The 55,046-nt window shown below is 66.1% G+C and carries 56 protein-coding genes and 1 pseudogene (1 of these 57 running past the window's edge); 23 read left to right on the top strand and 34 right to left on the bottom strand.

Translation table 11 applies throughout. From position 1 onward, the window contains the following. The 4 genes and pseudogenes from J2W78_RS23600 to J2W78_RS23585 all read right to left on the bottom strand — a co-directional run. Window positions 1-19, bottom strand: a pseudogene (locus J2W78_RS23600) (methyl-accepting chemotaxis protein) (its annotated part extends 353 nt beyond the left edge of the window); the annotation flags it as partial. A 551-nt stretch (window positions 20-570) separates the two neighbouring features. Beyond that, window positions 571-1,068, bottom strand: coding sequence for a hypothetical protein (locus J2W78_RS23595; RefSeq protein ID WP_253374180.1), 498 nt, complete (start codon window positions 1,066-1,068; stop codon window positions 571-573). An 8-nt stretch (window positions 1,069-1,076) separates the two neighbouring features. Further along, window positions 1,077-2,219: an ImmA/IrrE family metallo-endopeptidase gene (locus tag J2W78_RS23590; protein WP_253374179.1), complete on the bottom strand. Its 1,143-nt coding sequence runs from the start codon at window positions 2,217-2,219 to the stop codon at window positions 1,077-1,079. Continuing rightward, the gene (locus J2W78_RS23585; protein ID WP_253374178.1) at window positions 2,219-2,506 is read right to left on the bottom strand and encodes a type II toxin-antitoxin system RelE/ParE family toxin; all 288 of its coding nucleotides are present in this window, start codon (window positions 2,504-2,506) and stop codon (window positions 2,219-2,221) included. The genes J2W78_RS23590 and J2W78_RS23585 overlap by 1 nt, the downstream gene beginning before the upstream one ends. Before the next feature lie 117 nt (window positions 2,507-2,623). Between J2W78_RS23585 and J2W78_RS23580 the strand changes: the two genes are divergently transcribed. After that, the gene (locus J2W78_RS23580) at window positions 2,624-3,502 is read left to right on the top strand and encodes an IS1 family transposase (RefSeq protein WP_253374177.1); all 879 of its coding nucleotides are present in this window, start codon (window positions 2,624-2,626) and stop codon (window positions 3,500-3,502) included. Window positions 3,503-3,505: 3 nt separating this feature from the next. On the opposite strand, the gene J2W78_RS24870 is transcribed toward J2W78_RS23580, so the two are convergent. Then, window positions 3,506-4,249, bottom strand: a complete 744-nt coding sequence (locus tag J2W78_RS24870; protein ID WP_253374176.1) for a DUF4145 domain-containing protein — start codon at window positions 4,247-4,249, stop codon at window positions 3,506-3,508. 182 nt (window positions 4,250-4,431) lie between these two features. Here J2W78_RS24870 and J2W78_RS23570 point away from each other — a divergent pair, with 182 nt between their 5' ends. Further along, entirely contained in the window at window positions 4,432-5,031 is a 600-nt protein-coding gene (locus tag J2W78_RS23570) for a cysteine hydrolase family protein (RefSeq protein WP_253374175.1), read from the top strand. A 129-nt stretch (window positions 5,032-5,160) separates the two neighbouring features. Here J2W78_RS23570 and J2W78_RS23565 read toward each other — a convergent pair whose 3' ends face one another. Further along, window positions 5,161-5,388 carry a hypothetical protein gene (locus J2W78_RS23565; RefSeq protein ID WP_253374174.1) on the bottom strand — a complete coding sequence of 76 codons (228 nt, stop codon included), beginning with the start codon at window positions 5,386-5,388 and terminating at the stop codon, window positions 5,161-5,163. Between the two features lie 256 nt (window positions 5,389-5,644). Between J2W78_RS23565 and J2W78_RS23560 the strand changes: the two genes are divergently transcribed. Continuing rightward, on the top strand, window positions 5,645-6,424 hold the full coding sequence (locus J2W78_RS23560; RefSeq protein WP_253374173.1) for a thermonuclease family protein: 780 nt from the start codon (window positions 5,645-5,647) through the stop codon (window positions 6,422-6,424). Window positions 6,425-6,479: 55 nt separating this feature from the next. Here J2W78_RS23560 and J2W78_RS23555 read toward each other — a convergent pair whose 3' ends face one another. Then, complete coding sequence (locus J2W78_RS23555; RefSeq protein WP_253374172.1) at window positions 6,480-7,610, bottom strand: FAD-binding domain-containing protein; 1,131 nt, start codon at window positions 7,608-7,610, stop codon at window positions 6,480-6,482. Between the two features lie 1,188 nt (window positions 7,611-8,798). Between J2W78_RS23555 and J2W78_RS23550 the strand changes: the two genes are divergently transcribed. The 5 genes from J2W78_RS23550 to J2W78_RS23530 all read left to right on the top strand — a co-directional run bounded on the left by J2W78_RS23550 (window position 8,799) and on the right by J2W78_RS23530 (window position 12,838). Next, window positions 8,799-9,107, top strand: a complete 309-nt coding sequence (locus J2W78_RS23550) for a TIR domain-containing protein (RefSeq protein ID WP_367399907.1) — start codon at window positions 8,799-8,801, stop codon at window positions 9,105-9,107. After that, window positions 9,104-10,264 carry a toll/interleukin-1 receptor domain-containing protein gene (locus J2W78_RS23545; protein WP_253374171.1) on the top strand — a complete coding sequence of 387 codons (1,161 nt, stop codon included), beginning with the start codon at window positions 9,104-9,106 and terminating at the stop codon, window positions 10,262-10,264. The genes J2W78_RS23550 and J2W78_RS23545 overlap by 4 nt, the downstream gene beginning before the upstream one ends. Window positions 10,265-10,266: 2 nt before the next feature. Continuing rightward, window positions 10,267-10,923, top strand: a complete 657-nt coding sequence (locus tag J2W78_RS23540) for a hypothetical protein (protein WP_253374170.1) — start codon at window positions 10,267-10,269, stop codon at window positions 10,921-10,923. A gap of 6 nt (window positions 10,924-10,929) precedes the next feature. Then, on the top strand, window positions 10,930-11,550 hold the full coding sequence (locus J2W78_RS23535; RefSeq protein ID WP_253374169.1) for a hypothetical protein: 621 nt from the start codon (window positions 10,930-10,932) through the stop codon (window positions 11,548-11,550). A gap of 616 nt (window positions 11,551-12,166) precedes the next feature. After that, window positions 12,167-12,838, top strand: a complete 672-nt coding sequence (locus J2W78_RS23530) for a TIR domain-containing protein (RefSeq protein WP_253374168.1) — start codon at window positions 12,167-12,169, stop codon at window positions 12,836-12,838. A gap of 101 nt (window positions 12,839-12,939) precedes the next feature. Here J2W78_RS23530 and J2W78_RS23525 read toward each other — a convergent pair whose 3' ends face one another. Both J2W78_RS23525 and J2W78_RS23520 read right to left on the bottom strand, forming a co-directional pair. Next, a complete protein-coding gene (locus J2W78_RS23525) occupies window positions 12,940-13,419 on the bottom strand; it encodes a TIR domain-containing protein (protein WP_253374167.1) in 480 nt (159 codons plus the stop codon). 373 nt (window positions 13,420-13,792) lie between these two features. Then, window positions 13,793-14,854 (bottom strand): site-specific integrase, encoded by a 1,062-nt coding sequence (locus tag J2W78_RS23520; protein ID WP_253374166.1) that lies wholly within the window; start codon window positions 14,852-14,854, stop codon window positions 13,793-13,795. 177 nt (window positions 14,855-15,031) lie between these two features. On the opposite strand from J2W78_RS23520, the gene J2W78_RS23515 reads away from it, so the two are divergent. Together J2W78_RS23515 and J2W78_RS23510 are read left to right on the top strand one after the other, a co-directional pair. Continuing rightward, window positions 15,032-15,280 (top strand): AbrB/MazE/SpoVT family DNA-binding domain-containing protein, encoded by a 249-nt coding sequence (locus tag J2W78_RS23515; protein ID WP_253374165.1) that lies wholly within the window; start codon window positions 15,032-15,034, stop codon window positions 15,278-15,280. A gap of 4 nt (window positions 15,281-15,284) precedes the next feature. Then, window positions 15,285-15,677, top strand: a complete 393-nt coding sequence (locus J2W78_RS23510) for a type II toxin-antitoxin system VapC family toxin (protein ID WP_253374164.1) — start codon at window positions 15,285-15,287, stop codon at window positions 15,675-15,677. Between the two features lie 498 nt (window positions 15,678-16,175). On the opposite strand, the gene J2W78_RS23505 is transcribed toward J2W78_RS23510, so the two are convergent. Genes J2W78_RS23505 through J2W78_RS23445 form a run of 13 tightly spaced genes read right to left on the bottom strand, consistent with a single transcriptional unit; the run spans window position 16,176 to window position 27,861 of the window. Beyond that, complete coding sequence (locus J2W78_RS23505; protein WP_253374163.1) at window positions 16,176-17,504, bottom strand: hypothetical protein; 1,329 nt, start codon at window positions 17,502-17,504, stop codon at window positions 16,176-16,178. A gap of 3 nt (window positions 17,505-17,507) precedes the next feature. Continuing rightward, on the bottom strand, window positions 17,508-19,751 hold the full coding sequence (locus J2W78_RS23500) for a DotA/TraY family protein (RefSeq protein WP_253374162.1): 2,244 nt from the start codon (window positions 19,749-19,751) through the stop codon (window positions 17,508-17,510). Window positions 19,752-19,760: 9 nt separating this feature from the next. Beyond that, entirely contained in the window at window positions 19,761-20,756 is a 996-nt protein-coding gene (locus J2W78_RS23495; protein WP_253374161.1) for a hypothetical protein, read from the bottom strand. Continuing rightward, window positions 20,753-21,775, bottom strand: coding sequence for a hypothetical protein (locus J2W78_RS23490; protein ID WP_253374160.1), 1,023 nt, complete (start codon window positions 21,773-21,775; stop codon window positions 20,753-20,755). Before J2W78_RS23490 ends, J2W78_RS23495 begins: the two co-directional genes overlap by 4 nt. Further along, entirely contained in the window at window positions 21,772-22,536 is a 765-nt protein-coding gene (locus tag J2W78_RS23485) for a hypothetical protein (protein WP_253374159.1), read from the bottom strand. Before J2W78_RS23485 ends, J2W78_RS23490 begins: the two co-directional genes overlap by 4 nt. After that, the gene (locus J2W78_RS23480; RefSeq protein ID WP_253374158.1) at window positions 22,533-23,480 is read right to left on the bottom strand and encodes a M23 family metallopeptidase; all 948 of its coding nucleotides are present in this window, start codon (window positions 23,478-23,480) and stop codon (window positions 22,533-22,535) included. The genes J2W78_RS23485 and J2W78_RS23480 overlap by 4 nt, the downstream gene beginning before the upstream one ends. Beyond that, the gene (locus tag J2W78_RS23475; RefSeq protein WP_253374157.1) at window positions 23,477-23,875 is read right to left on the bottom strand and encodes a hypothetical protein; all 399 of its coding nucleotides are present in this window, start codon (window positions 23,873-23,875) and stop codon (window positions 23,477-23,479) included. The genes J2W78_RS23480 and J2W78_RS23475 overlap by 4 nt, the downstream gene beginning before the upstream one ends. Beyond that, window positions 23,872-24,546, bottom strand: coding sequence for a hypothetical protein (locus tag J2W78_RS23470; protein ID WP_253374156.1), 675 nt, complete (start codon window positions 24,544-24,546; stop codon window positions 23,872-23,874). Before J2W78_RS23470 ends, J2W78_RS23475 begins: the two co-directional genes overlap by 4 nt. Then, complete coding sequence (locus J2W78_RS23465) at window positions 24,531-24,776, bottom strand: hypothetical protein (protein WP_253374155.1); 246 nt, start codon at window positions 24,774-24,776, stop codon at window positions 24,531-24,533. Before J2W78_RS23465 ends, J2W78_RS23470 begins: the two co-directional genes overlap by 16 nt. Then, window positions 24,773-25,402, bottom strand: a complete 630-nt coding sequence (locus tag J2W78_RS23460) for a YcbK family protein (RefSeq protein ID WP_253374154.1) — start codon at window positions 25,400-25,402, stop codon at window positions 24,773-24,775. Before J2W78_RS23460 ends, J2W78_RS23465 begins: the two co-directional genes overlap by 4 nt. After that, window positions 25,383-26,564, bottom strand: a complete 1,182-nt coding sequence (locus tag J2W78_RS23455; protein ID WP_253374153.1) for a type IV pilus twitching motility protein PilT — start codon at window positions 26,562-26,564, stop codon at window positions 25,383-25,385. Before J2W78_RS23455 ends, J2W78_RS23460 begins: the two co-directional genes overlap by 20 nt. A gap of 3 nt (window positions 26,565-26,567) precedes the next feature. Then, entirely contained in the window at window positions 26,568-27,716 is a 1,149-nt protein-coding gene (locus J2W78_RS23450; RefSeq protein ID WP_253374152.1) for a type IV secretory system conjugative DNA transfer family protein, read from the bottom strand. Window positions 27,717-27,720: 4 nt separating this feature from the next. Next, window positions 27,721-27,861 carry a hypothetical protein gene (locus J2W78_RS23445; protein ID WP_253374151.1) on the bottom strand — a complete coding sequence of 47 codons (141 nt, stop codon included), beginning with the start codon at window positions 27,859-27,861 and terminating at the stop codon, window positions 27,721-27,723. Window positions 27,862-27,978: 117 nt separating this feature from the next. Between J2W78_RS23445 and J2W78_RS23440 the strand changes: the two genes are divergently transcribed. Further along, the gene (locus J2W78_RS23440) at window positions 27,979-28,482 is read left to right on the top strand and encodes a hypothetical protein (protein WP_253374150.1); all 504 of its coding nucleotides are present in this window, start codon (window positions 27,979-27,981) and stop codon (window positions 28,480-28,482) included. A gap of 20 nt (window positions 28,483-28,502) precedes the next feature. Here J2W78_RS23440 and J2W78_RS23435 read toward each other — a convergent pair whose 3' ends face one another. Both J2W78_RS23435 and J2W78_RS23430 read right to left on the bottom strand, forming a co-directional pair. Then, the gene (locus J2W78_RS23435) at window positions 28,503-29,069 is read right to left on the bottom strand and encodes a hypothetical protein (RefSeq protein WP_253374149.1); all 567 of its coding nucleotides are present in this window, start codon (window positions 29,067-29,069) and stop codon (window positions 28,503-28,505) included. Continuing rightward, on the bottom strand, window positions 29,069-29,419 hold the full coding sequence (locus J2W78_RS23430; RefSeq protein ID WP_253374148.1) for a hypothetical protein: 351 nt from the start codon (window positions 29,417-29,419) through the stop codon (window positions 29,069-29,071). Before J2W78_RS23430 ends, J2W78_RS23435 begins: the two co-directional genes overlap by 1 nt. Window positions 29,420-29,904: 485 nt before the next feature. Between J2W78_RS23430 and J2W78_RS23425 the strand changes: the two genes are divergently transcribed. The 9 genes from J2W78_RS23425 to J2W78_RS23385 are packed head-to-tail and all read left to right on the top strand — an operon-like array spanning window position 29,905 to window position 37,944. Next, on the top strand, window positions 29,905-30,432 hold the full coding sequence (locus J2W78_RS23425; protein WP_253374147.1) for a hypothetical protein: 528 nt from the start codon (window positions 29,905-29,907) through the stop codon (window positions 30,430-30,432). 2 nt (window positions 30,433-30,434) lie between these two features. Beyond that, window positions 30,435-30,722, top strand: a complete 288-nt coding sequence (locus tag J2W78_RS23420; protein WP_253374146.1) for a hypothetical protein — start codon at window positions 30,435-30,437, stop codon at window positions 30,720-30,722. Next, window positions 30,719-31,375, top strand: coding sequence for a DotI/IcmL family type IV secretion protein (locus tag J2W78_RS23415; RefSeq protein ID WP_253374145.1), 657 nt, complete (start codon window positions 30,719-30,721; stop codon window positions 31,373-31,375). Before J2W78_RS23420 ends, J2W78_RS23415 begins: the two co-directional genes overlap by 4 nt. Beyond that, a complete protein-coding gene (locus J2W78_RS23410) occupies window positions 31,372-32,460 on the top strand; it encodes a DotH/IcmK family type IV secretion protein (RefSeq protein WP_253374144.1) in 1,089 nt (362 codons plus the stop codon). The genes J2W78_RS23415 and J2W78_RS23410 overlap by 4 nt, the downstream gene beginning before the upstream one ends. 9 nt (window positions 32,461-32,469) lie before the next feature. Then, window positions 32,470-33,786: a DotG/IcmE/VirB10 family protein gene (locus J2W78_RS23405; RefSeq protein ID WP_253374143.1), complete on the top strand. Its 1,317-nt coding sequence runs from the start codon at window positions 32,470-32,472 to the stop codon at window positions 33,784-33,786. Then, entirely contained in the window at window positions 33,783-34,037 is a 255-nt protein-coding gene (locus tag J2W78_RS23400) for a hypothetical protein (RefSeq protein WP_253374142.1), read from the top strand. The genes J2W78_RS23405 and J2W78_RS23400 overlap by 4 nt, the downstream gene beginning before the upstream one ends. A gap of 30 nt (window positions 34,038-34,067) precedes the next feature. Continuing rightward, window positions 34,068-34,553 (top strand): hypothetical protein, encoded by a 486-nt coding sequence (locus tag J2W78_RS23395; RefSeq protein ID WP_253374141.1) that lies wholly within the window; start codon window positions 34,068-34,070, stop codon window positions 34,551-34,553. Further along, a complete protein-coding gene (locus tag J2W78_RS23390; protein ID WP_253374140.1) occupies window positions 34,550-37,537 on the top strand; it encodes a hypothetical protein in 2,988 nt (995 codons plus the stop codon). Before J2W78_RS23395 ends, J2W78_RS23390 begins: the two co-directional genes overlap by 4 nt. 14 nt (window positions 37,538-37,551) lie before the next feature. Beyond that, window positions 37,552-37,944: a hypothetical protein gene (locus J2W78_RS23385; RefSeq protein ID WP_253374139.1), complete on the top strand. Its 393-nt coding sequence runs from the start codon at window positions 37,552-37,554 to the stop codon at window positions 37,942-37,944. Window positions 37,945-38,048: 104 nt separating this feature from the next. Here the strand turns inward: J2W78_RS23385 and J2W78_RS23380 are convergent, their stop codons facing one another. The 4 genes from J2W78_RS23380 to traA all read right to left on the bottom strand — a co-directional run bounded on the left by J2W78_RS23380 (window position 38,049) and on the right by traA (window position 44,444). Then, a complete protein-coding gene (locus J2W78_RS23380) occupies window positions 38,049-38,966 on the bottom strand; it encodes a hypothetical protein (RefSeq protein ID WP_253374138.1) in 918 nt (305 codons plus the stop codon). Next, window positions 38,963-40,267 carry a Fic/DOC family protein gene (locus J2W78_RS23375; protein ID WP_253374137.1) on the bottom strand — a complete coding sequence of 435 codons (1,305 nt, stop codon included), beginning with the start codon at window positions 40,265-40,267 and terminating at the stop codon, window positions 38,963-38,965. Before J2W78_RS23375 ends, J2W78_RS23380 begins: the two co-directional genes overlap by 4 nt. Continuing rightward, a complete protein-coding gene (locus J2W78_RS23370; RefSeq protein ID WP_253374136.1) occupies window positions 40,264-40,551 on the bottom strand; it encodes a hypothetical protein in 288 nt (95 codons plus the stop codon). Before J2W78_RS23370 ends, J2W78_RS23375 begins: the two co-directional genes overlap by 4 nt. A 149-nt stretch (window positions 40,552-40,700) precedes the next feature. Continuing rightward, the gene (traA, locus tag J2W78_RS23365) at window positions 40,701-44,444 is read right to left on the bottom strand and encodes a Ti-type conjugative transfer relaxase TraA (protein WP_253374135.1); all 3,744 of its coding nucleotides are present in this window, start codon (window positions 44,442-44,444) and stop codon (window positions 40,701-40,703) included. 506 nt (window positions 44,445-44,950) lie between these two features. Here traA and J2W78_RS23360 point away from each other — a divergent pair. The 3 genes from J2W78_RS23360 to J2W78_RS23350 are packed head-to-tail and all read left to right on the top strand — an operon-like array spanning window position 44,951 to window position 47,407. After that, a complete protein-coding gene (locus J2W78_RS23360) occupies window positions 44,951-45,229 on the top strand; it encodes a TraC family protein (protein WP_253374134.1) in 279 nt (92 codons plus the stop codon). After that, window positions 45,213-45,410, top strand: coding sequence for a conjugal transfer protein TraD (locus J2W78_RS23355; RefSeq protein WP_253374133.1), 198 nt, complete (start codon window positions 45,213-45,215; stop codon window positions 45,408-45,410). The genes J2W78_RS23360 and J2W78_RS23355 overlap by 17 nt, the downstream gene beginning before the upstream one ends. After that, window positions 45,407-47,407: a type IV secretory system conjugative DNA transfer family protein gene (locus tag J2W78_RS23350; RefSeq protein WP_253374132.1), complete on the top strand. Its 2,001-nt coding sequence runs from the start codon at window positions 45,407-45,409 to the stop codon at window positions 47,405-47,407. The genes J2W78_RS23355 and J2W78_RS23350 overlap by 4 nt, the downstream gene beginning before the upstream one ends. A 203-nt stretch (window positions 47,408-47,610) precedes the next feature. Here the strand turns inward: J2W78_RS23350 and J2W78_RS23345 are convergent, their stop codons facing one another. From J2W78_RS23345 to J2W78_RS23320, 6 genes are all read right to left on the bottom strand, one after another. Next, window positions 47,611-47,784 (bottom strand): hypothetical protein, encoded by a 174-nt coding sequence (locus J2W78_RS23345; RefSeq protein WP_253374131.1) that lies wholly within the window; start codon window positions 47,782-47,784, stop codon window positions 47,611-47,613. Window positions 47,785-48,435: 651 nt separating this feature from the next. Further along, the gene (locus tag J2W78_RS23340; protein WP_135299911.1) at window positions 48,436-48,843 is read right to left on the bottom strand and encodes a hypothetical protein; all 408 of its coding nucleotides are present in this window, start codon (window positions 48,841-48,843) and stop codon (window positions 48,436-48,438) included. Next, window positions 48,836-49,087 carry a type II toxin-antitoxin system Phd/YefM family antitoxin gene (locus J2W78_RS23335; protein ID WP_060768945.1) on the bottom strand — a complete coding sequence of 84 codons (252 nt, stop codon included), beginning with the start codon at window positions 49,085-49,087 and terminating at the stop codon, window positions 48,836-48,838. The genes J2W78_RS23340 and J2W78_RS23335 overlap by 8 nt, the downstream gene beginning before the upstream one ends. A 70-nt stretch (window positions 49,088-49,157) precedes the next feature. Continuing rightward, entirely contained in the window at window positions 49,158-50,084 is a 927-nt protein-coding gene (locus J2W78_RS23330; protein WP_253374130.1) for a DUF2493 domain-containing protein, read from the bottom strand. Window positions 50,085-50,423: 339 nt separating this feature from the next. Then, complete coding sequence (locus J2W78_RS23325) at window positions 50,424-51,494, bottom strand: DUF7146 domain-containing protein (RefSeq protein ID WP_253374129.1); 1,071 nt, start codon at window positions 51,492-51,494, stop codon at window positions 50,424-50,426. 23 nt (window positions 51,495-51,517) lie between these two features. Next, window positions 51,518-55,046: strawberry notch family protein (locus J2W78_RS23320; RefSeq protein WP_253374128.1), on the bottom strand; the 3,529-nt coding region annotated here is incomplete at its 5' end.

Below are 55,046 nucleotides of genomic sequence, written 5' to 3'. Positions count from 1 at the left end.
CCCGGGCGGTCTGGTTGGCGGTAGTGGGTCAGTTTGAAATTTGAAGGGATTGACCCGGCCTTGGAGCAGTTGGTCGACCGTGGCATGATGAGAGAATGAAATGGTCAATCGATGTTCAAGCGCCCTACCACCTCCCTGATTTGGAGGGCTACCCCATCACGCTTCCGGCTGTGGAGGCTGACACGAAGCAGGACGCCGCTAGTAAAGCCGGCGAAGCGGTTCGTGCTTACAGGCCTGCGCTCGATCAAAACGCCCGTGTAACAATCACGGGCGAGGACGGATCAACGAGCCACGACACACCTCAGACGGTAGATGAGTTTCTGGAGGATGAGCAGAACCATCCGAGGGAGGGCTTATGACCCCCCGCAAGCGCCCCCGTGATCCCAACCAGCTCGCCAAATTCATCGTAGATGCGGTGACCGGAGAGGCTGAAGTTGGACAGCCGACGACGCTTGAGAAGCGCGCTCGCAAGGCCGGGCTCAAAGGTGGCACGGCGCGCGCTCGCGCTCTAACCCCGCAACAGCGTTCCGAGATCGCGAGTGCAGCGGCTTCTGCTCGGTGGAAGAAATCCTAAGCGACGTCCTCGTCGTCAGCATCGCGGGATTGCTGGGCTGCCGCTTTCTTTTCCTCGTAGTCATCCGTGAAGTCTAAGACGAACTGCAGCGGCGGGTCTTTGGGAAACTGCGTTTTCATGTGCTCGACATCACACATGGCGCGGAAGACATCATTCGCAATAGCGTCTCGTCGCTGACGGACTGCCTTCTGTCTAAGATTTGATGTACCGCCGTGGTCCGTATCAAACCATCGCTTCAAAGCAAGGTCGCCATCAAACAGCGTAACGCACTGCTTAGCGCGATAGGTCACGCCATTCTCATCGACCCGTGATGCCTGCCGCAGGGCCGTCGTCACCTGCCGCCGCAACAGTTTTCGTACATCCTGCGGGCGCGGCAGCAGGTGCCTGTTTTCCATTGCCCACGCGACGAAAGCGTCAGGATCGCCGGACTCATCGCCGGTTGTCTCCTCCCAATCATCCCAGTGGCGCAACACTTGTTCATTGAAGTTCGGCATAAGCCCTCCTAAAGACCGGTCGGCGCGTAAAATCCCCAGCCGTCCTTAAACTGCCAATCCATGAGATAATGGCGGATACCCTTTTGGTACTTTCTGAGCCAGTTGTACTTTTTCGTCTTGTTTTGTATCTGTCCGATCACGATTGCCGGATGAACTTCAAGGCGAGCCGAAAAAACAAGTACGTCGTTTTCGGAGATAAATGGGCTCTTTCGTGCAATAAAAGAATTGAGCTGCTGCCTAGGAACGCAGAACTCGCCTGCTGCAGTGTTTGCACGGATTTCCTCTTCAGGTAGATCGTTGCTACTCTCGTAATTGCCGTCAAACTCATCTATCGGCGCAAACGTCTCCGCTTGTCCGTCGCCCTGCAGGACATGCTCAATCTCGTGCCGCAGAACGAAGCAGAAGTTATCGAGGCGATCTAGGCGTGTCGTCATCCCAATTACGGGCTGCCCGTCAAGCCAGACGCAAACACCATCAATCTTCGAACTCGGCAATGCTTCGACAAGTACGAAGCGCACACCACAATCCCAAAGTATGGAAGGAATTTTGACTAAGTCCTCCTTATCGAGCATGTGAGCCTTAATCGCCGCCAAGTTCGCCGCGAGAGCATTGGCCGAATAGGGCGGCGGACTCATCAAGGACGCGATCTTCATGACCCGATGAAGCCACGCGTACTGGATGGCAGTGGTTCCATCGTAGTCCAGCTTTCGGGCTGCGTGAGCGATGACCGATCCGCTTCCAATGAACGGAATGTCGTCCACGGTAGGTTTATTGAAAAACCGCAGCATCTGAAGGTCAAGAAGACTCGGCTCAGTCTCCTCGATCCAGCCGCGCTTGATCATCTCTCGGACAGGAAAAGTCGAAAGCCATTTCGACCGCAGGCGCACGCCGGGGTCAGCCGGCTTCGCAATGGAGAGATCGTACATCTTCTGCAAATTGGCGAAGAAATCGGCAGGCATATCGAAAGCCGCCCCGAGGTCCGTAGCTAGCTCAGGCGTAATGCGTGCCTTGCCGGTTAACAGCGGGCTCAACTGCTGTGGAGACATGCCGAGAACATACGAGAGATCAACCTGCTGCCAACCACGGGCCTCAAGCTCCTCAACGATGAACGTTCCTGGGTGATCTACAGGGATCATGAACTCGGCGGACATTAGTGATAATCCTCGATAGTCAGCACCTCAATAATTTGGGGCTCAGGCTCTTCATCAAGCGTAAAAACCATCCGGTACTGGTCGTTGAGTCTTATTGACCGATGGCCTTCGCGGTCGCCTTTTAGTTTCTCGTAATGCAAACTCTTCCAATTGCGCAGGGAGCGATCATCGGATGCTGCTCTGAGAACTGTGAGTTTTCGGCGCGCAGACTTAATGACCGCCACGGGCAGGCGGGTTTCTCCCGCTCGTGGCGTCTCAATAAGGGCTAGCGCGGGGTCGGCGAACACGATCCTCATCCCCCGTGATTACCTGATGGGGATATTGGTTTCAAGGCCGATTAAGTCAATGGCTTAAACTGACCCATATGCTTGACTTAAGGCTGAAAATGGTCGCATGTGGGAGTTATGAACAAGCTCTCCGCTTCGGATCGCGCGCGCATCCTTCACCTTCTCTGCGAAGGGAATTCGATCCGCGCCGTGACCCGGCTGACGGGCGCGAGCAAGAACACCGTCTCCAAACTGCTGGTGGATGCTGGAAAGGCTTGCGCTGCCTACCACGATGAGCACGTTCGCAAAGTCGCCGCGAAGCGCGTCCAGGTCGATGAGATCTGGAGCTTCACCTACGCCAAGCAGAAGAACGTGGCGGGCGCTGTGGCGGCGCCTGACGGCGCTGGAGACACATGGACGTGGACGGCCATCGATGCCGACAGCAAGCTCGTCCTGTCCTACTTCATCGGCGCTCGGGACGGTGAGTGCGCTGCATGGTTCATCGACGATCTAAAGGCCCGCCTTACCAACCGTGTCCAGCTCACTTCAGACGGTCATAAGGCGTACCTGCAGGCCGTCGAAGACGCCTTCGGTGCCGATGTCGATTACGCCCAGCTCGTGAAGATTTACGGGAACGCCCCTGGTGGCGCTACGGGCCGCTACAGCCCCGCTGAATGCACCGGGATCAAGAAGACCACCGTTGAAGGCTCGCCCGACGAGGCGCACGTCTCCACGTCCTACGTCGAGCGTCAGAACCTCACGATGCGGATGCACATGCGCCGGTTCACCCGGCTCACAAATGCCTTCTCAAAGAAGGTCGAGAACCACGCCTATGCCGTGGCGCTGCACTTCATGTACTACAACTTCGTCCGGCTCCACGCGAAGCTGCGGATGAGCCCAGCTATGGCTGCTGGCGTGTCGGATCGGCTTTGGGAGATTAGCGATATCGTGGCGCTGGTAGAGGGCATGGAAGAGCAGCCGGCGAAGCGGGGTCCCTACAAAAAATCTGCCGAGTAAAACTTATTCTGCTTTCCTTTTTTGACGACGTGGGACGGCCCCATCAATTGCGACGAGCTTCGCGTCAGTCCGCGCTTTTCGCGTTGGCACAACGAATGTCTCGTAGATAAAATATTCTAGAGCATCCATCATTGTATTTAAGTCATCCGCTGTGGGTTTCCAGCCCCTATGCGCCGAAGCGTTACCCGCCTCCACTAGGGTTTTTAGCCTTCCCTTATCTTGAGGGCCAATTTTTCCCAGTTCCTCCAGCTTATCAAGCTTCGCCTGAAATGGAAGATTTTCGTCTATTTTCAATAGACTGGCCGCAACATCAAATGACGTCCTGATTGCTATTCCTGCCAATATGTTCAAGTCGTTGTTTAATGCCTTGTATAGTTCCAGTAGTGCCTCATCCAGGCGCCCGACTTCTGCGGCATCGATGCCAGCATCAGACATCCATTCAGGGTATGGTCTCTTAGCCAGCGCCGGCCAATAATTTATCGTCTCATTATATGTTGTTCCGGTACTGCCATCATACTCGTAATAATTATCGTAGTCCTCGGAATTCGTGCTTATTGTACGGGCAAAAACGCTATCACAACCTCTGCATTGGAGGATGAACCAATCAACATGCCAACTATAATTATCATCGCCATCTCTACGTTGAAAGTGCCCTCTGATTCGACAGTTGCGAATACCTCGACATTCCGAACAATCTGCTTGAATGGTTTTTGGTTTTTTCGCGGGTTTTACCGATTCGGTGGTCACGTCAACTAGGCCTCCACCATTTAGGTGTCCCACACTAGCGGCGCGCTAACCGCCGTCAATAAAATTCAAACTGACCCACTACCCAACTTTCCGCCAAGGTGTCTTGCGGTCTATAAGTGCTAGGGTCCGCACCACGCTCGTATGACACAGCGAAATTCGAGCGGTGCGGGAGGAAAAACACGATGTCAGATCTTTCGACCCTGCGCGGCCTGTCCGGTCTCGACACGCAGCCTCCATCCTTCAAGGGCTCGGCCCTCGTGATGATCGACCTGCAGGAGACCTATCGCCAGGGTGTGATGCGACTCGAAGGTGTCGAGCCCGCCCTTCAGGAAGCTGCCGACCTGCTCGTGCGGGCGCGGGATGCGGGCATCCCAATCATCCACATCCGGCACGATGCCGGACCGGGATCACCCTACGACGTTACGGCACCGATCGGTCAGATCAGCAGCGAGGTGGCCCCTCAGGGTAGCGAGCCGGTGATCACGAAGGCTTACCCGAATGCGTTCGTCGGAACCGACCTCCAGGCGCAGTTGGAGGCGACGGGGGTGAAGGACATCGTCCTGGCAGGCTTCATGACGCACATGTGCATCAACTCCACGGCGCGCGGCGCCTTCAGCCTTGGGTTCCGGCCGACTGTAGTTGCCTCCTCTACGGCGACTCGCGATCTGCCTGCGCTTGACGGTTCGATTGTCCCAGCGGCGCAGCTTCAAGCGGCGAGCCTAGCCGCGCTCAACGACCTTTTCGCCGTGGTCGTAGGCAAACAGACCGACATCCCCGATTGAGGTTCGAGCTGCATACGAACGCAGTGGCCTGATTCCAGAATTGCGTCGGCATGGCATCATCCGAGCCGACGATTCCTTCTCTTCTGGTGGCTCTCTGCATGGTCAAGCAGATTGGATTTTGACCCGAGATCAGGGATCTGGCCACCGATCCCCGCCCTTCACGCCGATCTGATCGGCCCGTCCCTCGCGCCGGGCGATCTCGACCGCGACGCGGCTCCAGAAGCGGCACTCGGTCAAGCGGCCGCCGGCCCTTTCCATTCGGGCCTGCTCGCGGGCGACGCGGTAGGCTAGGCCGCCGTGGACGGAGAGAAGGTCGGTGGCCTTGCCCGCGACCTCCTGGCGGAACCGTGCTGGCATGAGGCGGTCACGAAGCCATCGTGGCAGGACCATCGCCAAAGCCTCGATCCTCCGTCCACATTCCCCATCCAGGATCGCAAACAAACTGCTCGACAACTCCAGGACGAACAAGCCATCCTCCCCGCAAAAGAGGAGGATGCTCAATGGTTCGTGCACTCACGCTGGCTCTGGTTGGGATTGGCGCTCTGCTCATTGCCCCCGGCACTGCAGAGGCTCGCAACACGCCGTGCTCTCAGGGCAAGGGCGGGATCAAGGCATGCCAGAACGGCAAGTTCCTTTGCCAAGATGGCAGCATCAGCGCTTCGAAGAAAAAGTGTTCCCGTTGAGGGCCGCATTCGGAGCGGTCGCCATTCTGCTGCTGTGCACGGCGGCGGAGGCGGAAACGGTTACGGGCCGAGCATCAGTCATCGACGGTGACACGCTCGACATTCGCGGGCAGCGATTCCGCCTTCAGGGTGTCGATACGCCGGAAAGCTCGCAGATGTGCGGTGACGCTGCCGGCAGGGACTACCCCTGTGGGCGTAAGGCGGCCTTCGCGCTCTCGGACAAGATCGGCTCGGGAAACGTCGCGTGCGATGTCGTGGGCAAGGATCGATATGGCCGCTCGGTCGCGATCTGCCGTCTCGGCGCCGAGGATCTGAACGGCTGGCTCGTCGCCCAGGGCTGGGGCATGGCCTACCGCCAATACTCCAAGGCCTACGTCTCGCTGGAAGACGAGGCAAAGGCCGCGAAGCGGGGAATCTGGGCTGGCCCGTTCACGCCACCGTGGGATTGGCGCAAGGGCAAGCGGGAAGGCGATGCACCTGGGGCCGCCGCCATCACGCCGGCGCCTGCCTCTCCAACGACGAAGGCCCCTGCGGCTTCAGCGGCTGGCTGCCAGATCAAGGGCAACATCAACCGAAAGGGCGATCAGATCTATCACGTGCCCGGATCTCGAGACTACGACAAGACCGTGATCGACGTCGGCTCAGGCGAACGCATGTTCTGCTCCGAGGACGAAGCGAAGGCGGCTGGGTGGCGGGCTCCGAGGGGGTGAAGGCCTCTCCCGAGGGCGATGTGATCGCCGGGTGACAGCCCTGGTTTTACTGGGATCAGGCTCCGAGCAGGCTCGGGATCACAGAGCGCAGGCGGGAGTACCCGCGTGTCGCCCTCGGCCAAGCGGCCTCGTCCCACGCCCGTCGCACCCGCAGGCAACCCTGGGGCAGCGCAGCTGCCGATGGCCCGACGGGTGCCCAAGCCGTCACCACGGGAAGCCCCCCGCCCCAGTCGGTTCCAACATCGCCGGCCGGACACTCAAAATGCGCCTCGGCGCGGGCCAGGGCGTCAGCCATGGCGGCCATGTCCGCCGACCTGACGCGCCCGGACGCGCCGTCCGCATGGGCGATCAGGCCGCCGAGCCGAACCACCTTCGCATCCCCCAACGGCAGACTTTCCGGGTGAAGATCGTCGAGGTGGAGGAGCAACGCGATCTCGCCCCTCGGGGCGGCGTCGGCCCGTGGCAGCGGCACCTCGCGCGGCGGCATCGCCTCGTCCAGGGCGTCCGGATATTCGTCGAGCCCTACGGGATCGAAGCGTCCGTCCGTATAGCGCCGGATGTTCTCGGCGCGTGCGACGTAGTGCTTGCCGCGCGTGTGCAGGCCCGCGACCCAGCGCCAGGACAGGGTGTTGCTCGCTGGGTCGCCGTCGAGGAGATGACGCAGGAAGAAGTCGGCCCCGAGCGCCCAGGGGAGGCGCAGGGTGAAGATCCAGATGGAGGCGAACCACATCCTGGCGTGATTGTGGAGCCAGCCCGTGGCGACGAGTTCGCGAGCCCAGTCGTCGAAGCCGTCGATGCCTGTCCGTCCTTCGACCGCCGTTGCATAGGTCCGCCTCAGGCCGGGTTCGGCGGCGAGGCGGTCATGGCCCGCCGCGGCCAGCGTGCGATAATCCGCCCAGGCGGCGGGATGGGTCTCCAGGTGGCCCTTGAAGTAGGTTCGCCAGAACACCTCCGAGACGAACTTCTCCGCCCCGCCATCGCCGAAGGCCCGGTCGGCGGTGGCGACCACCTCGGCCTCCGTGATCAGGCGCCGGCGGAGATAAGGCGAGAGGCCCGAGGTGGTCGCCTCGGCTTCCGGCCCCCGGTCGGTGTTGCGGTTGGCGGCATAGGCCGCGCCCGCGCCTGCGAGGAAATCGGAGAGGCTGTCGAGGCCGGCGGCGCGGGTCAGGGGGAAGCTGCGGTCCATGTGCCTGACCTAGGGTCGCCAGGGCGTATGGCCGATGCGACTCAATCCACCGACGCGGTGGCGGCCTTCGGCCTCTCGATTGGCCGAACGGCCGATGCCGCACGCGTGAGAGGCTGATAACGACCCCGCCGCCCGATCTGATCACGGGTCGGCGGGGTGGGACGCCCATCTCACGCTCGAGCCGGTACGCAACTTGGCTCGAACGTAGGATACGGTCTGCGGGTTAGCTGCGGCTCAACAGACACCAACGGGCCTCTCTCGATTCGGGATCGCGCCAGCGTAGGCTAGCCTGTCATTCCCCGAATTTGCCCCACCGATCCGAGCCTTTCACCCCAATCTGATCCGCTCGCCCCTCACGTCGGGCAATTTCAACCGCGACGCGGCTCCAAAAGTGGTTCTCGGTCGAGCGGTGAGCCGCACGCTCTATGCGCGCTTGCTCGCGGGCAACGCGGTAGGCCAACGCGCCATGAACGGCCAGGAGGTCGGTTGCCTTGGCGGCCACCTCACGCCGGAAGCGGCTCGGCTGAAACAGGTCGCGGAGCCAACGGCGCATCCGTGCAGCTTATCGCGTCAAGGGGACGACTGTGGCGGCCGCCGGGGTCGGATCGAAGCCACGCGCGATCTGAATTTGCCGAAAATTAGCGGATCGCAGCCAGCCAAATTGTGCCGACTCTTGTGCGTCCGAAAAACACGGTCTGTTCCGGTGTGGCCGATATGTCCGCATTTCTAAGGCGTTGCCTGCCTTAAAGAAAATGGCTGGGCGCCAGGATTCTCAGCCAAAACCAATTGCTTACGACATCAAAGGGTTAGCCTCTCAATCACCCGTCTCCAACGGCATCGAACCCGGGGAATGGACCATCCCAGTGGACCTGGGTCAACACCATAGCCCATCGAACTTCACAGGGAGAAGGAGCCTGTCCAGCGGCGGTGTCAGGCTGGTTGGAGTGGCGCGGGAAGGAGTCTCTACGACTTAGATTGATATTCTGGTTTGCGCCATGAGCAGAAGTTAGCTCACCGTCCGGTGGCGGACGTTTAGCAGCCCGATGTGTTCCCACTGACACTGCAGGGGGGCTACTCGTGGGGTCGATGCCGCCTGGCACGGGCAGCGGCCAGCCACGTTCGACGATGAGGTCGGTCCGCCGGAGATACCTCCGGTGAGGCGAAGCGACGCGCGGGCGGCATCGAGAAGTGGATCGAGACCAGTTGAAGGACACCTCCGTCACGGTGGTCCTGTTCGGCGCGCAACCCCCCGAACGCGAATGGGTCGGCCACGAGATCAGGCGCAGCGACAAGCCTGGGAAGGGCCTGCTTGCCATCGACTTCCACAAGGTGAAAGATCAGCAACTCGGCGCGGACGTCCAGGGCAGGAATTTGCTGTCATACCGGTTGGTCAAGCGCGGCGGACGGACGATTGGGTCGCCAGCGATGGGTACAATAATATGTCCGCGTAGATCGAGGCGGCCGACAAAGCCGCCGGGCGCTGAGGCCAGCAGATGAGCCTGTACGAGCTTGCGATCCTAGGGTGTGCGACGCCAGACGAGAGGACGACCTTAACCGCGACGCTGCGCGGCATGATCGAAGACTTCGGCCTCGCAGTCGGCACTGACGTGCGCGTTCTCGACAGCTCGAACGTCGCGGGCCGCGACAAGCGTGCGGCGTTCGCCGCGGCCTACTTCGCTGGCGACGATCACGCTGACGTGGAGGCTGCGCGCGCGCTGTTTCGGTCCAGCGCGCCGGTAATCCCCACGGTAGGGCCGGCCGGCGACTTCGCCCGACATATCCCCGATTTCCTGCAATCCGCGAACGGGTTGCGGCGTCGTGGTGACGACGGCGCGCTCGTTGAGCTGGCGTCGGCGCTGCTCGAATGCGTGGGGCTTCTACGGAAACAGCGCCGGGTGTTCGTTAGCTACCGCCGCACTGAATCCCGCGCGGCGGCTCTGCAGCTGCACGACCTCCTCACTGCCCGCGGATTCGATGTGTTCTTGGACACGCACGACATTCGCCCCGGGGACCCGTTCCAGGACGTCCTGTGGCAGCGCCTGGTCGACGCCGACGTTATGGTGATGCTCGACACGCCGACCTACTTCGAGAGCCGCTGGACGCGGCAAGAGATCGGCCGCGCCCGCGCCAAGGACATCCACGTGCTGCGGGTCATATGGCCCGAGCACGTCCCCAGCAGGCTCACCGACTTGGCCGAGACCGTCTATCTCGAACCGGCTGAGCTCGAGGGCTCGGACGGGCCGGTAACGCGCGCGGTCGCAGACGCCATCGTGGTCCGCGTCGAGCGGTTGCGCAGCCGGGCCATCGCGGCCCGGTACATGGCGATCACCGGCAAGCTGCGGGCCGACGTAGAAAAGTTCGGCGGGTCGGTGGAGGGCATCGGGGCTCATCGTGCCGTCGCCATACGGCTTCTCGACGACCGGAAGATCTGGGCCTACCCGGTCGTTGGCGTACCTAACGCCGAGATCCTCAACGACATCGCCGAGAAGGCCCGCCGCGCCGACCAGGGCGAGACCCCGGTGCTGGTCTATGACCACGTCGGCATCCGCGACGCCTGGAACGCGCACCTGGTCTGGTTGGGCGAGCACATCCGGGCCGTGCGTTCCATCAAAGTCGCGGAGGCCGGTTGGGCGCTCGCCGCATGGGAGGGATGAGCATGGTCGACGCTGTCTTCCTCTCCGCGGGCGTCCCTGATCCCAGGCGGGGGCCACAATACGCGGCGACCGCCGACACGGTGGCGATCACCGCGGCCGTGTCGGCCCTCGTCCACGTGACGCTCGGCCGCCGCCTCCTCGTCTGGGGCGGTCACCCGGCGATCACGCCGATGGTCTGGACGATCGCGCAGGACGTCGGCGTCGACTACGGGCGCTGGGTCCGCCTGTACCAATCGCGGCATTTCGCAGACGAGTTCCCTGAGGACAACCAGCGGTTCCAAAACGTCACCTTCACGGATGACGTCCCCGGCGACCGCGAGCAAAGCCTCCTAGTGATGCGCGAGCGCATGTTCTCGGACCACGGCTTCCAAGCCGCCGTGTTCATCGGCGGGATGGGCGGCATCACGCAGGAGTACGAGATGTTCCGCCGCCTACAACCAAACGCCGTGGTCGTCCCGGTCGTGTCCACAGGCGGCGCAACGCTCGACGTGGCGGCGCGGGCCGGGCTGCTCGACCCCGACCTAGCCGACGACCTAGACTACGTAGCGCTCCTGCACCGTCACCTCGCCGTGTCCGTGCGGGAGGAGCGGTTCAAGGACCCGGACGACCAGCCGGCGTCGATCCCGGATCGATTCTGGCGGCCAGGCAAGAAGGCCTGACCGCGCATGGCGTTCCTACAGGAGGCCGACATCCGCGCGCGGGCGCGACGCAGGGCCGGGGCGGCTGGGATCAGCGTCCCGGAGGCGCTGGGCCGGATCGCTCGGAATCGACGCCCGCGATATGACATCTTCCTCTCCCAGACGATCCGCGACGCCGAGATCGTTCTCGGAGTCTACGACATGCTCACCAACGCCGGGTATGATGTTTTCTGCGATTGGATCGAAGCGCCCGAGACCGATCGCAGCCAAGTCACGCCCGCCAACGCCGAATTTGTCCGTACGACTATGGGTGTAAGCGACACCCTGCTATTCCTCGACACCGTGAACGCGGCCCAGTCGCTGTGGATGTGTTGGGAACTGGGTTGGTTCGATGGGCGGAAAGGTCTCGTTGCCGTCCTCCCGGTCTTGCCTGAAGGCGAGCGATACTACCGCAGCCGCGAGTTCCTCGGCCTTTACCCGTACGTCGAGCTGGATGAGGAGGGGCAACTTGAGGTCGTCAGGCCCGTCGTCACGAGCCCGAGCGGCATCACGCTGTTCGAAGCGCCGAACTCACGGACGTTCGAATCCTGGCGGAACGACCCGCGCGACTTCATGCGGCCGCGCGTAGTTGGCGGGGCAGGACGGTAGGTCAGCGCGGTGATCTGCTCTTCGCGGGCGGATCTCGGCGGGCCTTGCCGATCCAAGTGACCCGCCGGGCCGCATCGCGACGCGACCGAACGCCTATCACAGCCTGTTGCGAGAGCGGTGAACAAGCTATTGAGGGGACGGGCGCGCTACTGCTGATGCTACCTGCTTCTCATTGAGCTGAGGCCACGCAAAATGACGCTTACGTCGGAGAAGGTCGCCGACCTCCGCCTAAAACATCTTGAAATGCTGCAAGCCGTTGTCCTGCGGATGTCATCGAATAGCGCGACAGTCCGAAACTATTGCATAACGCTGACCTCGGCTGTTGTCGGCGTGTCGTTGACCGTGCAGCGGCCAGTTGGAGCCTTGCTCGCTTTGATTATAGCCGCTTTCTGCGCTCTCCTCGATGCGCAATATCTCAGATTGGAAAGGCGGTTCAGATGTCTATATGATAAAAGCAGGGAAGAAGGCTTCGATGTACTGCCAACATTTGAAATTAAGCTTAGTTCTGCGCCAATTATCAAATTCCGTAATGTCCTTCTAAGCTGGCATATTGGATTCTTCTACGTACCTTTAATAATCTGCATTATCGCAACGCTTGCAATAACGTGGTGGAGCTATGGCCGGATTATTTGATCTTAGTGGTGCCCGCGCAGTCTCAACCAAGCGAAAGGTTTTCTTTTCCTTCCACTACAACGACATCATGCGCGTGAACAATGTTAGGCTCTCGCAGGAGTTTAAAAGTTCCGAAAGCTCAAGTGGAGGTCGATCGATCGAAGGATTTTACGACAATAGCCTTTGGGAAAGCAAAAGGTTGAGCGGACCGGACGCTCTGAAGCAGCTGATCCGGGATGGTGTGCACAACACGTCTGTGGTTTGCGTGCTGGCCGGAGCGGAGACCTACGCGAGGCGGTGGGTTCGCTATGAGATCGCGCGGAGCGTGATCGATAGTAAAGGCCTTCTGACCGTTCACATCAACTCCATTCCGAATCATCAGCCTCCGCGCCAACCACATCCCTTGGGTCCAAATCCCACAGCGTTCATGGGTGTCGCTCAGCGTGACGACGGCACTTACCGCCTCTGCGAGCGGAACTACGTTGACGGCGCGTGGAAGTGGGTGTGGTACTCCGATTACGTGAGCGGTGTACCGATACCGATGTACATCGGCGCCTCAGTTCGAAAGGGCGTCATTCCGCTGTCCGCCTGGACGAGCGAGTACGACTGGAAGCAGGGCGGTTACAACAGCATCGGTAGCTGGATTGACCGCGCCGCGCGTGAGGCGGGCCGCTAGATGACGCCTGTGCTGCGCTGACCTAGTAACACCCACGCGGATACCGTTGTTCTGGCATCAGTCCGCGCATCAGGCCCAATGCTAGTTAGTGCACAAACTTTTTACTTGCGCGCCTTAATTGCATCCGAGACCCAAGTCTCTATATTTTCCTTAATGTGGTCATAAACGTACGTGCTGGAGGAGTAAGGCGTATCGTGTGTAGTGCCGACAATCGTTTCGCCGCTCACGCTAAGTCCTACAAAGGGATCTCTCCCCTTCGTGCCCTGCACACCATCGGAGTTTTTGAGGCCGTGGATATACACGGCTGTAACGCCGAGGCCTTTCTTCCAGGCTTCCTTGATTTCATACTTGACCCAGGGCCTATCTGCAGTCTTTTCGCCAACCAAAACCACAAGGCATTCTTTACCCTTTAGGTTGGATTCGATCCAATCCTTTATGGCTTGATCACCCTTCTTCTTGATCTCCTCCCACTTGTTGGCGTCGAGCAGCGGCTGTTCCTCAATTGAGCCGATGTTGCGGACTTGCTGCACCCGCCAGTTGTCGGGCTTATAGTGAAAGCTAAGGAAGCATTTCTTCGCCACCAAACTCGCTCCATTCTCGGCCTGTAGGCGCAGCACATATCGTGAACATATAGAACATAATCGTGCTGGATAGCAATCCATTGTTGGGTGGGTGCCCGGGAGAACGGAGGTTCCGCTCCAGTTAGCGGGAGATCGCTCCTGAAGCGGAAGGTCGCCCGAGGATCCGGTAGATCGGGTTGCATGGCCACGTTCGCCTCAACGCACTCGCTGATCGCATTCAGGTTGACGCGGTTTTACTCCAACGCCTTGATGCACATTGCTCGCCGCCAGTTATGATCGGCCGCTGGCTCATAGGGTCCAGCACGTCGACAAGCAGACGTTTCTAGAGGCCGCTCTGGGTCATATTCAGCCAGCCGACGGCAGCCGCTGAGAGTCATGCTCTGTTCTGCAGAGTCGCCAACTTTCTCGCGGCTCCCCGATGGGCTCGCAGGCGCTCACCATAGCGCGCCGGCATCGCCGGGGTCTTCCACGAGCCGGCCTGCATTACCTCAAGCAGCTCGAATCCCGCCGCAAACATGTCCTGCGTCGCCCCAACCCGGGTCGAGTGTCCGGAGGGGAGTCGCGCAAGCTTCAGCCCGGCCGCTGTGGCAAGATCGCGAAACACCCGCGCGACCTCCCCTCCCCCAAGGGCGGCCGCGCCGACCTGCCCACCCTTGCTCAGCGGCCGGAACAGCGGCCCGCTCACCAGCTGAGCAGCCGCAAGCCAAGCGTCTACATGCGCCATGGTGTCGGGGGCGAGGTACTTGATAGCCCCCTCCCCTTCCTGGTCGGCCTTCGAGCGCCGCACCAGTACGGTGCCGGAGCCATCGGCGCCCCTGTGCAGATCCCCTATATATAATGAGACGAGTTCGGAGCGGCGCAGCAGGGTGTCGTAGGCGACGGCAACCAGCGCAGCGTTGCGCAGCGCGATCAGCGGCACGTCGCGTTTCGCCTCGGTCACGCGCCGATGCCGTCGCTCGGGCGTCTTCACATCAAGCATGCGCTCAATGCTTCCCCGGTTGAGCGGCTCGGCCTGTTCCTGGCGTCGGCCCTTGGCCCGATTCATTCGCTTCACCGCGAGCCGGACGATCTCGTCGGCACAGGGGTTCGAAAGTCCGGCCGCACGATGCAGGGCGGCGATCGAGGAGCGGTAGCGCTCGACGGTGGCGCGCGCCTTGATCTCGGCCTGGGCGTCGATGAAGGCGGCGACGGTTTCAGGGGTGGCCGGCAGCATCGCCCTCCCCGCTTGCCCACACCATGCCGAAAAAATCCGGCTGTCGGCGGCGAAGGCGCGCATCGTGTTGTCGGCGAAAGCCCCGCGTGCGGCGCGGGCGTGTTCCTCGAGCCGCTCGATCAGCAGGTCGAGGCCGGGCGGCAGCGCGTCGGCGAACGGGACCGGTGCAGCAAACGCGCGGGGCGTCGGCCCGGAGTCGGATTCGGCAGCGTCAAGCTCCATGGCGGGAGCTTAGCCGTTCAAATCCTAACGATCCACAAATTTTCTGCGATAGCTCCTATTATCGGATGCAATATCACACTCGGGGATGAACGTCACTTCATGTGATAACCGGCATTTCTGGCCACCCCAGCTTTTTTGGTATAGATACCACTGTGCTACCCAAGCGGCAGGAATACCATGGATTCGCGCTCAACCAAAATCGTGGATGGAGGGAAACTCGTCATCCCTGCCAGCTTCCGTCGCGAGATGGGGCTTCAGGTCGGTGATACCGTCGTGATGGAGATGGTCGATGGGGAGCTTCGGGTCCGATCGCGCGATGCAGCCATTGCCGAGATCCAGAAGCTCGTTCGCGGTCTGGTCACCGACGGGGTCAGCATAGTCGATGAGCTGATCTCTGACCGGCGTGCGGAAGCGGCCAAGGAGTGACTTCGTGGCCGCCAATTACGCTCTGGACGCATCCGCCCTGCTCTGCCTGCTTAATCAGGAGGATGGACAGGACCGCGTGCGTGCAGCCCTCTCCGAATCGGTCATCTCCGCGGTCAACTACTCGGAGGTCGTGGCCAAGCTCGTGGAGCGTGGGGGGGCCGTCGCGACGGTGGGTCGCGCGCTCGAGCACCTGCACCTGACGGTGGTCGAGTTCGATCGCGTGCAGGCCGTCGAAGGCGGTGCGCTTCGTCAGGCCACGCGGCAGGCCGGTCTCTCATTCGGGGACCGCGCCTGCTTGGCGCTGGCGAAGTCGAAGCGCCTCACCGCTCTCACGGCTGACCAAGCCTGGGCTGATCTTGACGATGCAGTCGGCGTCAAGGTTGAACTCGTGCGCTGACGATGACCGGCACCGCTTCTATGGCAAAAGCTGACGATCGGATCAGAGACGAAACAGGAGTGCTGAAGGATGAGCGCTGATTGCGTCAACCCTGAAGTTGTTGAGACGGTGAGCCGTATGGCTTCTGTCTCCGCATGCGGCCGGAGCGACTTGGTCAGATCAGGTCATGCGATTTCGTCGATCACCGCACGTATAACGGAGGCTACCGGATGCTGAACGGCCTCAATGGTCACAAGAAGTGTGCCTTCTCGCTTGAGGCCCGGGGATATTCTTTGGCTTGTGAGGAGCGCTTTTAGCCCTCGCGAATCCTATGACGGTCAGTCGGCCCTCATCTCCTTGCCGGGAGGTGGGGGCCGATGGCTTTTCAGGGTCTGACTGCGGCGGCGGTTTCTCTAGGGATTGCGATGGCTTCCGTAAGGGAGTCGTGACAGGCCACATCGGTGACCAAGCTGGAAGCTGTCAACCTGAAACGCCTATCAGGTGTAATTCGATCGTATTCTAACGCTGATCTGTATTTGTTGGAACATTCGCGGATTGTAGCTTGGGTGCTTTAGGTAGCTGGATATCCAGCGTGAATAGGCACTCCTTGATCGCGGACGTGATCTTGCAGCCGAGAGGTGTGCCGTCGAGAGGGGCGGCAATCGGCTTTTCCTGGATGCTGATGGCGCCGATGTTCCGGGTGGCCTTGTAGACGTGATTCGCGGATCTTGCGGGTAGGGAGAGGCTGCTGACCGCTCCTCCCGCGATGGCAGCGGCGCGCAGGCGCCGTGCTGAGCCTCCCGACAGCTCCTCTGGGTAGACGACGTGGACGAGGGCGTTCGCAGCGTGCCCGGCATCACCCTCCGCGAGAACCTCGACGCACCGCGCGATCACGAGCGCGGTGGTGAGTGCCGATGACGGGCGGATGCAGACCAGTCCGGCCGTGGACAGGGCGGAGCGCAGATCGAAGCCCTCGGAAAGTGAGACGGTAGTCAGGCTGGCGATCTCCCGAGCATGAACAGCGAGCGCCTTTCGCCCGTTCTCCCGCGTCTCTTCCTTAAGTTCCCTGAGCGGTTTGATCGCTGCCCTGAGGGCGGCGCCATCCGAGGAGGAGAGGCGTGCAGCGCTGACCTCCTCGCGGTCGATCTCGTACTCCCCGTTGACCAAACGGCCGAGCGCGGCTTCGTCGGTGAACGCCTCGTAGAGCGACAGCGGGTTCTTCCCGTGGCGGGCGCCGAGCATCTCGATGACCGGCATCAATTTCCGATTCACGGCGCCAGCGTCGGGCCCGAGCCCCAGATCTGCGATGGCGGCGGACAGGGTCGAAGACCTGATCCGCAGCGGCGACCGCGGCGCGGCCGCGAGATCGATGGAATAGATCTCGTTGTCCCGGCCGTATGACTTCGCCACCTCAGCGAATCGCTCGGACAGCATCGGCTGCTTGGCGCTCTGTACGACGATGGCACCCATACGGTTGATACAGGAACCGAGGACGAGGCTGCAAATCGCCTGCTCCTGCCAAAGCGGATCATTGCCGTTGAAAGACAGGCCTTGCACGAGATCCTCGCGGCGAAGCCAGACCTGGCCGGTTGCTGCAAGGCCGACCGGCCAGGTGGCGTCGCCGCGCCGGCGGGTGGTCTCGTCGCGGTAGCCGCGCCGGCCGAGGTGGAGCGGGACACGCGCCGGCGCCCGCCAAGTGCGCCAGCCGTAGGTGAAGTGGCGCAGGTAGCGGTAGCACGCGTAAGCCAGGATGGCTTCGGGGACGAACGGTGCGGCGATCGCCGAGAAGGCGAAGGCGACCGCGATCCCGAAATGCGTCGCGACTTCCTTGGGAGTGGCGTCGTTCATCGCCTACTCCCATCCGCGCATCTTCGAGAGCATGGTCTGGGCGTTGCTCCGGCCATCCTTGACCATCCGGCCGCTCGACTGGGTCGGGACCTGGGTGGGCGAGCGCGGCATGACGATCGCGGCTGCTCCGACCGCTGCAGTGTTGCCGGTGCGGCGCTCGATCTGCCCCCCGATCCACGAGAGCACGGTTTCGGGCAGGGCGCTGATCTGCCCGGCGGACATCATCACGATCGAGAACAGGATGACCGCGTACACGAACAGCCCAGCGGTCCCGACCATCGCGTAGGCGATGGTGCCGTCGGGCGACAGCATCGCGAGGGCTCCGCGGAAGAAGATGTGGGTGATGTCGAGGCCCAACCGCATCAGCAGCAGAGAGACGAGCAGGCCGATCACGATCAGGGGCGGCCGGAGCAGGATGCCGAGGAAGAACATATAGCCCTGACCGCTGTTGCCGACGAAGCTATCGGAGCGGGCGGGCATGAACTTGGTGAGAAGCCAGATCGGCACCGCTATCATCGCCTCGGCGACGACGAGGAACCAATTGAAAGTGCCCATCAGGAAGTGGACGATGACCACGAACGGCACGAGGCCAACCAGCATGAAAGCAGCCGCAAACAGAATGGTGCCGAGGAAGTAAAAGAAACCGGAAGCCGTTTCGGCGAGTTGTTGCCCGAGCTGCACGGCCGGATGCTTAATAAAACCCAATCCCCAGCCAACGAAATCCGAGCTGACACCGGCCCCCGTCGCCACAATACCCCAGTTCGCAATACTTTGTCCGATCTCCTGCACTTCGAGGATTGGGTCCTTCCACGTCCCTGTTTCCGGACGACTGATGACGTTGAGCACGCCCGAGTAGATGGCTGAGAGCGCCCTGGCGAATTGGCTGGGCGCGTCTGCCTGCGCGGCCGGGTCGTCGCTGGCGATGCGCGCGACGCTGCCCGTGCCCTGGGCGGCAACGAAGCCGCTGAACGTCCCCACGTAAGTCACGTTGCGCTGCGCCTCCTGGGCAAGGGGCCAGAAGGCGCTGTGGCCGAGAGAGGGCATGTAAGTGTGGATTGCGGCCGGGGGAACGGCCGTGATCGAAGCGCTCGGCCCAGCCGAAGCGGCTAGGAGCTTGGCTTGGACGAGGCTCATCGAGCGCTGCCACATGGCGGCCGAGAGCCAGCCGTTGTCGGTGGCGTTCGTGAGGTAGTCGCGAAGCGCCCTGTCGAGCTGGGCGTTGTTGCTCTGGGTCAGACTCTGGCTGACGCTGTCATAGGCTGCGTCGACCGCTGCCTTGATGCGGGTCTGGATGTCCTCGTCGTCGCGGCTGCCGGACATGATGGTCGTGGCAATCCCGCTGGCTGCTCCGTCGAGGCTGTTGATCGCCGCCTGAAACGCGCGCTGGCTCTGCTGCTCGGCCAGGGCAATGAGGATCGATGTCGTAGTGGCGTCCTTCGTGTCGGCAATGTTTGCGTTGATTTTCTGATGCTCGTAGACCACCGAACCGCAGAGATTATTTGATCTGCGAAAATACCCATTACTGTCGGCAAAGTAATATGTTGTCGTTTTCGGGCTCCATGATCCGAAGCTGCCCCTATCGACAACGGTTCGTGAGACGATCGAAGCAGCATTATCGCGTCCTGAGACGTTGTTGGCGTATTGCTGCAACGACTGAGCGCAGACGTGGCCGTAGAGGCGCCCTTCCAGCACCTTGGCGAGCTTACCCCGCAAGGCGAAGTCGCCGAGCGCCTGGGTCGGTTGGGTAAGCGTTCCGTACATGCCGTTGAGCTGGGTACCGGCGACGCGGGTCCAGAGGGTGTCGCCGAACCCGGATCCCCAGACGGCGAGTTGCACCACCAGGATCTGCACCAGCGACAGACCGGACTTGATCGGCAGGCTGAGGATCGCGCCGGTGATGACCCGCAGGAGGGTGTACTTGGCGCTCGATCCGCGCCCGAACGCCTGGCCGTCGTTCGCCGTATCGGCGACCATCGAGTAGAGCAGATAGCAGGCGAGGATCGTGGCGATGATCAGGCAGGCGCCGTTGAAGTAGCCGAGCGCGACCGTGAGCGGCCGGTCGTCGGTGCATGTGGCGGCGGTCCACACGCCGTCGACGACGCAGCCGAGGAGCTTGCGCAGGTTGACCAGCGCGAGGTCGTTCTGGACCGGCGTGAAGATCTCCCGCCCCGTGGTCTGGGCCTGGGCGGCGGTCGCAGCGGCGACGAGGCCAAGGCTGCCGGCACCGGCGGCGATTCTGCGAAGCATGGGAAGCACCTAGAGGTTGCCGCCGGCCTGAGTGGCCAGGATGGTGCCGAACACGGCCGAGGTGCGCGCCTGCTGCTCGATGAGCTGCTGGCGCAGGGCCAGCGACATCGAGCGCATGCGGGTGAGCTCGATGAGCAAGCCATGCTCGGACTGGCCCGCGAGCCCGGCCGACCACGCCTCGTACTGGGACCCGCCGCCGTACTGGCCGATGAGTGCTTCGAGCTGCGCGAGCGGGGACGGGGCGGCGCTGCCGACCTCGTGGCCCTCGGCGATCGACATCGCCCGCACGGCGCTGAGCGAGACGAGAGCGGGGGAGCGTAGGGCCTCGACCCGGCGGGCACGCAGCATCATCAAGTCGGCTTCCGAGCCCGGCATCGCGGCCGTGGGCTTGGGCATCGGCAGGCCGGCCATCGCCTGGATCACTACCTTGCGGTCGTCGTCGCTGGCGGAGGGATCGAAGAGCACTCCGGCATCCGTCTTGGTCGGATCCTGGAGTCGGTCGCGGGTCGCCTGCTGGAGCGGAACGTTCTTGCCCGGCGCCACGTCGAGGCCGCGATAGGTCTCCCGGCCGCTCATGGTGACGTTGCCCATGGCGCGGTTGGTCGCGTTCATCAGGTCGATCGCGCCGCAGGCGTTCACGCCCTGTCCGGTGTCGATCGCGTATTGCTCGCGAGCGTCGACGAGGGCGCGGCGCTGGGCGACCTGGGACAGGGTCGATGCGACGGCCTGCTGGGTATTGCTGACGAGGTTCACCTCGCGCTCGCCGTTGGTCGAGGTCTGCGCCGTCTGGACCTTCATCGCCGAGAGCAGCATCTCCAGCGTCAAGCTGCGCTGCGTGGCGATGTTGGTGCCCATGGTGGTCACCCGGGCGGTCAGGGTGGCGTTGGCGGTGTTGTGGCCGGCGATCCAGAGCGGATCGAAGACGCCGCAGACCTGAGCCGCCGCGGGGGATGCGAGGGCGCAGACGTAGGCCGCGACGGACGCGGCGAGGAGAAGCTGCTTCATGGCGTCCGGAAGCTCGCTGGAGTGGAGAGCCCGCGACCGGGCCTGGGCACGCTGTTGGAGATGCGGGCGTTGACCATGGCGAGGAGCAGCGCCGCGGCGGTGGCCTCGGTGCGCATGCCCCGCTTGATCTGGTGGGCGAGGAGGGCGAGGTTGGCCGCCTCCATCCGCACGGCGTCCTGGATGATGCCGCGGTCGTGCTGGCCCGCGACCCCGGCCGCCCACGCTGCGCCGCCGTCGTTGCCCTGCCAGTGGCTCGAAAGGGCCCGCGCCTGCGCGATCGGGCCGTCGGCCCGGTAGTCGGCGGCGATGTCGGCGAGCACGCTGGCCGTCATCGAGCGGTAAGTGTCGCGGCCGGTCTTCTGGAGCCGGTCGAGGTCGTTGGTGGCGGTGCCGGCCGTGTTGCGCGGCTGGGGATCGGGCGGACCGACGACGGTGTTGATGAACTTCGAGGCGGCCGCGGTGTCGCCGCTGTAGAGCGCGGCCCCGTCGGGAGCGTCACCGGTCTTCACGTCGGCGACCCAGTCCTTCGGGTCGGCGTAGCGGCCGGGCTGAGCGCGAACGGGCGTGACGATCTGCCGGCGGACGGCGGCGGAGCCCGTCATCGCCGTGTAGAGGCCTTGCGCCTTGGTGTTCGAGCCGCACGGATCGTAGCCGACCGAGCCGTAGCGGTGGGCAGCGAGCGCCACGGCCTGGCGCTGCTCCTGGGTGACGACGGTGGTGACCAGCGCCTCGCTGGACGCGCGAAAGCCGTTCGAGACCTGGTCCGAACCGGCCGCGGACTGCGCGGTCAAGACCTTGATGGCGGACAGGAGCCGCGCCCGCTCGGCGATCTCCTGGGCGACCAGGGCGGCCTCGGTGGTGGTGATCGCGCCGGTGATCGCCGTGGTCAGAGCGGAGGTCTGCAGGTTCACACGGTGCTCGACCCCGAAGCAGGTCTGGGCCTGAGCCGGAGCGACGACGCCGATCGCCACGACAACGGCGCTCAAGCCCCCGATTGCGGGCAGGCGAACCCGGCTCACGGCGTGCCTCCCTGGCGGCTGTCGCCGCCCATGCCGCCGACGAGGACGCCGACGAGGCTGGCGCGGGCACCGCTCAGGATCGCCCCCTGGCGGCGGGCCTGAACGAGGGCGGCATCCTCCTCCGCGGTGGCGGGGTTGGGCTTCACCGTGGGCAGGGGGGCGACGACGTCGAGATAGTCGGCGGCGGTCATCACCTCCTCGGCGCCGTAGTCCCGGTTGAACAGCCATGGCGCTGCGTCGGAGTCGCCCGCGCCGTAGCCGCCGGGCTTGGCGCCCGTGCACCAGCCCGTGTCCTGCTCGGAGGGCGAGCAGTAGAAGGTGCGGCGCTGGTCGAGGGTGGCGCCCATTCGCTCGGCGGCGTTGCCCCCGCCCGTCAACCAGCGCTGGTCGGCCTGGCGGAAGGCCTGGCGGACCTTCGTCGCGGAGGCGTAGCTGTCACGCTCCTGCGAGATCCCGAGCGCGATGTTGCAGGCGGCATAGCCCGTGCCGGTATCGTAGCCGTACTGGTGTTGGGCCTGAGCGAGGCGCAGGGCGTTGTCCTGGCTCACCAGGGTCGAGGCGACGGCCTCCGCGGCGGCCTTATGGCCGTTGGTGGTCTGAAGCGCGGTGGTGCTCGACTGCGCCCCGGACACCTTCATGCCGGACATAAGCCGTTGCAGGGAGATCTCCCATTGCGGGAAGAACCCCTGAGCCTCGACCGGGAGGGCCAGGGCGGTCGCAAGGATGGTGCTCGCTGGAAGGAGGAGGCGCAGCCGCGTCACGGCCTGGCCTCCGGCTGGGCATCCAGGGCGTAGAAGGCGACGAGTTGGGCGAGCGCGGCATCCATCTGCGCGTCGTAGTCGAAGGTGTTGGCGGTCAGCTCGGTCGCGTTGATGCGGGCGAGCTCGATGTAGAGGCTGCGTGTGGGCTGGTTGGCCACCTTGATCGCATGGTCCTCGGAGCCGGTGGCCTTCTCGGCAGCGCTGGCGATCGCAGCCTGCTGGGATTGGCTGTCGGAGCGCGACACGGTCTCGCTGGCCGCGCCCTCGTTGGCCCCAGGCGAGCAGGTCTTCGGCAGGGTGGTATCGCGTGGCCCGCCCGCCATATCCGGGTACTTGTTCGAGATCGGGATCTGGCGCGGCAGGAACGGCTCGGGATTGACGTAGTACCAAGCTGAAGGGACGGCCTCCTTGATCGCGTCGGCGGTCAGGGGACTGACACTCTTCCTCGTTCCCTCGCGCCAGACGCGGCCGTTCGTGCCCGTCGTCGAAAGTGAGCTGCCTTTGAGGAGGGTGCCGAGGTGGAGATGGGGGGCACAGCGATCCATGCCTTTGCACCCCATTGTCCCGACCTGTTCACCCGCCGAGATCGTCGAACTCTCCCTGTTTTGGAAAGTCGCGACGTTCATATGGAGGTAGAAAAACCGCGTATCAACGGACGTTACGTCTGCGATAACCCCGCCCTTGCCGAAGTTTCTGTATGTGATTGATCCAGACGAGCCCGAATAGATCGGCGTCCCGGCTCCCTGGCTGTTCACGATATCCATGCCCTGGTGGTATCCGGCCGAGGCGCCCGGCCGGCCAGATCTATCCACGCCATAGGGGGATGAGACCCGCTGCCCACCGGGGCTCATGATGTCGACGGAAAGGCAGGTTCCGGCTTTCGTCGGTTCACAGAAGAGGACCAAGGCTATGAACGCCAGACCGTTCGAGCGGATGCGGCTCATTGAGCGCTCCCCTCGGCGGCCGAGCAGAAACCAAATTCGGTGTTATTGAATAGTATCTTTGTATTACTTACAATTTTAAGGGAGAATGAGTCACCATCTGCTTCGTCAGGGCCTTCCTGCAACTCTGGCGGAACACTGGCGTCCCAATCACATTTCGTTTTTAAAGAAATTATATTGGATTTTTTTCGAGCCGTCTTGATCGTGCAACGACCCTCGCCTTCATCGAAACGGTGGAGAATTCGTTTCTCCTCAATTTTGAGGAACGGCTTCTTGCAGTCGGGTCCTTTCGGACCGTCATGTCCCCACACACCAACCGGCAGGGTGAGCTTCTGGGCCTGCACAGAGCCGATCGCAGCCAGGAACAGCGTCGCTGAAAGGAGAGCCGCACGGATCATTGGAACATGCCTCCGAAGTTGCTGCCCGAGGGAGCAGGAGCTGAGATCGGCGGGGCTGCGGCTGGGGCTGCCTCCGGCTGAATGACGACGGGGGATGCGCTCTGCGTGGGCTGACTCAGGTTGAGCGCAGAGCCGAATGCCGAGTTCTGGATGTGGTTGTACGAGCCGATCCCGTTGATGTTCGGGATGGCGATCGGCGAGATCGAGCCGTTGAGCTGCCGGAACAGGTCGCCGGAGAGCGAGTTCTGATAGCCGCCCATCTGCCGGTTGATGCTGCGGATGGTGTCCCTGAGCTGGTCGTCGAGGATCTGGCAGACCTGTCGCTTGGCAGCGTCGATCACCGACGAGATCAAGCTCGTCGCCCCGGAGGTGAGGAACCCGGACAGGTCCGGGATCAGGTTCGAGAGGTCGAACCGCCTGAGGAGGTCGCCGGCGATGCAGCTATTCGGGCCGTTGAAGAAGCTCGACGGATTGACCTTGGCGGCGTCGATCAGGGCGATCTGGCGCTGCACGGCGGCGTCGGCCGCTTGGCGCACCAGGCAGTTGTTTCCGGTCGATTGAGCCTGGGCCGGAGCTGCGCCGGCGAGCGCGAGCCCGCCGACAACGACGGCGAGGCGCAGCGAGGTCCGCATCCGGATCCGGGGCGGGGTCGGGTCTAGAACGCGGGCCATTTGCCACCCTCGATGAACTTCGCCCAGACGTATTTCAGGAACCGCATCGGCCCCATCTTGCGATGATTGCAGTAGGCCAGGAACGCTGCGTACAGCGCCATGGCGATGAATGTGTAGCGACTGAGACCTGTTACGATCAGCAGTGGGAAGAACGCCGCGATGCTTCCGTGGATGCCGAAGAATCGCAGCGGTACGGCGGACCAGCGCCAGGGGAGATGACGATCGCTCATGCGGGCTCCCCGGGCTTCGTGATCGGCGTGCCGGGCATCGGCTGCCCGGCGGGTGGCGCCCTGCGGCCGCTGGCCCAAGTCCGCGCGTGGCCGATGTCGAGGTGGCAGAACGATGGGTAGATCCCGACGCCGCCGCGGCCGCAGAGCGCACCGGCCACCGCGACCGCGTCCGGGGCGTAGCCGGCCGCCTTCAGGTCGACGGCGCGACCGGCGAGGTGCAGCGAACTTCTGGCCGCGCCCTCGAGGCCGGCATTGTGCTGGGGCGTCCGGTAGCCCGAGGTCACGATCAGCGGCACGGCAGCGCCGTGGACCGCGCTCATTGCGTCCTGGACGGCGGCAAGCAGGTCGAACAGGCGCGGATCGATCCATACGGCCGAGCTAGCGTCCCCGACGTCGCGCAGGAGCCAGGAGAGCAGCAGGAGGTCGCGCGCATTGTAGCCATCCGGGGCCCGGACGATCGCGCTCACTTCCTCGCCGGTGCCCTCGCGCCGCAGCCACAGCCGCACGGGCGGCGGGAGCGCGACGGCGCCCGCGAGCGCTCCGGCGTAGGTCCGGTCGATCCCGCAGGCGGGCAGGGCGGCGGTGGCCGCGAGGCCGGTGAGGAGGCTACGCCGCGAGACGGGCATCACGATATCCGTAGCGATCGAGGACACGGCGGGCGGTCTTCACGTCGATCGCGCCCTGCTCCAGGGCAGCCGTGACGGTGACCCGCATCGAGCGGCCATCCTCGCCGCGCCCGATGATGGTGCGCAGGGTGTCAACGGCGTCGGCCATGCCGGCGCGCGCCACCTCGCGGCGGACCCGGTCGGTGAGGACCTGGCATTCGCGCAGGCAGACCCGGCCGCCGCCGACCCGCGGCACGAGGAGCTGCGAGACGAGGAGGTGGGTGCTGGCCAGTACGTCGTGGAAGGCCTGGACCTGCAGGTCGGCCGGGAACTTCAGGGTCAACCGGCGCAGGATGTGGGCGACGTCGTTGGCGTGGGTGGTGGTGTAGATCGGGTGGCCGGTCTGGGCCGCTTCGACGGTCGCCAGGATCGTGTCCATGTCGCGCAGCTCGCCCACCATGATGAGGGAGGGCTTGCGCCGGAGGCTATTGCGCACCCCGGCCGCAAAGCTCGGCAGATGCAGGCCGATCTCGTGCTGCATGATGGTGGAGCTCGCCGAAGGCACCCCCTCGAACACGAACTCGATCGGCGCCTCGTAGGTGAGGATGTTGCCGTGGATCGGCGTCTCTTCCTCGAGGACGCGGCGCATCAGGGCAGCCAGCGTCGTGGTCTTGCCCGAGCCGGTCTCGCCCGCGACGATGACGGCGCCCTGCGCGGGCGTCGACTCGGCGACGACGTCGCCGTCGACCCCGAGCCCGACCACGGTCGGCGGATCGGCCGGGATGTGGCGGCAGACGATCTGCACGCCGACGTCGCCCTCGTAGTAGCCCGCCGTCACGTTGATGCGGAACCGGTGCCGGACCGGCTCGGCGTCGCGGGCGGCCCCGGCCCGGTCCTCGATGGTGATGGCGCGGTCGAAATCCTGGCCCGAGTAGAGCTTCGACATGATCGAGTCGGTCGCGGTGAGCTCGGTGGCGATCCGCGCCAGCGTGCTCGGCTGGAGCCAGACCCGGGTCAGGGCGCAGAGGTGGCCGTGGACCGAGGCCAGCACCGGCCGGCCGGACTGGAAGATCACGTCCGAGGCGTCGATCGCGACGGCATGGACGAGGAGGCGGGACACATCATCGCGACCGTGCACGATGATGTCTTCCTCGGGGTAGCGGGTGGCGCCGGTCCAGAGCATGGCTCACTCCGCCGCCAGGGCCGCCGCTGCGGTCGCGATGCGCTGGAATTTCGGGGCGACGACGATCTTGAGGAGGCGCTGATCGACCGCGGCCGAGCGGCCGTCCTTGCCGACCTTGAGGGCGGTGGCGCGGGTCTTGACGATCGGCAGGCTGACCGCGCCCTGGGCGGCGAGGTCCTGGTAGCGGCGCATGCCGGAGAAATCCCGGTCGAGGCGCGCCAGGCCGTCGTCGAAGGCCGCGCGGGCCTGCGCCACCCCGACTTCCAGGCCGCCCTTGTAGCCGACGTCCCAATTGGCCTGTTCCACATCGCCCTTGGGCGGGGTCCAGGTGGCCTTCGTTTCCGGGGCGGGTGTGACGGTGAGGTAGTCGCGCCAGTTCGGCGGCTGCACCGCGACCCGCGCGTCGCGCAGGATCTCGAAACTTCCGAGCGTGGTGACCAGCAGGGTGCGGGTCGGAGTCTGGCGCACGTCGCGCAGCTCCGACACCACCGGAGCGACGATGTCGGGTCCGACCATCACCGCCGGGAACGGGTAGCGGGCGTCGAGGCGGGCGGCGATCTCGGGGGTGTCGAGGTAGGCGGCAATGCGACTCGACTCGTCGCGGTAGCCGTCCTGGATCCCGGCGCTCCGGGCGGTGCGCTGGACCACCTTGGTCGGGCGGTTGGCGTCGCCGAAGACCCCGGCCGCGTAGCGGCTGAAGTCGGAATTCGCCGGGTGCGGCGGCGCGGGCGGCGGCTGGTTATCGCCGACGTTGGTCGCGAACGGCTCTGGGCCGTCCTGGCCCGGAAGCCGCTGGCCCCTGGCGATCTGATTGAGGGCGTTGGCCTGGGCGAGGCCGCCGGGGCCGTAATAGCCCGGCGGCGGATACCCGCCGGGCCCGGCGAAGCCGCCATAGCCGGGTGCTCCGTAGCCGGGCGCCCCATAGCCGCCGTACCCGCCATAGCCGGGAGCGCCGTAGCCGGCCGCGTAACCGCCACCGTAGCCCGGCGCGGCGTAACCGCCATAGGCCCCGCCGTAGCCCGCGCCGTAGCCGGGCGCGACCGGAGCGCAGGCGGCCGGGTTCTGGGCGCAGTAGGTGTTGGCGACCTGGGCCGCGGCCGGAAGGCCGGCGAGGCACAGGACGGTGGAGAGGAGCCATCCCTTCAGGCGCATGGCATCAGACCCCGTGCTCGCGCAGCTTGGCATCGACGTGGCCCGAAGTGCTGCTGCCGGTGCTTACGCAGGCCGAAAGAAGAACGGACATGCCGATCAGCACGAATCCAAGTCTAATGACGGATATGAGGCGGCTGCGGTTCATGCTGATACCCCAGAATATTTTATTTATATTGGACTTGCCGTTTCTACCCATGCTGTTCCACAAGACGGGATACCGAAACATCCTCGACGAGTGGGGGTCATGGGGATCAGGTCGTTTTTGAAAGACCGACTCGCACGCCGGGTCGGGCCGGAGCACCGAAGCTTCGTCAGCATGACCGGCACGGTGCTCGGCGGCACCCACGCCACCTGCCCGGCCTGCCGGCGCGGCCAGCTCGTCGCGGTTCCCGACGCCCTCGACCTGCGCAAGTGCGACAACGGGAAGTGCGGCTCGGAATACTCCCTGGCCGAGCTCGGCCGCACCTTCGCCCTGGAGGGCGCCGACGTGCGCGAGCTGGCAGCCTACGAGCGTCGGCAGGCCTTCACGCTGTTCGTGGCGGCCGAGGTCATCGGCGTGCTGGCCGCCGCCTGGGCGGTCTACACCCGGTCCTGGTTCACGCTGTGGGGGGCGCTGCTCCTGTGCATCGTGGTCTGCGCCACCGCGATGGTGTCGCGCTACCGGGCCTGGCAGCTCGAGCAGGGCCGGATGTTCGAGGCGCGGGCGCCGCTCGGCGCCTTCCTGTCCGAAGAACTCCGCGGACTGGTCCGGCGCGAGCGTCAGTAGGGGAGGGGTCCGGCGCATCCTCAGCCCCCGATCATCGTGCAGACGTTCGAGAACGACACGTCCATCTTGATCGTGTTGCTCACGAGCTGCGCCACGTCGTTGACGAAGAACGCCAGCGTGCCGCCGACGAGATACAGGAACGCCGAGCCCGAGCCGGCCTGCTGGCCGTTCGTGGCGCCGTAGAGCTTCAGGCCGGCGACGAGCCAGGCCAGTGCGCCGAGCGCCATGAAGAAGTAGGTGATGGCGAGCTTGATCTGCTCGCAGTTCGAACCGCGCGGCGAGGCGCCGTAATTGAACATGCTGAAGGTGACGTCGCCGCCCAGAACGAAGTTGTTGGCGAACCTCCACAGCAGGACCGGGGCGACGATCATCGCGCTTGCCAGGGCAAGCTTGCCAACGGCCGCGTCCACCGTCACCGGCCGGTTGGAGAATTTATATTCACCGGCCGCGACGTTGTAGAGTGCGTAGAGCCCGGTCGTGCCATACCAGATACCAAGAACGGCAATGCACAAGAAGATCAGGTTGACGACGAGGGGGAACACCTCGCTCAACGAGACCAGCAGACTGCCGAGATCTGGAATAGCCATCACCGCCCCCGTTTGAAACCGTTCTGCTGGTATTCAAGCCGCTCCAGCCTTTCTTCCAGAGCGTTGATGCGCTCCCTCAACTCCTCGAGCTTCAGATTTGTTGGATCGACGTCGAGATCCGGGCGCCGATAAAGCCGTCGCTCCTCAGCTCTGCCATCGTGGTACTCGAAATTAGACCTACTCTTCTTCTGTTGCTCCGAGACCCCTGGGTCAGCCGCAGCTTGTTGCACTGCGAGAATGGATGCAACTGTAAGTAACAACGCCCAGGTTGCATTTTTTAAGCCGATATTAACCCGTCCGTCCGGGCCGGTTTCTATGCTCCCGTATTGGCCGCGCGGACCGCATTTCATGGCGCTTACTCTGACCTATTTGGTGAATAGCGTCGGCTACATGAAGCACAAACGCGACAATAAAAAACCATTCATAGAATTACCACATTATTTTGTGTGGCTTATAGACCATGATGACTCCACTTTTTAGGACACTAGATGCACTAGGCTCGGTCTTCATTGACATAGCGAGCGTGCGTTCGCAATAAGAGCCGCAATGAGGATTTTAGCGACTTTCGCGAGGCGTATACAGCATGGAGACCGCCGCCAAACACTTGGCTTGGGCCGGATCACTGGTTGCCTGTGTCTATCTTGCCACAAGTCATAACTGGATTCCGGTCCAGCTACAGATCGTTGCGAATGCACCTAATCAGCCTGCCGCAGGGCTTGCATCGACTATCCCTGCGGCAGCGCCGGCAAACTTGACGAATGGTGTGTCAGCGCCTGCGGCTCAAGGCGCGGCTCCCAGCCAGACTCTCGCCTCTCCGCAGGTTGTGCAGCCTGCCATGCCGCCTGCCGCGAACGTGGCCTACGCCACGATCGAGGACGCAAAGGTCGCCCGACAGGTGATGGAGTTGCTGGGCAAGCTCGACGCCGTCGCGGACATCCCGGACGGAACGCCGGTGGGCCAGGTGGCGACGATCTTCTTCGATCCACGCTGCCCGTACTGCCACGCCGCTTTCACCGCCCTGCACGGTCGCGTGGCGGCGCGCTGGGTGCCGATCGTCGTGCTGGGCGAGCCCGAGGCCGGCAATCGTATGGCGGCTGCGATCCTCTCCAGCCCGGATCGCCTCGCGGCGCTCAAGGGCGCCTTCGACGCCAAGACCACACCGGCCGCGGCGGCCAGCCCCGAGCACACCGCGAAGCTCGCCGAGAACAAGGAGGCCTTCGCGGCCATCTTTGCCGCGGCCCCGCATCTGCGGCCCGGGGTTCCGACCATGTTCGTGCCGCGTCCTGACGGTCGGCTCGCGATCATGGTGGGGTACGAGGCAGGCGACGACGCCAAGCTGCTCGCCGTCCTGACCGGAAGCTGACGATGGCCCGCCGCGCATCGATCGGGGCGTTCAGCCTGCCCTCGGCACAAGGATGCCTGTCGCCCTCGGCGCTGAGCGACCGGCTCTCCGGCTACGCGCGCGCCTCGGCGTTCCTCGCGGGCGCCGTGTTCACGTCGCTCATGGCCATGATGTGGCTCGCCTACCTCTGCGTCTGGCGGGCCGACGTGATCCCCTACGTTGCCGACGGTGGGGTATTCGGCTGCCAGGTCAGGACCGTGGCCGCTCCGAGTCCCGCCCCTCTGGAGCAACCCGGAAAGCCAGAGCCATGAAGTCGGCCGAGCGTATTTCCCGCGAGGTCGATGCTGGCCAGATGATGCTGCGGAACCAGTGGTACTGGATCCTGCTGCTGGCAATGTTCCTGTGCCTGTCGCTCGTCGTCAATCTGCTGCTGTTCTACAACGCGTTCTACCGCTACCCAATCAAGCAGTTCATCTGGACGTCGGACGCGCAGGCCGTCTGCGAGGCGATCCCGCTTACCGAGCCCAACATCAGTCAGGCACGGCTGAAGGAGTTCGCGGTCTCCGCGGCGGTCGAGCTGAACTCCTACGACTATGCCAACTGGCGCGCGCTCATCAACAACGCCCTGTCGCAAGCGTTCACACCTCAGGGCCGCGATCGTTACCGGGCGGCGCTGCAAGAGAGCGGCATCATCCAGAAGGTCGTTCTCGGCTACCAGACCGTCTCGGCCGTGACCACGGATCCGGCCAACATTGCCGAGGAAGGCAAGGCGGGCGGGCGGTACTACTGGCGGGTCGAAGTGCCCTTGCAGATCTTCTACCGCACCAACGTCGAGACCAAGGTCGAGCGGCGCGTACTGGAAATGACGATCGTGCGGATCGATCCCTCGCCGATCAACCCCAACGGCATCGCGATCGACTCGGTAATCTCGACGCAGCAGTTGACCAACCAGGTGGCGCCATGAAGCCCGTGAAGCGCGTGTGGGCCTCGGGCTGCCTGGTCGCGGCTGCATTCTGGGCGATCCCGGCCGCGCACGCGCAGGGAGCGGGTCAGTCGGCCGAGCCGGCCGCAGGGGCCGCTGTGCGGCGCCCGGCCGGCGTGCCGCCCTCGGGAGCGGTGGCCACGCAGGCGCCCCCGCCCGCGCCTCGTCCGCTGACGGCGGTCGAGCTCGAAGAGCTGCGCAAGCGCATGCTTGGAACCACGCAGGGCATGATCCTCAAGCCCGGCGAGATCCAGGACATCCGCCGCACGGTGCAGGAGGCGCAAGGCGCTGGGACCTTCCCGGGGCGCGACGGGCGCATGCCGCGGCCCGAGCCCCGGCTTCTCACGGTAACGCAGGAGATCAGCCGGGCCGCCCCGGAGACGCTGCACCTCGCCTACGGTGTGGTGAGCCCGATCACCTTCGTCGACGCCAAGGGGAATCCCTGGCCGATCGCCTCGGTCGCCTACGATCCGCGCCTGTTCGCGCAGGACGGGACCGGCTGCGGTCAGGATACGGCGATGGGTGCGACGCAGGTCGCGGCCGCGGCGGGCGCCGACCGGCCGACCTCGATCAATCTCATGCCCTGCCGGTTCGACACCTGGGGCAACATCCTGATCCGGCTGGAGAACGTCTCCTACCCGATCCCGCTGATGATCCTCTCCGGGTCGAGCGAAACGGTGGACATCCCGGTCACCGTGCGGGTTTCCGGCACCTCGCCGCTCGTGCCGGTCAAGGTGGCGTCCGCCCCCTCGGGGCCGGTCCGCAAGGGCGGGGGACGGCCTGCGGGTCCGGCCGCCGGCCCGCCCGGCACGACGGCGCTGCTGCACCTGTTCGGCGCCGGCACGCCCCCGGCCGGGGCGCAAGCGCTCGTCGCGAACGGGGCGCAGGCCTGGCTCTACCGTGATCGGATGTACGTGCGCGTTCAGGGGACGCTCGTGAGCCCGCAGCCGGTCGCAGCGGCCGACGCCGCGGCGGGGTTCCGCGTCTACGAGTTCCTGCGCCCGGCCTCGCGCCTCGTCGCCGAGCGCGGCGACGGTGCCGAGACCGCCATCAGCGTCGATTTCTAGGAGGTGGCCATGCTCGACATGAAAACGTCGGCCGCGCTCGGTGGCGTCGTCCTGGTGGTGGCGCTCGGCTCGGCCGCCTTCATCCTCTCCGACGCGCCGGGGATCGACCGGGGGGCCGGCGGCACCTCCGAGATCCGGGGCCAGACCCCGAACCCGGGGAACGACATGATGAAGCCGGTGGGCAAGGCCGAGGCCGACCGCCGTGCCGGCGTGAACCGGCAGGCGGCCGACGAGAAGGCCGGCGGCGGCAAGCCCTACGTCGCCCCGACGGTGATCGCCGAGAGCCGCGGCGCGCAGCTCGGCGAGATGCCCGACGCGAACTCGGAGCCGAAGCCGGCCGAGCCACCCCCGGCCGCGCCACCGCCTCAGATCGTCTACGTCGACCGCGACGTGTTCCACACCGTCTACAAGGATGCGCCGGTCCAGCCGACGGCCGATCCGGCGCAGGTCGCGGCGATCAACGATCAGCTCCAGGCGCTGCTGAAGCCGACCCCCGGCGGGTTCCTGGTGCGCTCGTTCGCCAAGGGCGAGCGACCCAAGCCCCCCGAGCCGCGGGCCGCTGCTGCACCGGTGGTGACCGGGCCGTTCGGGCCGGGCATCCGGCACGCGACCGTGGCGCGCGCCGGCGACGTCGCCTACGCGGTGCTCGACCGCGGCTTCAACTCGGACGATCCGGGCGCGCCGGTCTTTGCCACCATCGTCGACCTCGACGAACGCCAGCAGCCCGGTCCGCTCAACGGCATCCGGCTGATGGGGCAGATCGTCTACTCGCAGACGCAAGCCTCGATCCGATTCACCACCATGATCCTGCAGGACGGCCGCCAGGGGCCGATGCAGGCGCTGGCGATCACCGTCGATCAGGCCCGCTCCGGGGTGGCGGAGGACGTCGACAACCACGTGCTCGAGCGCTACGGCGGCCTCGTCGTCGCCGGCCTGCTCCAGGGCGTCGGCCAGATCGGCCAGCAGCTCACGCAGCTCAACACCCAGACGGTGGTCGGCAATGGCTTTGCCGTGCAATCGGGCCGCAACATCGACTGGCTGACCGCCGGCATGGGCGCAACCCTGCCGGTGGGACAGGCGATGACCTCGGCCGCATCGCGCTCCTTCAGCCGCCCGCCGACGATGTCCTCGCCGATCAATTTCCCGATCGGCATCGTCTTCCTGCAGCCGGTCGTGGTGCCGCTCGACGCCGCCCGCGTCACGGTCGGCGCCGGCACCGGCTACGGGTCCGATCCGGCCTACGGCACCGGCTACGGGTCCGATCCGGCCTACGGCGCCGGATACCGGCCCGAGACCCTGCCGGCCTCCTACGCGAGGCGGCCATGAACGGATCGAGGGGGATCGCCGACGTCCTGCGCGGCCTGATCGCGCTCATGCCGGTCCTGGCCTGGCTCGTGGTCGTGCTCGCCGCCGTCGCCGGCATCTTCCTGGCCGGCTACGCCCTGGTGCGGGTCTACCAGGCCAACGCCTCCGGCGACGGCACGGCGGGGAATTGGCTGATCGCCGCCATCCTCGGCAGCGCGATGACCTGCGTGACGCTCCTGATCGCGCAGTTCTCCCTCTACTTCGCCGCCTGATTGCGCAGCCTCGAGTTCGGAAATCGCGCGATGAACGACGGAAGCTGGCCCATCCTCGACAACCTGACCATTAACGCGGCGATGCTCCTCGACGATCATCCGTCGATGAGCCGGTGCGCCGTCGCCGTCATCCTTGCGACCGGTTGCTACGTCTGCCTCGTGGCGCCGGCCTGGTCGCGGGTCGTCTGCTCCGATCCCTCCTTGCGCCGGGTGCTGCATGTCGGCGGGTTGGGTGCGGGCGGGTGCCTCATCCTGACCGGCCTGTTCTACGACAGCCTGCTCAGGGGGCTCGACGGGGCGATCACGTCGCAGCCGCTGATATACGTCTACTATCCGGCCAGCATCATGCTGTCGTGCGCGGCGATCGTCTTTGCCGGGTTCCAGCTCTACTGCGCGCTCCACGTCCGGCAGGCCCCGCTGATGCGGGCGGTCATTCCCGGTCTTCTCGGCGCCTGGCTCTTTGCCCTCTCGGTGCCGGTCTACCAGTTCGCCGTGATCCTGGGGCTCCATCAATGAGGACGGCCGACAAGTTCTGCGATCTCGCGGGCTTCGATCCGGAGCGCGAGGAGGCGGTCGTCTACGCCCATGACGGCTCGCAGCTCACGCTGATCGAGATCGACGGCACGCGCTCGATCATCTCGGGCGAGGACTACCTCATCAACGTGGTCGAGCGCTTCGCCGGCGGGATCGCGCAGATCCTGAAGCGGCCCGGCCATCAGATCACGATCTCCTACGAGTCCTCGCTCAACACCGCGCGGATCCTCGACCCCTTCGTCGCGCAGCAGGGCCGGCGCTCCCGTCAGAAGGGCCTCTCGGTCGAGGCGCTGATCGAGGAAGGCCGCACCGTACTCGAGGGCCGGGCCCGGGCCGAGACGATCCTGCTCGCCGCCTGGACCCGGCCGACGGCCGGGACGCCCGACGACGTTCGCCGCGAGCAGAAGGAGAACCGCCGGGCCTGGCAGGCGCTGCCCCCGGCACGGGACGCCCAGAACCCGTACCTGCATCTCGGCTCGATCGCAGGTCCGCACGGCGCCTTCGTGCGCCGGATCATGGAGGCCCTGAGCGAGGCTCGCCTGCAAGGCCGGGTTCTTTCCCCCGACGACCAGGGGCGGCGGCGCGACCTGGAGCAGATCCGGGCGGCGGTGCTCTACCACGAGACCCCGGACGGCTGGACGCCCTACGGGCCGGGCACCCGGCGCTATCCGGGCGCCAAGGAGCGGCACGACGACGACGTCTCGGAGTTCTTCACGCCGACGGTCGCCCGGCAGATCATGACGTCGAACGCCGAGGCCGCCAACAACATGCGCGCCCTCGACATGGGCGGGCGCCGCTACGCGCTCGCCGTGATGCGGATGTTCCCCGCGAGCATCCTGCCGTTCAACCGGCTGCTCGAGACCCTGCTGGAGAGCGCGTCGAAGACGGCCGACATGCCGTTCCGGGTCTGCTTCCACATCGAGGGGCTCCGGGACGCCGATATCGGCTTCCGGCTCAAGAAGGTGATGGCGGGCCTTCTCGCCTTCGCGAGCCCGACCAACAAGAACCTGTTCCGGGCCCTGCGCGAGTTGGAGGACGTCGTCGACAAGGACGGCGAGGCCATCGTCAAGGGCCGGGTCATCGCCACGACCTGGACCGAGCCGGGCGAGGATCCGGGGCTGCTGGAGCGGCGCCGTTCCTACCTGATGAGCGGGATGATGACCTGGGGCGAGGCGGTGATGTCCGACGCGCCCCACAACCCGCTGCGCGCGCTCTGCGAGACCGTTCCGGGCATGACGGTCCAGGCGGAGGTGCCGCCGGGCTCGATCGCGCCGCTGGGTGATCTCGCCGCGATGCTGCCGTTCCACCGCACCGCGGGGGTGTTCAAGCAGGGTCAGAGCATGCTGCTGACGCCGGACGGCAAGCCGGTGCCCTACGAGGCGCTGTCGGCCGAGCAGTTGTTCTGGCTGACCCTGATTTACGCGACGCCCGGCTCGGGCAAGAGCGTGCTGATGAACCGGCTCAACGTCGAGTTCACGGCCTTCAGCGCCGGTGCCGCGCTGCCTTACCTCGCCGTGATCGACGTCGGCGTCAGCTCCAGCGGCTTCATCGAGCTGGTGCGCAACGCCCTGCCGCCCGAGCGGCGGCACGAGGCGTATTACGTGCGCCTGCTCAACACCGCCGAATACGCGGTCAACCCGTTCGATCTCGGCCTCGGCCGGCGCATGCCGCTGGAGCGCGAGCGCACCTTCATCGAGAACTTCCTGACGACGCTCCTCAACGTGGCGTCTTCCGAGGTGGCGCTGCTGATCCCGCGTTTGATCTCGCGGGTCTACCAGCTCAAGAGCGATCTCGAGTTCTCATCCTCGCCGTCGGTCTACCAGCCCAACGTCGATCCCGAGCTCGACCGCATCATCGCGCACTACGGGATCGAGGTGAGCGGTCGGACGCGCTGGTGGCGCCTCGTCGACGCGCTGATGGAGAAGCGCCTCTACACCCACGCGCAGCGCGCGCAGCGCCACGCGATGCCGGTGCTGGAGGATCTCGCCCGGGTGCTGGGCGAGCCGATCATGGCGCAGGACTTCACGCCCGAGCTGGTGCGCCAGGTCCAGCGCGCGCTGGAGAGCGCGATCGAGAAGTTCCCGATCTTCGCCCGCCCGACCCGGCTCGACCTCGGCGAGGCGCGGGTGGTGTCGATCGACCTTCAGGACGTGGCCCTGCGCCACAAGTCGCCGGAGGCCGAACGCAACAACGCGCTGATGTTCATGATCGCGCGGCACGTCTACCTGTCGAAGATCTCCGGCTTTGCCGAGGAAATCCCGAAGATGGATTTCCCGACGGACGAAGCGATCCGCGCGGAATACGTCCGGTACTGGGAGGCGCGCTACCATCAGGTGGCCGAGACGCCCAAGCGCCTGTGCATGGACGAGTACCACCTGACCGGCGGCGTCGAGACGATCGCCAAGCAGGTCAAGTCCGATGCCCGCGAGGGCCGCAAGTGGGGCCTGGAGCTGATCCTGGTCAGCCAGTTGCTCGCCGACTTCGACACGCTCGCCGACATGGCCTCGACGGTGCTCGTGCTCAACGCGGACTCGAACGAGATCCGCGAACAGGCGCGCAAGACCTTCGGCTTCGACAACGCGGTGAAGGCCGCGCTCGAGCGCCAGGTGCACGGGCCACAGGGCCGGCGGGGCGCTAACCTGCTCGCGCGGTTCAAGCTCCGCGAGGAGGAGCGCTGGATCGTGCTCAACAATTCGCTCGGGCCACGGATGCTGTGGGCCCTGACCACCAAGACGGAGGACCGCCTGGTGCGAGACGAGCTGTACCGCCGCATGGCGGTCAACGAGGCGCTGCGCATCCTGGCGGCCCGCTTTCCCGATGGCACCGCCATCGAGACGTGGGGCCGGGTGGCCGCGTTGGCGCGGTTCGGTGAGGACCGGATCGCCAAGACGATCGTCGATCAAGTCCTGGGGGAACTCATGAGCGAAGCTCAGCCCCCGATCGGGCGATCCAGAACCGCTGCTTAAAGATGGAGGCTTTCATGAACTACAAGGATATCCAGTACCGGGTGCTTGCGAGCGCCACCATCCTGACCATGAGCGCGATGTCGGCTCTGGGTCAGTCCACCGGCGATCCTTCGGCGCCGCTGGATATCCTGAAGACGGCGCGGCAGAAGGCGCAGAGCTCGCAACTCAACGCGACGAGCATCGCGCAGGGCGGCAACAACGCCGGCATCGTGTTCACGATCCTGTTCGCGGTGGTCGGCATCGCGCTCGCCGGGATCTCGGGCGTGAAGCTCTACAAGTCGTCGCAGGATGACAACGCTCGCGAGGATGCCGGCCGGTCGCTGGTCGGGCTCGTCGTCGGCTCGGCCATCACTATCCTGGGCGTCATCATCGGGGTCGTGACCACGTACATGACCGGTAATGCCTGACCCGAACACCCGGCGCCGAGCGGCGGCTTCATGGCGAAGACGCCGCTCGTGACTTTAGGACCCAAATTGAACGCGCCGCGAGCCAGAGGTGCGGTGATTTAGTTTCAGCCATAGCTTGCAATCCGTGACTGCAAGCTGGGATCGACGTGGCGAAGCCAAGCATAGTCCGGGAAGAACAGACGGTTCGCCGCGAGCGCCATGGCGCCGAGTGCCGCGATGGCGTCGGCCAGGTCCTCGGTGCTGCCGAGCACGCCGTGAACGTGATCGAGCGCCTGCATATCCCGTCCGGCCTGGTCGGTCAGTGCGGCCAACAGGTGGCCGAGCAGCACCGACACGAGGCTGGCCGGGATCTCGGCCTCCGGACCTTCGGCGTGGCGATCGGCGGCCGTCCTGGCAGCCTTGAGGACGGCGTCACGGGCCTTGCGGTCCCTGAGCGGCGCTACTGCATCGACCGTCAGGAACAGCGCGGCCACCAGATGCCAGGGGATGTCATCGACGACCGTCTCGACCGCCCGAGCGTCGCGCAGGTCGCGCAAGGCCGCGAAAGGATTCGCCACCGGCGCGAGGGCCGGGTTGACTGGTTCGTGTTCCGCGACGGGGGGCTTCACCAGGCGGTCGGCCGGGACGAACTGCTTGCCGATCGCCTCGTGTCCGAAGCCATCGCGGGGTGCCTTGATGATGACCTCGATGTGCTCCCGGCTGCGCTTGCGCCAAGCGAGGTAGCCGAGGAGTGCGATGAGCAGGGACGCGACGAGTCCGAAGCCCACCGACGACTTGTAGATCGACACGAACGCGAACGGCTGCCCCGCCGGCATGGTGGTGAAGTAGCGGCCCCACCCCGTGAACCGCCACAGGGTGAGGGTCTCGGCCAACCGGATGCCGGCATAGATCTGCCCGAGGATCGGCGAAAGGCTCCACCAGACGAGGCCGAGCATGGCCAGCGTGGCCATGGCGAGCACGCCGACGCCGACGATCTTACCGGCACTCCCGGTCGCCGCCTGATTGCGATGCAGCGCGGTCATACCGAGCGTCCGAGCTGAGGCTCGTCCCGGCCGAGCGTATGCTGCTGGGCGAGTGCCGTCTGCAACCGGTCGTCCGCGACCACGGCCTTGAACAACGGCTTGAGCACGGCGCGGATCTCCTCCAGGTCCTGGTTGGGGGGCAGCAGGTTCCTGGCTTCCCCGGCACTGCCCTCGACCAGCAGGGCGGAGCCCTGGTGGCCGAACCGCTCGATCAGGCTCTGGTCGATCCGGCGTACCTCGGCGACCAGCCCCGGCTCGGCGGCGATCTCCCTCGGCGCACGGGTCTGCAAGGCCTCGGCCAGGGCCTCGCTCGGGCCGGGGATCTCGATCCGGTTGCGCACGGCATCCTCCGGTCCCTGACCGGCGAGCAGCAGGTAGGTCGCCGGGATCAGGACGCGCCCGGTGACCTGGGTGCGAACCGCTTCCTCGCGCGGCGCCGTGCGATCCAGGCGCTCGCCCTCGGCCAGAACGCGCACGTCGACGCGCTGGTTGTTCTCCGGCATGGCGTGGAAGGAGTGCAGCGGCACGGCCGAGATCTGGCGTGACTCGCGCACGAGGGCGTGGTGGTAGCTCGTCGCGACCACCTGCCCCCGGACCTGGGTCCCGGGCTCGGGCAGGACGATGCGCGGAGCGCCCATCAGGCGCGTCGCCTCGAACGCCTCGGCCGACAGGCGCCCGAGCAGCGGGTGGGCGCGCTGCTCCTCTGAATACCGCGCATTGCGGACCATCTCGGAGAACGGCCGGATCTGGCCGCGGGTGGCGAGCACCAGCGCGTCGCGGGTCTCACTCGGCACGCGGTTGATGAGGGCCTGGTCGAGGGGCTGATTGTGGTGCCGGGCGTACTGCTCCATGAACGCCAGCAGGGTGCGGGTGTTGCCCTCCCGGTAAGGGTGAGCCTGCCAGAGCGCCGCCATGGTCTGCGCGAAGCGGATCGCTGGCCGGCTCTCCTTGAGGTTCCCCGGCTCCTGCCGCTGGAGGCTGCCGAGGGCGGTCCTCATATGCTGCTCGATCGAGCCGGGCGGGCTGTAGGCGACGCTGCGGCCGTTGAGGACGATCTCCGGCTTCCACATCTCGATCGTGCGGGTCTCGCCCGCCCACGGGTAGATCTCGCCGAACAGCCGCTTATGGATCGCGGCGTAGTGCGCCAGGTCGATGGTCCCGAGCACCGGCTCCTTCTGCAACTGCTTCAAGACGCGGAGTGAGACGAACATCTCGCGCTCGGCCAGGGCCTGCGGGTCGCGGATGTCGGCGGTGTTCCGCAGGACGTCGGTGCCGTCGTAGACATAGGGATCGGCACTCATGCCGTCTCTCCCCGGCCGAGGGCCCGGCGGGCGTCGAGCGCCGCGAACACCTCGTCCTGGGTGACGAGGCCGGCATCGGTCAGCATGGCACCGAGATGCACCCGCAGGCTGACCTCGTTGCCCGACCCGCGCATGATCGCGACCGCCTGCTCGTCCTCGGCGGTGGTCAGAGCGGACACGAAGGGGGCCAGCTCACGCTCGTCGACGCCCTCGGCGATGGCTTGAAGCAGGGTCACTGCCTCCTCACGCTGGGTCACGAGCGCCGGCAGGTCGGCTAAGCGCATGATGTCGTTCCTCTGAACCGCCCGGCCGCAACCGGCTTCGGGCAAGGCCTCTCGATCCGTCCTGAGACGGCCCAACTCTCGGATGTACTCTCTCCCCTACCCTTACCCATCGTCGCGCCGGCGCCAATACAATCACCGTGGCGTCCGCATTACAGCGACGGGCCGAGATCCTGTCCCCTGTCGAGATCCCGGCGCAGGTCCTCTGTCCGCTGCAGGTCCTGGGTCTGCTGCTGGAGCTGCGCGCGAAGGACGACCTCGTCCAGGGTGCCGTCCTCGACGTAGGAGGCGACGTAGCCGCCGCCGCTGAGGATCTGGCGCTCCTCGGACGTGAGCCACTGATCCGGGCCGAGGCCCTCGGACGGCGAATGCCCGATTGCGCCATTCGCGCCGAAACGCCGCCCGACGGCCTCGGCGAAGGCGAGCACCTCGGCCCGCAATTCGGGCGTCGAGACAGCTTCCACGACCGCGTCGTCGAGGGCCTTCGTAGCCGGCATGCGCCCGACCTTGGCGAGCGCGGCCGCCGCGATCGGGGACACGCCCGGCACCGCGATCAGCAGGCGCTTGCGGTACAGCATCTCCGCCGCGCGGCCCTTCTCGGCCGAAGCCTCGAACTGCGCCTTGAGCCCGCTGGCCACGTTCGAGACTCGCTCATACGCAGCCTCAGCATTCACCCGTTCTTCCTTCTCGGCCTTGGGGACGAACCAGCCCTTGCGCCCCCGCAGCCCCCCATGCTGATCGGGGTCGGACAGCAGCGCCCCGACCCGTTCGGAATAGACCTCCAATGGCTGGCGCAGCTCGGCGAAGATCGCCTTGTAGAGAGGGCCGGGGCTCTTGACCGCCACGCGCAAATCGGAGCGCAGCGCATCGAGCATCAGCTTCAGATGCGTCTTCGGATCGACGCGGTCGTAGAGGGCTTGCTTGATGCTCTTCTCGTCGAGAGGGACTGCGGCGAGGAACGGAGTGAGCGGTGCCGACGGACCCGGCGTCACGGCGGCCTCCGGCGCGGCCTTGACGGCGACGGCAGGACGCGCGGTAGCCAGAGCATTCCAGGCCACGGTGAGGCGGGCCACGAGCCCGTGCAGACTGCGCCAGCGCCCCTCGACCTTGGCGATCATGGAGCGCGCACGCCGCACCAGGGCAGGGGCGAGAACGGCATGCCCGTTGAGGCTGCGGCGTTCGGCGAACGCGCTGGCCAGCGCCCGCAGATCCTGCGGGCGCACCCGGTCGGCGATCTCGGTTTCAGCGCGTTCGAGCAGGGTCAGGGCGGCCTCGATCGCGGCCAGGGCCGGCGACACGGAGGCGCCGATGGCGGGCGTATCAGCCCCGGCATCAAGCTCGGCCGCGGAACCCGCTGTCACACTGGGCGGCGCCTCGGCTTCGAGCCGGTTCGCCAGCGCCGTGAACCCGGCCGCCATCCGGCCGGCATCGAGCAGCGGACGATCGCTCGCGCGATCCAGCACGGCCTCGCCGTCCATCGACTCCGGCGGCTGGGTGAGCGACACCGCCGCCTCACGGAACGCGGCCTCGTCGGCGAAGTCGAGGGTCGAGGCCTTCGAGCCGTCGCGCGAAAGCCGCCGCGCCAATCCGTCGAGAGCGGCGGCGTCGAGCACATCCGTCGACGGCGCAGGGCCGAGCTTGGCCCGGCGCCATTCGGGCACGAAGTCGGCGTGCGCGCCGTGCAGCGCCACCGCGTGCCGATGGCGGGTCATCGCGACGTAGCTGAGGTGTCGATCCATGCCGGGCGTTGCCAGAACATGCACCCGATCGAGGGTGGCGCCCTGGCTCTTATGGACGGTCGCAGCGTAGCCGTGGTCGAGGTTACGGTAGACCTCGGCCCGCACCTCGATCCGCTCGCCGTCGCCGGCTCCGTCCCGATCGAGCTTGACCACGAGCCGACCGCTCGATGCCGTCTCGACGGTGGCCAGCATACCGTTCTTCACGCCGAGCGACCGGTCGTTCTCAAGGAACAGAACCCGGTCGCCGGGGGCGAACATCCGCTCGCCGCGCGCCGTCATGAACCGGGCTTCGTCCGCCAGCAACCCGTCGGACTTGAGGGCCGAACGGGCCATGGCGTTGAGGGCGAGTACGTCGACGTTGGTCTGAGCCAGGATCAGCGTTTCGATCACCCGGCCGTCGGGCTTGCGGCCGAGGTAGTCCGGCTTCCAGGCCGCGATCAGGGCCTCGCGCGCACTCTCCCGATCGGGCGAGAACCGGACCATGCCGGCCTCGCGATAGGCCTTGAGGGCAACCCCCGCCTCGCCGCGGGCAAAGGCCACGCTCGCCTGCCGCATCCAGGGTTCGGCCTGACGCCAGATCTCGGACAACTCGGCGTAGCCGATCGTCTCCGTGATCGCGCGAAAGCCGGCGCCGGCCTCGATCGGCTGGAGCTGCATGGCGTCGCCGACCAGCACCAGCTTGGCGCCACGACGCTCCACCTCCTGGACGATCCGGGAGAGCTGCTCGGAGGCGACCATCCCAGCCTCGTCGAGCACGAAGACGTCGCCCCTGTTCAACAGGTCGCGGTCGTTCTTCCAGGCCAGCTCCCACGAGGCCAGCGTGCGGCCGGCGATCCCTGCGCTGCGCTCCAAGCCCTCGGCCGCCTTGCCGGCAAGAGCCCCACCGACGACGCGATGCCCGGCGCCGACCCACGCGCCGCGAGCGACGCCGAGCATGGTCGATTTGCCGGCGCCGGCAAAGCCGACCACGGCCGCAATCCGGTCCGGTGTCGTGACGTGACGAACCGCCTCGCGCTGCTCCTCCGACAGTTCCGGCCGGGCGGCGAAAGCCCGATCCAACGCTCGCTCGGGCACGCCATGGCTCCGATCGGCGTACAGCCGGCCGGTCGCGGCTTGCATCGCCACCTCGGCACCGAGGAGCGCCCGCGTGGTCCAGCGGGCCGGCGACACCACTCGCCCGCTCTCGGGATCGAACACCTCTTCGGCGACCGCGACGAGTTCGGGGGATTGGCCGAGCCTGAGACGGACCGCATCGAACGCAGCCGGATCGTCGATGTAGCGGAACACCGCCTTAGCGATGTCGCGCTCATCGAACACGGTCTTCTCGCGCATCAGGATCGGCAGCAGGGTCTCGGAATCGTCGATGATCGCCTGAGCGTTGCGGACGCGCTTCTGCTTCTCCGCCTCGACCCGGTCGGAGACCTTGCCGAGCGCAGCCATGTTCACGGCGTGGACGCCGATGTGCTCGGTGGGCTCGATGCGGATGCCCGCCTCGATGTGCGAACGGTGATCGATGCGCCGGTCGAGGCCTGCGGCCGCAAGGTGGAGGTTCGTCGTCTCGGCCCACGAGCGGCGCCATTCGACGAGGTGCTTCATCGGCCCGGCCAAGCGCTCGTAGCGGGGCTTGCCGTCGTCGCGGTAGAGGACGTTTCCGTCACGGTCTCGGGCGAATTCGAACTTGGCCGAGAACCCGTCCTCGGTCAGCTTTCTCAGCGGCACCATGACGTGGATGTGCGGGTTGCCCGGCACATCATGCAGGGCCCAATCGGCGACGAGGCCCTGGGCCGTGACCTCCGACTCGACCCAGTCGCGGGCGAGCGCGACGTTCTGCTCGAGCGTCAGTTCGATCGGCAGTGCGATGTTCATCTCCATCGCGAAGCCGGTGCCTTTCAAGCCCTCCTTCCGCTCGACGGCGTTCCAGAGGTAGGCCGAGGCGCCGTTCTCGCTGCGCCCGTCGATGGCGGTGCGAAACCAGGCCGGGACCTCGGCCGGAAGGCTCATTTCGGTGTGAGCGACGTTCTGCTTGCCTTCGTAAGAGATGACCTTGCCATCGCTTTCACGGGTCATGGTCGCTGCGCGCCGATAGGCGGCGGAGGCGACGGCGCTCTTGCCGGCGCCGCTGCTGATGACCTGAGCCGAGAGGTGATAGATGGCCATGCGAGGGTTCCGAGCTTGGCCATTAGCACGAGACAACGGGAAATAGCAATTTCCCCATAAGTGCGCCCCTTCGTAGAACTCAGGGGACTTTGCGGAGGCGCTGCGCGCCGTAACTCCGCATCGAAGAGGCCCCTTCGGGGCCGGTCAATCCGTCCGGCGCAGGCCGGTCAGCGCGCCGGGTTTTCGCGCCCTATACCGGGTCAGAGAAATCCATGGCTGAAGAGCATGAGAGCGATCCCACCCCATGGCCTCGACCGGCTTCGGGGGAGCGGTGACTCGCGTCGAGCTGGCGCCGGGAAGGGCGAGTTGGGCGGACGGCGAGAGCAGGCGTTCGGCTCGCCTGGTATCCCCCCTTGGCCTCGAAAAAGCGTGCCCAGCAGTGTGACGCCAGGATCACGGGTGACGCTCAATCCTCGGTTGATACCGACTGGACTACACGCAGCGTTTCCCGCCCTGCGTGCCGATGCTACCCATCGCCTCTCCAACGGAGAGGGAAGACTGCATCCATGGCTCGAAACAAGTCGCGCGAGGCGCTGGTCAAGGAACTCAAGGTCGTCGAAGCGAAGATCGCGGCCCACGACAAGGCCGAACGCGAGCGGATCGGCCAACTGGCGATCAAGGCCGGCATCGGATCGATCAGCATCTCGGATGAGGAGCTGACGCGCGAACTCCAAGCCATCGTCGCCCGATTTCGTGAGGCAAACCCGGAGGTGGCGGAGCCCAAGGCAAAGGGACGTCGAGGCGCGGGACAAGCTGAAGCGGGAGCTGATGACCAAGCGGCATGACGAGCGGAAGGCCGACGCCTATCGCAAGATCCAACTCGGGGGTCTCGTCATCAAAGCCGGCCTTGCCGACCTGCCGAGCAACGTCCTGCTCGGCCTCCTGATCGAGGGTCGTGAGCGCACGCGCGACCCTGACGTCGTCGAGCAATTCGCTCAGCGAGGGGACAAGGAGTTCAAGAAATGAAGTGGGTCTACGCCGGCATCACCGTCGCGATCGGGCTCGCGCTGTATCTCGGCATCAGCCTGTTTCTCACGCCGCTCGTCGGTGCGGCCTACGTCGTTGAGCCCGGGCATTCGATGATGCTCCAGGCCATGCGCGTGGCCGCGGTGGCGTTGCCCGCACTCGTCCTCTTCGCCGCCGCCGGCCTCACGCGGCCGGGGGATAGTGGGCGCGTCGTCGCCGCGTGCGCGTCCCTGTTCCTGATCGGCCTTTGCGCCTGGACGGTGCGCGAGGAGATCGCCCGGCTGACCGCTCAGAACCCCGGTGCCGATGCCCGCGCCCTGATGCGTCGGGCCGACATTCCGCTGTTCTGCGCCGTGATGTTCGCGGGCTTCGTCGCCTTCATCACACCGCTCGTATCTCTCGTGCGTGTGAAGAAGACGACGCGCGGATACAACAAGCCGATCCGCTCGAAATCCGCCGCTTACGGTGACGCCGAATGGGCAACGATGAAGCTCGCGGGCGAGCTATTTCCCGAGGACGGCGACCTGGTTCTCGGCGAGCGGTATCGTCCCGATCTCGACTCGAAGAGCACGTCACGCGTGTTCAAGCCGAACGATCCCAAGACGTGGGGCTCGGGGGGCAGGATGCCGATGATGGGCTTCAACTGCGATATCGGCTCGACTCACGGTCTCGTGTTCTCCGGATCGGGCGGCTTCAAGACCACCGGCACAGTGATCCCGATGCTTCTGTCGTGGCCCGGAAACGCGGTCGTGCTCGATCCATCGACCGAGTTGCATCCGATGCTATGCGACTATCGCCGCAACCTCCGCGGCAAGGGGGCCTCTCGACGCGTTCATTGCATCACGCCGAAGAACCCTATGAGCGGGTTCAACGTGCTCGACTGGATCGGTCGGGGTGAGAACTCCGCAGAGAACGATATCTCGGCCGTGGTCGGCTGGATCGCCACGGGGCCGGTCAAGCGCGACGATCCGAAGGACTTCTTCCGCAACTCGGCCTTGCAGCTCCTGCGCGGGGTCCTCGCCTACATCTGCCTCAACCGCTCGTTCAACGAAAAGCCGCGCACCCTGCGCACCCTGCGCGAGGTGATCTCCGAGCCGGAACCGGACTTCCTCGAGCGGCTCAGCAAGATCCTTCGGGCGGAGGATAACGGCTCGTTCGCCAAGCTGGCGCTGGGGCCGTTCAAGAGCATGACGCCACAGACGTTCTCGGGCGTCTACGCCACGGCGGCCGACCTGACCAACTGGCTGTCGTTCAAGGAATACGCCGCGATCGTGTCGGATGGAGAGTTCTCCAGCCTCGACCTGATCGACGACGATATCGATGTCTTCATCGCCATCGATCTCCAGACGTTGCAGAATTTTGCGGGCTTGGCACGGGTCATCATCGGTGGGCTGATGAACGCGCTCTATCACGCCAACGGCGAGATCAAGGACCGGGTCGCCTTCCTCCTCGACGAGGCGGCGCGGCTCGGCAACATGAGCCTGATCGAGGTCGCACGCGACGCCGGCCGGAAGTACGGCATCACGCTCGTGATGGTGTACCAATCGCTCGGTCAATTGCGACAGCAATGGGGGGGCGACAAGGATGCCGTGTCGGCCTGGTTCGAGTCGACGGCCTGGCAGAGCTTCTCCGCGATCACCGACATCGATACCGCCAAATGGCTGTCGGAGCGCTGCGGGTACTACACGCAGGAGATCATCTCCTACAGCCAGCAGGCCCGGTCCGGCGGCAAGGGCTCGGGCGGGGTCAGCCTGTCGGCCTCGACCAGCCTACAGAAGCGCGCCCTCATCATGCCCGACGAGATCATCACCATGCGGCGCGACGAGCAGATCCTGCTCGTCGGCGGCGTCGAGCCGATCCGGTGCGGACGGGCGATCTACTTCCGCCGTGCCGACATGAAGAAGCTGGTCGGCGCCAACCGCTTCCACACCCGCGAAGCGCAGGAGGCGATTGATGCCGAAAGCGATGAAATGGAGGATGCCAGGGAGGCGGCCTGACGGGCCGCTTGGCGCGGCGTCAGCGGCGGCGAAACCCGTCCGAAGGGACGGTTCGGCGGCCTCCCTGCGGGGGCCGCCGATGGCTTATCGATCCCCCTGAAAACCCGATATTCTCGGTCGCAACCCGCGGCACGAACCAGGGTGCTGCCTCGCCCCGTTCGAAGGATTGAAGGCCGCCGTGGGGCGGCCCTGGAGGAGGGGGTTCAGCCCTCCGTGGAGAGCTGGGCGACCCGCGCCTGGGCGGCCTTCAGCTCGGCCGTGATGGTGCGCCGCTCGCGCGGGCAGGAGATGGAGGCCAGCTCGGCCTGGAGTTCGGCGACGTGGGTCACGAGGGCGTAGCGGGCGTGGGCGGGGAGGCTCGAGGTGGGGCGCGGCATCGGCTGGGTTTCCTGAGGCGCTCGGGACCGTCCCTGCGCGATGCGACCCCTCAAACAGGCGACGGCGCCGCCCGCACCCCGCAGGGGCCGGAGCGCAGCGGAGGACCGGGAGGCCAGACGATTTTGTCCCGCGAGGAATGGCGCGCAGCGCCAGGGGAAAATCGTCTGGCCGGACGGTTGCGGGCGGTGACGGCGTCTGTTCCCTTGTCGCCATCGTGTTGGGACGGTCCGTCGCTGTGGCGAACGTCGGCGCCGCGTTTCACCGACGTTTCCGCTTGGGCGGATCGACCGGACTCCGGGCTTGCCGGATGTGGCGAGGTGGCCGTCTCCCACCCTCGCCGCTGCCCCGGATTGGCTCGGGAGGGCGCCCCCAACGCACCGCCGCGTCCCGGTATGGCGCCCGCTCCGGACGCCTCCAGCCTCGACGCTGACCGGCAGGGCACCTCTCACTGAGGAGTGCCCCCTCCAGCTTGCCTCCGGTCGGCTCCGCTACCTTGCAAACCCGGCTTCTCGGACATCCTCCCCGGCGTCCGTGGATCCCTTCCGGCGACCTATCAAAGAGATCGGGCCGCCCGGCACTCGGGTCGCGTCGAGTTGGGAGCAGTTCATTCGCAGGCACCTTATCGAAGCCTGCTCCCACCCCACTGCCCGCTATCGTCTCGGGACGCTCCGTGCCTTGCCGGCTCTGATGGCACCGGCGGCTGCGGCGGCGATCCGTGACATGAATTTCTTCGAGAACCGGCCGAGCGGCTTGGCGTCCTCGAGCGCCCACGACGTAGCGGGATCGTCGGTGTTGAACTCGTCCACGATGACCCAGGCTGGCGTGTAGAGCTTCGCACGGCGTGCCTCGGTCTCGGGAACCTCTACGAAGTGATTGGACGGCCCTGGCGGCTGGCTGGTGATCGGGAACAGCAGGGGTTTGGAACGACCGTCCTTGCCGACGACGATGAGCATGACGCAGGTCGGGCGTGCCTTCCGGCCGGTCTCTTCGCCGCGATCGTGTTCCCGTGCCCAGAGGTAGGAGTAGAGGATGATCTCGCCGTGCTGGGGCTCAGTCATCGCGTCCCTCGTCCTGCGCGACGGCATCGAGCCCGGCCAGGATTTCGTCGCGCTCCGGAGCCGTCAGGTCTTCGGCACGGTACGCGCGCTGCGAGCCTGTGCCGGTCAAACGATCGAACTGCTCGGCGGTCATCAGAACGAACTTGCGCTTTCCGCGCTTGGTGATGTCCACGGGGCCACGGAAGGCTGCCTCGACCACCTCGCCCGACTTGTTGCCGAGGTCCGTCAGGGTGAAGCTTGCCATCGGTACATTCCTCGATATCCATGCAATGGCTGAATTAGCTGCTTTAGCTGAAATCGCAAGGGGCCGGCGCTCATGCGCCGGCCTTCACGCCCCGCCGGACGGGGATGCCCTTCGCCATTGCCTTGTCGGCGAGGTTGTCGGAGATCCCGCCGCCGGGGAAGTGCACGATCCCGATCGGATCCTGCTCGAGGAGAAGGTCGTTGCGCCGGAAGGGCGCGGCCCGCTTGTGGCGCTTCCAGTCGGGCTTGAACACCACCTGCTGGACTCGGCGGTTCTCGGCCCACTTCGCGGCGATCAACTCGGCGCCTTCCCCGCCACCGTGCATCAGCACCATGTCGGCGTGCTTGGCCCGCACCCGGTCCAGGGTGTCCCAGATCACCGTGACGTTCTGGTATTCCTTGCCGCCCGTGAAGGCGATCCGGGTGCCCTGCGGCAGGTGGATCTCGGTCTCCGCCCGGCGCCGCGCGTTGACGAAGTCGCGGCTGTCGATCATCGCCGCGGTCATCGTGGCCCGGTTGACCTGCGAGCCGGAGCGCGGGCGCCACAGCGACCGGGTGGTTCGGGTGAAGAGGTGGGCGGCGGCGTCGCGGGCGTACTCGAAGCTGTTGCGGCGCTCCGACAGGGTGAGCCCGAGGGCGGTGAGCCGCTCCAACTCGACCGAGAGCACCTCGCTGCCGTCCTGATCGCGCTGGCTCATGCGCTGCGCCTGCTCGTTCTCGTCGAGCTTGCGATCGATCTGCTCGACCCGGCGGTGGAAGACGTTCACGAACCCCCACAGCACGTCCTCGAGGTCGTCCTCCAGGCGGGTGCCGGCGAAGGCTCCCTCGAGGGCGGTGATCGCCACGTTCAGGGCCCCATCCATCGCGCGCTTGGCCGGTAGCGGCCGGGGGTCGTCGTGCTCCTCGAACGGGCGGTAGCCGGTCAGCGCCAGCTCCTCGAGCAGGGTGGGATCGGCGGGCAGGTCCTCGTCGAGGTCGTGGCTCGGGTGGTCGAGCATCGCGGTGGTCCTTCGGGTCCGGCAGGCCAGCGTCCATCGTGGCCTTCGTGGCGACCAAAGGCCGGGCCGGGGGGCCTGGCGCACCCGCGCGAGGGTCCGCATCGCACCGTCAGGCGATGCGGCCGCGCGGGCCAAAGCGAAGCGAAGGACGGCCCTGGCCGTCGATTTTGCCTCGCGATGCAAAGCCGCCGTCAGGCGGCGGCGGAAAATCGTCGGACAGGGCCGTTGCGCCTAAGGCCCCCGACCCGGCACCCGTCGCCCTCTCAAGAAGGCCGTGGACGCAAAGGCCCTCTCACGGGCCCGGACAGCCTGCGGATCGACCCTCCCCGAAGGCCCCGGTCAGGCTGCGATCGACTCCGCTGCCTCCTCGAACCGGAGGTGCGCCACCGCGTCGTTCGGGTCGAGCTGGGGCGCCAGATGCAGGGCGAGATCCTGCGGGCCGAGGTGGCGCAGGTCAGTGTTGAAGTCGTCCTCCCGAGGATCCAGGTCGCTCACCAGGATGCCCTCGGCCTCGGCGCGCCGGCGCAGGATCGCCGCTCCCCGCTCGCCGGCTGGATCGGCGTCGCGGGCGATGTAGAGGTGGCGCAGGCCGGGAGGAAGGATCAGGGCGGCGAGGTGCGCCCCCGACAGGGCGGCGACGTGCGGAACGCCCGGCAGGACGCGCTGGACCGACTGCACGGTCTCGACCCCTTCGCCGGCCACCATCAGATCGGACACCGTGCCGGGAAAGCGCACGCCATGGCCGAGCTGGTTGCCGAGGGCCCGTCGCGGGTTGCGCAAGGCGGCCTTGTCACGCCCGTCCGCAGCGAGCCACGTCCGGCTGACGGCCATGACGGCGCCCGAGAGATCGGTGACCGTGGCAAGCAGGGCCGGATGATAGGTGTCCGGGCCGGCCGGGTCCTTGCGGGAGAGCCGGTACAGGCAGCGCGGGTGGAAGCGTAACGCGGGCTGGGAGACGGCGTGCTCGAGCCCGCGCGAGCGCAGGTAGGCCTCCGCCACGGTGCCGGCGATCGGGCGGCCGTAGCGCAGCATCCGCCGGGCCGAATCGGTGGTGTCGCGCGCCTCCGGGAGCGGGCGGGCCCGCTCCGACACCGGCGGCTGGGGCAGGCTCAGGAACCCCCGCGCCTCCTCCAGGGCATCGCGCCAACTCTCGCTGTGCTGGATCCGGAGCACGTCGAGCAGGTCGCCGTGCTCGCCGGTCGCCGCGTCCGTCCACTTGCCGCGGGCGCCCTTGCCGCTGCTCGGGCCGGTGAGCCGCACGTAGAGCGACTCGCCTTGCGTGTTGTGGACGTCGCCGACACACCACCACCGGCCGTTCCGGTGGCCGTTCGAGAGGTAGCGCCGGCAGAACGCCTCGACGTTGTCGGCGAGCTGGCGGGAGAGATCAGCGGCGGTGGGATGGGTCGGCATGTCGGCCTCCTCCGGTCTGCGCATTAAGCGTGAGTGGCGGCGGCGACGCAACGTAGGAGCGCATGGCGCTCGAACACCGCCGCCAGGATCTGCGCTCCACGCTCGCCGCTCGGGATGAACAGGCGGGTTCGCCAGGCGATCACCTCGGCAAACAGCCCGATGGCCTTGAGCCCGGCCCGCGCACCCTCGCTCGCCCCGATCACCTCCACCCGGTTCTCGCTCATCACTCGGGCTCTTCTGACCTGGAGGCCACCGGCGAGTTGCAGGCTGGCCCGTCCGCCGAGCACGGCGGCGAAGGCCTCGGCCGGGGCCAAGGTGCTGCCGGCGCCGAGGTTGAGCCGCTCGCGGGTGACGTGCAGGTCTTGCGGCTCCACCACGCGGCCGACGATGCGCTCGCCCGCATCCGTCACGAGGCGGAACACCCGCATGTCGATGCCCGGCAACCGGTCCCAGATCGGCAGTAGCAGGCCTGTGACCACGTAGAGGGTCCGCTCCTCGAACTCGGGCAGGGCCGCAAGCTCGGCCTTCCACGCGGCCCGGAACGCCTCCTCCGTCACCTCCTCGAACCGCGAGTGGGCATAGGCTTCGCGGTCGAGGATCTGGCGCTGGAGCGGGCGCACGAGGCGCACCCGGGCCACCACCGAGCCGTCCTCGCGGGTTTCGCTGGCCGCCTTCCCCATCAGCGCCGGACGGCCGGACTTCGCGTTGACGACCGGCGTGTAGCCGTCGGCGATCAGGTCGAGTGCGGCGTCGAGGTCGAGCGGCCGGAGCCGGCGCCGCTCGGCAATGGTCAACAGATGGGTGCGCGCGCCGCTCTGGGGATGGGTGTAGGCCACCTCGCGGTCCGTGACGGTGAAGGATTCCGCCGTCAGCACCTCGACCCCGACGTCGTACACCCCGGCCGAGATCGCACCCTCGATCACCAGGGACAGGCGCTCCTCGAAAGCCTCGAACAGGAGGTTCTGGACGCTGATGCGGAGTGCCAGCACGCGGTTGAGGAAGCGGCCGATCGGCGGCAACTCGTCGAGCAGGCCCCCGGTCTCGTTGGTCAGGGCGAGGCCCGTCATCGCCTCGAACTGCTTGAGCGGGCAGCCCTCGATCTCGCCCCGCACGAGCGCCCAGTAGAGTTGGCGCAGCGCCGTGGCGGCGTAGGGCCCCTCCAGATTGTCCTCGGGCCGGAACAGCCCCTGGCCGCCGGTCTGGCGCTGGCCGCGCGTGATCGCACCAAGGGTGTCGAGGCGCCGGGCGATCGTGGAGAGAAAGCGCTTCTCGCCCTTCACGTTGGTGGTGACCGGCCGGAACAGTGGCGGCTGCGCCTGATTGGTGCGGTTGGTGCGACCCAAGCCCTGCACCGCCGCATCGGCCTTCCAGCCGGCCTCGAGCAGGTAGTGCACGCGCAGGCGCTGGTTCTTCGCGCCCCGGTCGGCGTGGTAGCTACGCCCGGTGCCGCCTGCGTCCGAGAACACGAGAACCCGCTTCTCGTCGTCCTGGAAGGCTTGCGTCTCCGAGAGGTTGACGGCCCCGGGCCGGTTTTGGAGCACGAGGCGATCGACGCCGTCACGCCCGGTCTGGCGCACGATCCGGCGCGAGCGGCCGGTCACCTCGGCGACGCTCTGCGTGCCGAAGTGGTGCAGGATCTGGTCGAGTGCCGACTGCACCGGGGCGAGGGCGCACAGGTGTTCGATCAGGGCGTCGCGGCGCTCCACCGCCTCGCGGCACTGGACGGGCCGGCCCTCCTCGTCGGTCACGGGCCGGGATAGGACGATGCCACCGTCGTCGGTGTAGGGTTCGTAGAGCCGGGTCGGGAAGGCGCTGGCGAGGTAGTCGATCACGTACTCGCGCGGCGTGACGTCGACCTGCAGGTCGCCCCATTCGGATGAGGGGATCTCGGCCAACCGCCGCTCCATCAGCGCCTCGCCGGTCGAGACGATCTGCACGACGGCGGCGTGGCCCTCGACGATCATTCCCTCGATATCGGCGATCAGGCTCGGGCACTTCATCGCCGTGAGCAGGTGGTTGAAGAAGCGCTGCTTGCTCGACTCGAAGGCCGAGCGCGCCGCGGACTTGGCCGCCTGGTTCAGGGTGCCGGAGGCGCCGGTGACGCCCGACGCCTTGAGCGCCGCGTCGAGGTTGGTGTGGATGACCTGGAAGGCGTCGGCATAGGCGTCGTAGATCGCCGTCTGCTCGGGCGTGAGCTCGTGCTCGAGGAACTCGACTTCGATGCCGGCGTAGGACAGCGAGCGGGCGGTGTAGATCCCGAGGGCCTTCAGATCGCGGGCCAGCACCTCCATGGCCGCCAGGCCACCCTGCTGCATGGCCGAGACGAAGTCGGAACGGGTCGGGAACGGGAAGGAGCCGCCACCCCAGAGCCCAAGCCGGTGGGCGTAGGCCAGCTTCTCGACCGTGACGGCACCGGTGGCGCTGACGTAGACCACGCGGGCATCCGGAATACGGTACTGCAGGGCGAGCCCGGCTCTTCCCTGCTGCGAGGCCTCGACCACGCCGCGGTCGCCGGAGCCGGCGGCGGCGTTGGCGAGCTGATGCGCCTCATCGAGCGCGATCACGCCGTCGAAATCCGGTCCGAGCCAGGCGAGGATCTGATCGAGGCGCGAGCCGGACCCGTTGCGACCGGCCCCGCGCAGGGTGGCGAAGGTCGTGAACAGGATGCCCTCGGTGAGCGCGACCGGCTTGCCGGGCGTGAAGCGGGAGAGTGGGACGATCTGGAGCGGCTCCTGGCCGAGATGGCGCCAGTCGCGCCGGGCGTCCTCCAGGAGCGTGTCGGACTTCGAGATCCAGAGCGCCCGGCGGCGGCCCTGCATCCAGTTGTCGAGGATGATCCCGGCGACCTGGCGGCCCTTGCCCGCGCCGGTGCCGTCGCCGAGGAAGAAGCCCTGGCGGAAGCGCACAGCGCTCTCGGTGCCTGCTGCGGCGGCCGACAGGATCGTGCCGGTCTCGTCGACGGTCCAGTGGCCCGGCAGGTGGCGATCATGGGCGGCGCCGGCGTAGATCACGGTCTCGAGCTGGCACTCGGAGAGCAGGCCCTGGCTCACGACCGGGGCCGGCAGGCGCGGGGCGTGGCTCGGCCGGGGCAGCCGCACCGAGGCCATGGCGGTGGATTGGACGAGCGGAGTCGGATGGGGCTGGGCTCCCTCGATCCGCAGGGTCTCCAGCGCGTAGGCCTCGTACAGGGCGGCGTCGGTCACCAGCGTCGCCGGCAGCTCCTCGATCACCGTGTAGGCGATCGGGTCGGCGGTCTCGGTCGCCACCGCGGTCGCGGTGGGCGCCGGACGCGGAGCGGACGGTCGAACGGCGGCCGGCCTGCGTGACAGGCCGGGGATCGCGCTGCGCAGGACCGGCGCGGCGGCCTGGGAGGTATCAGGGGAAGGCGGCGGGGCGAGCCGGGGCGGCACGTTCGCCAGCACGGCCTCCAGCAGGGCGGCCGGATCCTCGGACACGCCGAGGGGCGCCACGCACGGGCCGGCCTCGCCCGTTGGCAGGCGGTCGAACACGGACAGGCGCACGTCGACGGTGGTGCCGTGCTTGGCATAGGCG

This window comes from Methylorubrum extorquens, from assembly GCF_024169925.1.
GTDB lineage: Bacteria > Pseudomonadota > Alphaproteobacteria > Rhizobiales > Beijerinckiaceae > Methylobacterium > Methylobacterium extorquens_A.
The sequence above is the reverse complement of the archived record's forward strand: the minus strand, read 5'-3'. Positions and strand labels throughout refer to the sequence as shown.

Bases quoted from the DNA above. Each gene is read 5' to 3' on its own strand.
- J2W78_RS23340 (WP_135299911.1), bottom strand. From the start codon at position 48,843: ATGACTGAGCCCCAGCACGGCGAGATCATCCTCTACTCCTACCTCTGG.
- traA (WP_253374135.1), bottom strand. From the start codon at position 44,444: ATGGCCATCTATCACCTCTCGGCTCAGGTCATCAGCAGCGGCGCCGGC.
- J2W78_RS23590 (WP_253374179.1), bottom strand. From the start codon at position 2,219: ATGTCCGCCGAGTTCATGATCCCTGTAGATCACCCAGGAACGTTCATC.
- J2W78_RS23360 (WP_253374134.1), top strand. From the start codon at position 44,951: ATGGCTCGAAACAAGTCGCGCGAGGCGCTGGTCAAGGAACTCAAGGTC.
- J2W78_RS23595 (WP_253374180.1), bottom strand. From the start codon at position 1,068: ATGCCGAACTTCAATGAACAAGTGTTGCGCCACTGGGATGATTGGGAG.
- J2W78_RS23370 (WP_253374136.1), bottom strand. From the start codon at position 40,551: ATGCGCTTAGCCGACCTGCCGGCGCTCGTGACCCAGCGTGAGGAGGCA.
- J2W78_RS23425 (WP_253374147.1), top strand. From the start codon at position 29,905: ATGCCGCCTGCCGCGAACGTGGCCTACGCCACGATCGAGGACGCAAAG.
- J2W78_RS23435 (WP_253374149.1), bottom strand. From the start codon at position 29,069: ATGGCTATTCCAGATCTCGGCAGTCTGCTGGTCTCGTTGAGCGAGGTG.
- J2W78_RS23495 (WP_253374161.1), bottom strand. From the start codon at position 20,756: ATGAAGCAGCTTCTCCTCGCCGCGTCCGTCGCGGCCTACGTCTGCGCC.
- J2W78_RS23330 (WP_253374130.1), bottom strand. From the start codon at position 50,084: ATGCTCGACCACCCGAGCCACGACCTCGACGAGGACCTGCCCGCCGAT.
- J2W78_RS23570 (WP_253374175.1), top strand. From the start codon at position 4,432: ATGTCAGATCTTTCGACCCTGCGCGGCCTGTCCGGTCTCGACACGCAG.
- J2W78_RS23445 (WP_253374151.1), bottom strand. From the start codon at position 27,861: ATGAACCGCAGCCGCCTCATATCCGTCATTAGACTTGGATTCGTGCTG.
- J2W78_RS23405 (WP_253374143.1), top strand. From the start codon at position 32,470: ATGCTCGACATGAAAACGTCGGCCGCGCTCGGTGGCGTCGTCCTGGTG.
- J2W78_RS23535 (WP_253374169.1), top strand. From the start codon at position 10,930: ATGGCGTTCCTACAGGAGGCCGACATCCGCGCGCGGGCGCGACGCAGG.
- J2W78_RS23345 (WP_253374131.1), bottom strand. From the start codon at position 47,784: ATGCCGCGCCCCACCTCGAGCCTCCCCGCCCACGCCCGCTACGCCCTC.
- J2W78_RS23470 (WP_253374156.1), bottom strand. From the start codon at position 24,546: ATGGCCCGCGTTCTAGACCCGACCCCGCCCCGGATCCGGATGCGGACC.
- J2W78_RS23545 (WP_253374171.1), top strand. From the start codon at position 9,104: ATGAGCCTGTACGAGCTTGCGATCCTAGGGTGTGCGACGCCAGACGAG.
- J2W78_RS23355 (WP_253374133.1), top strand. From the start codon at position 45,213: ATGACCAAGCGGCATGACGAGCGGAAGGCCGACGCCTATCGCAAGATC.
- J2W78_RS23505 (WP_253374163.1), bottom strand. From the start codon at position 17,504: ATGAACGACGCCACTCCCAAGGAAGTCGCGACGCATTTCGGGATCGCG.
- J2W78_RS23420 (WP_253374146.1), top strand. From the start codon at position 30,435: ATGGCCCGCCGCGCATCGATCGGGGCGTTCAGCCTGCCCTCGGCACAA.
- J2W78_RS23350 (WP_253374132.1), top strand. From the start codon at position 45,407: ATGAAGTGGGTCTACGCCGGCATCACCGTCGCGATCGGGCTCGCGCTG.
- J2W78_RS23530 (WP_253374168.1), top strand. From the start codon at position 12,167: ATGGCCGGATTATTTGATCTTAGTGGTGCCCGCGCAGTCTCAACCAAG.
- J2W78_RS23520 (WP_253374166.1), bottom strand. From the start codon at position 14,854: ATGGAGCTTGACGCTGCCGAATCCGACTCCGGGCCGACGCCCCGCGCG.
- J2W78_RS23390 (WP_253374140.1), top strand. From the start codon at position 34,550: ATGAGGACGGCCGACAAGTTCTGCGATCTCGCGGGCTTCGATCCGGAG.
- J2W78_RS23400 (WP_253374142.1), top strand. From the start codon at position 33,783: ATGAACGGATCGAGGGGGATCGCCGACGTCCTGCGCGGCCTGATCGCG.
- J2W78_RS23380 (WP_253374138.1), bottom strand. From the start codon at position 38,966: ATGACCGCGCTGCATCGCAATCAGGCGGCGACCGGGAGTGCCGGTAAG.
- J2W78_RS23480 (WP_253374158.1), bottom strand. From the start codon at position 23,480: ATGAGCCGCATCCGCTCGAACGGTCTGGCGTTCATAGCCTTGGTCCTC.
- J2W78_RS23555 (WP_253374172.1), bottom strand. From the start codon at position 7,610: ATGGACCGCAGCTTCCCCCTGACCCGCGCCGCCGGCCTCGACAGCCTC.
- J2W78_RS23335 (WP_060768945.1), bottom strand. From the start codon at position 49,087: ATGGCAAGCTTCACCCTGACGGACCTCGGCAACAAGTCGGGCGAGGTG.
- J2W78_RS23395 (WP_253374141.1), top strand. From the start codon at position 34,068: ATGAACGACGGAAGCTGGCCCATCCTCGACAACCTGACCATTAACGCG.
- J2W78_RS23325 (WP_253374129.1), bottom strand. From the start codon at position 51,494: ATGCCGACCCATCCCACCGCCGCTGATCTCTCCCGCCAGCTCGCCGAC.
- J2W78_RS23410 (WP_253374144.1), top strand. From the start codon at position 31,372: ATGAAGCCCGTGAAGCGCGTGTGGGCCTCGGGCTGCCTGGTCGCGGCT.
- J2W78_RS23460 (WP_253374154.1), bottom strand. From the start codon at position 25,402: ATGCCCGTCTCGCGGCGTAGCCTCCTCACCGGCCTCGCGGCCACCGCC.
- J2W78_RS23540 (WP_253374170.1), top strand. From the start codon at position 10,267: ATGGTCGACGCTGTCTTCCTCTCCGCGGGCGTCCCTGATCCCAGGCGG.
- J2W78_RS23475 (WP_253374157.1), bottom strand. From the start codon at position 23,875: ATGATCCGTGCGGCTCTCCTTTCAGCGACGCTGTTCCTGGCTGCGATC.
- J2W78_RS23500 (WP_253374162.1), bottom strand. From the start codon at position 19,751: ATGCTTCGCAGAATCGCCGCCGGTGCCGGCAGCCTTGGCCTCGTCGCC.
- J2W78_RS23430 (WP_253374148.1), bottom strand. From the start codon at position 29,419: ATGAAATGCGGTCCGCGCGGCCAATACGGGAGCATAGAAACCGGCCCG.
- J2W78_RS23415 (WP_253374145.1), top strand. From the start codon at position 30,719: ATGAAGTCGGCCGAGCGTATTTCCCGCGAGGTCGATGCTGGCCAGATG.
- J2W78_RS23450 (WP_253374152.1), bottom strand. From the start codon at position 27,716: ATGCGCCTGAAGGGATGGCTCCTCTCCACCGTCCTGTGCCTCGCCGGC.
- J2W78_RS23580 (WP_253374177.1), top strand. From the start codon at position 2,624: ATGAACAAGCTCTCCGCTTCGGATCGCGCGCGCATCCTTCACCTTCTC.
- J2W78_RS23375 (WP_253374137.1), bottom strand. From the start codon at position 40,267: ATGAGTGCCGATCCCTATGTCTACGACGGCACCGACGTCCTGCGGAAC.
- J2W78_RS23385 (WP_253374139.1), top strand. From the start codon at position 37,552: ATGAACTACAAGGATATCCAGTACCGGGTGCTTGCGAGCGCCACCATC.
- J2W78_RS23565 (WP_253374174.1), bottom strand. From the start codon at position 5,388: ATGCCAGCACGGTTCCGCCAGGAGGTCGCGGGCAAGGCCACCGACCTT.
- J2W78_RS23560 (WP_253374173.1), top strand. From the start codon at position 5,645: ATGCCAGAACGGCAAGTTCCTTTGCCAAGATGGCAGCATCAGCGCTTC.
- J2W78_RS23465 (WP_253374155.1), bottom strand. From the start codon at position 24,776: ATGAGCGATCGTCATCTCCCCTGGCGCTGGTCCGCCGTACCGCTGCGA.
- J2W78_RS23515 (WP_253374165.1), top strand. From the start codon at position 15,032: ATGGATTCGCGCTCAACCAAAATCGTGGATGGAGGGAAACTCGTCATC.
- J2W78_RS23455 (WP_253374153.1), bottom strand. From the start codon at position 26,564: ATGCTCTGGACCGGCGCCACCCGCTACCCCGAGGAAGACATCATCGTG.